Below are 57,671 nucleotides of genomic sequence, written 5' to 3'. Positions count from 1 at the left end.
CCGTTCTCGCTGCCGGTCTTCCAGCAGGCGGTGGACGTCGTCGTCCAGCGGCACGACATCCTGCGCACGTCGATGCACCTGAGCGGCTACGCGCTGCCGCTCCAGCTGGTGCACGCCACGGCGGACTACCCCGTGACGCTGTGGGACCTGCGCGGCCTGGGCATCGAGGAGCAGGAGCGCCGCAAGGCCGCCTACCTCACACAGGAACGCGCCGTGGTCTTCGACCTGACGGCCGCGCCGCTGCTGCGGATGTCCGTCCTGGTCGAGTCGGACGGCTCGTGGCGGCTCAACTTCACCTACCACCACGCCGTCTCCGAGGGCTGGAGCTACAACGCCCTGATGATGGAGCTGGTGGAGTGCTACCAGCACCTGCGCGACGGCCGTGAGCTGCCCGCCTACGAGGCGCCGGCCGTCCGGTTCGCGGACTTCGTCGCGGCGGAGCTGGAGTCGCTGGCCTCCGAGGAGGACCGCGCCTTCTGGCAGGACGTGGTGGCGGAGCACGCGCCGCTGCGGCTGCCGGAGCCGTGGGCCGCACCGGAGCGCGACCCGCAGGACCGGCACGGTCTGCGCGTCCCCTTCCACGACCTGGAGGAGGGCCTGCGCACCCTCGCCGCCCGTGCCGGCACCTCGCTGAAGAGCGTGCTGCTGGCGGCGCACCTGAAGGTGCTGGGCTCGGTCACCTCGGACCAGGCCTTCCACACCGGTGTGGTCTACCACGGGCGTCTGGAGGCGCCGGGCGCCGAGCGGGTGCTGGGCATGCACCTGAACACGCTGCCGTTCCCCGCCACCCGCGCGTCCGGGACGTGGCGTGAGCTGGTGGAGCGGGTCTTCGCGCAGGAGTCGGAGATCTGGGCCCACCGCCGCTACCCGCTGCCCGCCATCCAGCGCGACAGCGGCACCCGCGAGCGCCTGCTCACGGTGATGTTCGAGTACCTCGACTTCCACCACGTGGACGGCGAGACGGTCGACACCGACGCCGGCTTCAACGACGGCTTCAACGAGTTCGCGCTCAACGTGGTCCCCAACAACGGCCACCTCAACATGGCGACCAGCGGTGAGTTCCTGAGTCGTGAGGCGCTGGGGCGTCTTGCGGGGATGTACCGGCTGGTGCTGGAGGCGATGGCGGCGGATCCGGACGGTGACGCGTCGGGTGTGGTGCTGGCGGAGGCGGAGCGGGCCGCGCTGGTGCGTGGTGGTTCGTCGGTGGAGTGGGGTGCGGGTTCGGCTCTGGAGTTGTTCCGGGCTCGTGCGGCGGCTGCGCCGGATGCGGTCGCGGTGGTGTTCGGTGAGGAGCGGGTGTCGTATGGCGAGCTGGACGCGTGGTCGTCGCGGATCGCGGGCCGGCTGCGCGGGCAGGGGGTCGGCGCCGGTTCGGTGGTGGGCCTGTACCTGGACCGCGGCCCCGGTGTCCTGGCGGCGATGCTGGGTGTGTGGAAGGCGGGTGCCGCCTACCTTCCGGTGGACCCGTCGCTTCCGGCCGAGCGGGTGGGCTACATGCTCACCGACTCGGGTGCCGCGCTCGTCCTGACCGACGCCGAGCCGGCCGGCCGGCTCGGTGAGTACACCGGCCCCTGGCTGGAGCTGGACAGCGGTTCCGAGGAGAGCTGGGACGGCATCGTCCCGGCTGTCGATGAGCTGGCGTACGTCCTCTACACCTCGGGTTCGACCGGTCGCCCCAAGGGTGTGATGATCGGCCACGGTGCGCTGGTGAACCTGCTGGGTTCGATCCGTGACGACGTGACTCCGGGGGCTCCGGGCACGTGGCTGGCTTCGACGTCGGTGTCGTTCGACATCTCGGGTCTGGAGCTGCACCTGCCGCTGATCACCGGCGGGACGATCGTGCTGGCCTCGGCCGAGCAGGCCAAGGACGCGACGGCGCTGGTGGAGCTGGTGACCCGTAACGAGGTCACGCATGTCCAGGCGACTCCGTCGGGCTGGCGCCTGCTGCTCGAGGCCGGCTTCGACAACTACGCCGTGACCGCGCTCGTCGGCGGCGAGGCGCTGACCGCCGGCCTGGCGCGGGAGCTGCTGCCGCAGGTCGGCCGCCTGGTCAACGTCTACGGTCCGACCGAGACGACGATCTGGTCCGCCCAGGGCGAGGTCCCGGACGGCGTCGAGCAGGTCTCGATCGGCGGCCCGCTGGCCAACACCCGGCTCCACGTCCTGGACGTGGACCTGAACCCGGTGCCGCAGGGTGTGACCGGCGAGCTGTTCATCGGCGGTGACGGTCTGGCCCGCGGGTACCTGGGCCGCCCGGACCTGACGGCCGAGAAGTTCGTCCCCAACCCCTTCGGTCCCGCAGGTTCACGCCTGTACGCGACCGGTGACCTGGCCCGTGTCCTCCCGGACGGCACCCTGGAGTGCCTGGGCCGCATCGACGGCCAGGTGAAGGTACGCGGTTACCGCATCGAGCTGGGCGAGATCGAGAGCGCCCTGCGCGAGCACGCCTGGGTCCGTGACGCCGTCGTGACGGCCCAGGAGGACGCACACGGGGACAAGTCCCTGGTCGCCTACGTCGTCAGTGCCGACGGTTCCGGCCTGGACACGGTCGCGCTGCGGGAGTTCCTGTCCCGCTCGCTGCCCGAGTACATGGTCCCGGCCGCTTTCATGGAGCTGGCGGCCATCCCGCTGACCAACAGCGGCAAGGTCGACCACAAGGCCCTCCCGGCCGTCGACCAGAGCGCGTTCGCCACCGCCGAGATCGTCGCCCCGCGCACCCCGCTGGAGGAGCGGCTCGTGGCGGTCTGGTCGGACGTCCTGGGCGTCGCCCGGGTCGGTGTCGAGGACAGCTTCTTCGAGCTCGGTGGCGACTCCATCCGCGTCGTCCGCCTGGTCGGCGCCCTGCGCGCCACCGGCTACGACGTGGATGTCCGGTCGGTCTACCAGCACGGGACGATCGCGGAACTGGGCACGTACATCTCCGGCAAGGAGGTCGGTGGGTCCCTGGTCACCGCCGTGGAGCCGTTCGCGCTGATCGGCGACGAGGACCGGGCCCTGCTGCCGGTGGGCGTCGTGGACGCCTACCCGCTGTCGCAGATCCAGACCGGCATGCTGGTCGAGATGGTGGCCGCTCAGGAGCGCGGCGAGTCCGCCTACCTGAACATCAGCTCCTTCCGCATCCCGGACGCCGAGTCCTTCGACACCGCCGCCTTCACGGAGGCCGCCGCCGTCGTGGCCGGCCGCCACGAGGCCCTGCGCACCTCGATGCACCTGAGCGGCTACTCGCAGCCGATGCAGCTGGTGCACGCCGACACCCAGGTGCCGGTGGCGCTGCACGACCTGCGGGGTCTCGACTCCACTCAGCAGATCAAGGCGCTGCGGGCCTTCTCGGTGAAGGAGCACGCTGCCGCGTTCGACCTCGGGACCGCGCCGCTGCTGCGGATCGCGATCCACCTGGAGTCGGACGAGGCCTGGCGACTGACCTTCACCTACAACCACGCCATCGCCGAGGGCTGGAGCTACCACTCGCTGCTCATGGAGCTGCTGGCGTCCTACCAGCACCTGCGCGACGGCCGTGAGCTGCCCGCCTACGAGGCGCCGGCCGTCCGGTTCGCCGACTTCGTCGCGGCCGAGCTGGAGTCGCTGGCCTCCGAGGAGGACCGCGCCTTCTGGCAGGGGATCGTGGACAACCACGCTCCTGCGCAGCTGCCCGGCTCCTGGGCCGACCCGGCGACCGCCGGGGCCCGCGAGCCGCTGGGGACGGACGTCGCCTTCGGCGACCTCGAGGACGGCCTGCGCACCCTCGCCGCCCGTGCCAGGACCTCGCTGAAGAGCGTGCTGCTGGCCGCCCACCTCAAGGTGCTGAGCATGCTCAGTGCGGAGGAGGCCATCCACGCGGGTGTGGTCTACCACGGGCGTCTGGAGGCGCCGGGCGCCGAGCGGGTGCTGGGCATGCACCTGAACACGCTGCCGTTCCCCGCCACCCGCCCGTCCGGCACCTGGCGTGAGCTGGTGGAGCGGGTCTTTGCGCAGGAAGCGGAGACCTGGGCCCACCGCCGGTACCCGCTGCCCGCCGTTCAGCGGGACTCGGGGCAGAGCGGCCGGCTCATCGCGGTGCTCTTCGAGTACCTCGACTTCCACCAGGTCGACACCGAGACGGTCGACATGGCCGGCAACCTGAACGTCGGCGGCAACGAGTTCGCGCTCAACGTCGCGGCGATCGGCCGGCGGATCATGCTCAACACGACGTCGGACGTCGTCGGCCGTGAGGCGCTGGGGCGTCTTGCGGGGATGTACCGGCTGGTGCTGGAGGCGATGGCGGCGGATCCGGACGGTGACGCGTCGGGTGTGGTGCTGGCGGAGGCGGAGCGGGCCGCGCTGGTGCGTGGTGGTTCGTCGGTGGAGTGGGGTGCGGGTTCGGCTCTGGAGTTGTTCCGGGCTCGTGCGGCGGCTGCGCCGGATGCGGTCGCGGTGGTGTTCGGTGAGGAGCGGGTGTCGTATGGCGAACTCGATGCCGAGTCTTCGCGGATCGCGGGCCGGCTGTGCGGGCGCGGGGTCGGGTCCGGATCGGTGGTCGGTCTGTATCTCGACCGTGGTCCGGGTGTCCTGGCGGCGATGCTGGGTGTGTGGAAGGCGGGGGCTGCGTATGTTCCGGTCGATCCGTCGCTTCCGGCCGAGCGGGTGGGCTACATGCTCACCGACTCGGGTGCCGCGCTCGTCCTGACCGACGCCGACCCGGCCGGGCGCCTGGGTGAGTACGCCGGTCCGTGGCTGGCGCTGGCCGGCGGCTCCGAGGAGAGCTGGGACGGCATCGTTCCCGCCTCGGACGACCTCGCCTACGTGCTCTACACCTCGGGTTCGACCGGTCGCCCCAAGGGTGTGATGATCGGGCAGGGTGCGCTGGTGAACCTGCTGGGTTCGATCCGTGACGACGTCACGGGCGACAATGCGGGCACGTGGCTGGCCTCGACGTCGGTGTCGTTCGACATCTCGGGTCTGGAGCTGCACCTGCCGCTGATCACGGGCGGGAGCATCGTCCTGGCCTCGGCCGAGCAGGCGAAGGACGCGACGGCGCTGGTGGAGCTGGTGGCCCGCAACGAGGTCACCCATGTCCAGGCGACCCCGTCGGGCTGGCGTCTGCTGCTCGCGGCGGGCTTCGACGATGTGTCGGTGACCGCGCTGGTCGGTGGTGAGGCGCTGACCGTGGGTGTGGCGCGGGAGCTGCTGCCGAAGGTCGGTCGCCTGGTGAACGTCTACGGTCCGACCGAGACGACGATCTGGTCCGCGCGGGGCGAGGTCCCGGCGGAGGTGGAGCGGGTCTCGATCGGCGGCCCGCTGGCCAATACTCAGCTCTTCGTCCTGGACGGCGCTCTGGAGTTGGTACCGCAGGGTGTGACCGGCGAGCTGTTCATCGGCGGTGACGGTCTGGCCCGCGGTTACCTGGGCCGCCCGGACCTGACGGCGGAGAAGTTCGTCCCGAACCCCTTCGGGCCGGCCGGCTCCCGCCTGTACGCGACCGGTGACCTGGCCCGCGTCCTTGCCGACGGCACGCTGGAGTGCCTGGGCCGCGCCGACGGCCAGGTGAAGGTGCGCGGCTACCGCATCGAGCTGGGCGAGATCGAGAGCGCCCTGCGCGAGCACACCTCCGTCCGCGACGCCGTCGTGGCCGCCCAGGAAGACGCCCAGGGTGACAAGTCCCTGGTCGCCTACGTGGTCCCGGCCGGCGGCTCCGGCCTGGACACGGTCGTGCTGCGGGAGTTCCTGTCCCGCTCGCTGCCCGAGTACATGGTCCCGGCCGTCTTCGTGACCTTGGACGCCATCCCGCTGACCAACAGCGGCAAGGTCGACCACAAGGCCCTCCCGGCCTCCGCCACCACCGCGCTCTCCCGGGCGGCCTACGTCGCCCCGCGCACCATGGTGGAGGAGCAGCTGGCGGCCATCTGGTCCGATGTCCTCGGCATCGACCGCATCGGCGTCGAGGACAGCTTCTTCGAGCTCGGCGGCGACTCCATCCGGGCTCTGCGGATGCTGTCCGCGGGCCGGGAGGCGGGTCTCCCGCTGGCGGTCTGGATGGTCATGCAGGCCAAGAACCTGCGTGAACTCGCCGCCCTGGCGCAGGGTGACGGCGGTCGGACGCCGGAGCAGGACGGGATCGCGCTGCTCGCGGAGCAGCACCGGCTGCTCGGCGCGCAGGCCACCGGCGGACGCACGGTGCAGCTGCCGGTGAACGGGCAGGCCGACGCGGACGTCCTCGAAGAGGCGCTGCGGGCCGTGGTGCAGCACCACCAGGCGCTGCGTCTGCGGTTCGACGAGGCCGCCGACGGCCGCGCCCACCTGGCGGAGCCGAACACCGAGGCCCTGGTCCATGTCGTGGACCTCGGCGAGGTGCCGGCCGCCGAGCGGTCGGCGCGGATCGAGCGGGCGGTCGTCGAGGGCCGGGCGCGCCTGGACACGCGGGGCGGTTCGCTGGTGGACGCGACGCTGATCCGCTTCGGCGCGGAGAGCGGAGCGGCCGACCAGATCTGGCTGACCGTCCACGAGCTGGCGGTCGACCGGGCGTCCTGGACGGTCCTCGTCGAGGACCTGAACACCGCGTACCGGCAGCTCAACGAGGGCCTTCCGGCGACGCTGCCGCCGGTGGCGTCCCCGCTGCACTGGTGGGCGGAGCAGCAGCTGAAGCAGGCGCACTCCGACGAGCTGCTGGACCAGGCCGAGCTGTGGCTGGACCGGCCGAAGGGGGCCGCGCTCCCGGTGGACCGCGCCCGGGTGGAGACCACCCACGCCACGGCCAACACGGTCACGGCGACCCTGCCGTCCGAGCTGACCGCGTCCCTGCTGGCCGACGCGAACCCGGAGCACCTGGTGCTGACGGCGGTGGGCCGTACACTCGCGCGCTGGGCGCAGGCCGACCGGATCGCCGTCGAGATCGCCGGTGACGCCCGCAGTGGCGCGACGGCGGACACGGCCGGCGACCCGTCGCGGACGGTCGGCCCGCTGGACCACGGCTACCCCGTGACCCTGCGACTGCCGCTCGGCCGGGACGCGCAGTCCTCGCTGAAGTCGGTCGCCCGGCAGATGCGCACCCTGCCCGACCCGGTGCAGGGATACGGACTGCTGCGTCACCTGGCGCCGGACCCGGAGGTGGCCGAGGAACTGGCCGCCCTCCCGGCACCGGAGGTGCGGTTCTCCTTCACGGCGCCGCGGTCCGCCGCCGGCAGGCCGACGGCTCGCTCCCTGAACGGGACGCCGCCGCTGGTCTACCTCGCGGAGCGGGTCGTGGCCACGGCCGCCCCCGAGGCCCCGCGGGCGCACCTGCTGGAGATCGACGCGTACGTGTACGAGGGCCGGCTGTACGTCGAGTGGGTCCACAGCACGGACGTCCACGAGGCGGCGACCGTCCGCCGGCTGGTCGACGAGCAGATGGCGGAGCTGCGGGTGCTGCTCGGCGAGGACGACGGCACGGACGCCGCGTCGGGCCACCGCCCGGTGCGCCGGTCGAGCCGCGGCAGTGCGGCCGAGTCGGTGCTCGCGGACCTGCGGGCCGAGGAGGTGATGGCCGACCACGCCATCCCGGGCGCCAGCCTCGCCCTGATCCACGACGGTCAGGTGACGGCGGTCCGCAGCTACGGCGTCCTCGGCGCAGGGCAGAGCGAGCCGGTCACCCCGGACACCCTGTTCGCGGTGGGGTCGATCAGCAAGCACGTGACGACCTACGCGGCGCTGGGGCTGGTCTCGCAGGGCCTGCTGGACCTCGACCGGGACGTCAACCGCTACCTGACGTCCTGGCAGGTCCCCGGGGAGTTCCAGGAGCCGGTCACGGCGAGGCTGCTGATGGCGAACCTGGCCGGGTTCGCCCCGCACCCGGCCGTGAACGAGGGCCACTACCCGGACGACGACGAGCAGCCGACGGTGCTCGACATGCTGTACGGGCGGGCGCCGGCCAAGACACCGCCGGTGCGCCGCCAGGACGTGCCCGGCCAGGTGTTCCGACAGAACTCGGTGCACTACTCGGTGCTCCAGCAGGTGATGTCCGACCTCACCGGTGAGGCCTTCCCCGACCTGGTGAAGCGTCTGGTGTTCACACCGCTGGGCATGACGGGCAGCAGTTTCGACCCGATGTTCCCGCACGCCTCCGGGCGGCCCTTCGCCCGGGGACACGACGTGGTGGGCACCCAGGTACGGGGCGGCTACATCGTCCAGCCGGAGCCGGCCGCGGCCGGGATGTGGAGCACCGCCGAGGACCTGGCCAGGTTCGCCGTCGAGATCCGGCGCGGCTACCTGGGGTACTCGGGCGGCCTGGTCGACCAGCAGCTGGTGCGGCAGATGCTGTCGCCGCAGTCGGACCGCAACTACGGCTGGAGCACCATCGTCGACACCACCAGTGGGGACGTGGAGTTCGGCCACGGCGGCCAGGCCTACGGCTACCAGGCGATGACCGGGCTGCGGGTGCACTCGGGCGTCGGCTCGGTCCTGCTGACCAACGCGGTGAGCGGGCGTGAGCTGGTGAAGCACATGATCGTCGCCACCTGGTCCGCGCGGACCAGGGTCGCGGGACTGTGGCAGAAGGCCATCGACGAGGCCGTGCAGCAGGAACGGGCGCGCGCGGCGGTCGCGGGGCAGCACCGGTGACCGTTCCCACGGCGACGCCGTCGGCACCGGCCCGGGCCCTGCCCGGGCCGGTGCCCCTGCGGCGCAACGCCGACTTCATCCGGCTCTGGGTGAGCGCGGGGATCTCGCGCTTCGGCACCTCGGTGACGATGGTCGCCTACCCGCTGCTGGCGCTGTGGCACACGGGATCGGCGAGTACGACCGGGCTGGTCACGTTCGCCGCCGCGCTGCCCAACCTGTTCGTCCAGCTGCCGGCCGGCGCGCTGGTCGACCGCTGGAACCGGCGCAGGCTGATGGTGGGCTGCGACATCGTCTGCGTGACGGTGGTCGCGAGCATCGCCGTGACCGAGCTGTGCGGCCGGTTCTGGCTGCCGCAGCTCATGCTGGGCGCGTTCCTGCAGTCCGCGATGACGATCCTCTACCAGCTGTCGGAGCGGGCGGCGGTGCGGACCGTGGTCGAGCCCGGGCAGCTGTCGGCCGCGCTGGCCCAGAACGAGGCGCGCGGGGCCGCCATCGGCCTGCTCGCCCAGCCCGGCAGTAGCCTGCTGTTCACGGTGGCCCGCTGGCTCCCGTTCGCGGCCAACGCGGCCGTGGGCCTGGTCGCCGCCGTCCTGTTGGTGACCCTGCGGCGGGCCCTCGGCCCGGCGCAGGCCGACCGGGCGGTCCCCCCAGGCGGCACGTCGCTGCGCGCCGCGGTCGGGGAAGGGGTCCGCTGGCTGTGGCGGCAGCGGTTCCTGCGGGTGATGACCTGTGTGTTCGCGGGCAGCAACCTGGTCTTCCAGGTGCTCCTGCTGGCGGTGCTGGTGCGGATCCACAACGGTGGTCACCCACCGGCGGTGGTGGGCCTGGTGCTCGGCGCGGGCGGGCTGGGCGGCATCCTCGGGGCGCTCAGCGCGGGCTGGTGGTCGCGCCGGTCGGACCTGTACCGGACGGCGGTGGCTGGCTTCGCGGTGTGGACGGTGTTCATCCCGGTCTCGGCGTGTTCCGGCTCGCCCGCGCTGATCGCCGCCTCGCTGGCCGGCATCACCTTCGTGGCCAGCCTGTTCAACGTCACCGGGAACGTCTACCAGATGCAGGTCACCCCCGAGGCCCTGCAGGGGCGGGTGAACGGGGCGTCGAGCTTCCTGTCCTCGGGGGCGAACTCGCTGGGCGCCCTGGCCGGCGGCTGGCTGGTCGACCGGGCGGGCCCGTCCGCGACCGGCTTCGTCCTCGGCGTCGCGGTGCTGGCGCTGACCGCCGTGGTGGCGTTCAGCCCGGCGGTGCGCGCCGAGCACCGCGCCTCCGCGGCGCCCGACGGCCCGGCGCCCGCCTCCGCGACGCCCGACGGCGGGACGCAGGAGCCGCCCGCGGCGGCCGAATCCGCCGGTATGGGCGGGATATAGGGCTCCGGGAGAGCGTGTGGACGCTGGCGGAGTGCCAGCAGTTGTGACGCCTCCGCGCACGATTCCAAGGAAGGACCCCGATGACAGGTTCGATGACCGGCGCGGCGGCCGACTGGTTCCGCAGCTACCGGGCGACGCCCTCCCCGGCCCTGCGCCTGGTGTGCTTCCCGCACGCAGGCGGGGCGCCGACGTCCTACCGGACCTGGGCACGGGCCGTTCCCGACGATGTCGAGGTGCTGGCCACCTGCTACCCCGGCCGGCAGGACCGGTTCGCCGATCCGTTCGCGGCCTCGCTGCCCGAACTGGCCGATGACATCGTGGCCGCCCTCGTCCCGCTGCTCGACACGCCGATCGCGCTCTTCGGGCACAGCATGGGCGCCTACGTCGCCCACGAGGTCGCCCTGCGGCTCCAGGAACGGCACGGGGTCCAGCCGGTGCGGCTGTTCGTCTCCGGCGCCGAGGCACCGCACCTGGCCACGCCCCCCGGCCGGGCCGAGGACGACGAGGCCTTCGTCCGCGAGCTCCGGCAGCTGGGCAGCGGCTCGATGGGCGAGATCGAGGACGCAGCGCTGCTGGAGCTGGTCCTGCCGAGCATCCGGGCCGACTACCGGCTGCTGGACGCCTACCACCCCGCGTCCGGCACCCGGACCGGCTGCCCGCTCGTGGCGTACGTCGGCGACAGCGACGAGGACTGCGAGGTCGACAAGGCCCGCGCCTGGTCGCAGACCACGGCGTCCGCGTTCGAGTTCCGGGTCTTCCCCGGCGGCCACTTCTACCTGGAGGCGCACGAGCAGGAGCTCCTCGGCCACATCACCGGCCACCTCCGCAGCGACCTCCGGCTCAGGCAGGCCCTCGCCGGTCTCAGCCGTACCTGATCACCCGGAGCCACAGATCCCATGACCGAAAGGAAGAGCGGCGCCATGCACGAGCACCTGGTGAGCCGACTGGAAGCACACAGCCGCACGATCCCCGACAAGACCGCCGTGGCCTTCGTCCGGGTCGTCGACGGGGAGCCCGTCGAGGAGACGCTGACCTACGCCGAACTCGACCGGGAGGCGCGCAGGATCGCCTCGTGGCTGGCCGGACGCTGCACGGTCGGCGAGCGGGTGATGCTGCTCTACGGCACCGGCCTGGAGTTCGTGAAGGTCCTGATGGGCTGCATGTACGCGGGCGTGGTCGCCGTGCCGGCGCCGGTCCCGGGCAGCCAGCGGGGCCATGACGCCCGCTCGGTCGGCATCGTGCGCGACACCGACGTCCGGCTGATCCTCACCGACACGCCGAACGCCGGCGTCGTCAGCGCCTTCGTGGCGGACTCCGGCCTCACCGGGGTCGACGCCGTCGTCACCGACACCCTGGAACTCGCCGAGGCGCCCGGATGGCGGGTGCCGCAGCTCGGCCCGGACACCCTGGTCATCCTCCAGTACACCTCCGGCTCGACCAGCACCCCCAAGGGCGTCATGGTCACCCACGGGTCGCTCTTCCACAACCTGCAGCTGATCGAGCGGGCCTTCGGCCTGGACTCCGGCTGCCTGGTCGCCAGCTGGCTGCCGCAGCACCACGACATGGGGCTCATGGGCAAGGTGCTGGAGCCGCTCTACCTCGGCACCACGACCTACCTGATGGCGCCGATGGACTTCCTGCGCCGTCCCTACCTCTGGCTGGACCTGGTCTCCCGCAAGAGGATCCACACCACCGTCGCGCCCAACTTCGCCTACGACCTGTGCGTGCGCCGGATCACCGACCAGCAGGTCGCCACCCTGGACCTGTCCCACCTGCGCAACGCGGGCAACGGCTCGGAGCCCATCAGCGCCGCGACGCTGCACCGCTTCGCCGAGAAGTTCGCCCCGGCCGGCTTCAGCCTCGACGTCTTCAACCCCTGCTACGGCATGGCCGAGACCACGCTGCTGGTCACCGGCACGCCGCCCGGCCGCCGCCCGGCGATCACCTCCGTGGACGGCGACGCGCTCGCCCACAAGGTGCTGCGCCCGCTCCCCGGTGACCTGGAGGCCCCCAAGCTGGTGAGCAGCGGCCAGATCCACGGGCTCGACGTGCGGATCGTCGACCCGGAGACCAGGACCACGCTGCCGGACGGCCGCGCCGGCGAGATCTGGGTCCGGGGCCGGAGCGTCACGGCCGGGTACTGGAACAACCCGGAGGAGACCGAGCGCACCTTCCGCGCGATGACCGCCGAGGGCGAGCGGGGCTTCCTGCGCACCGGCGACATCGGGATCATCCACGACGGCGAGCTGTACGTCACCGGCCGCACCAAGGAGGTGCTGGTCATCAACGGCCGCAACCTCTACCCGCACGACCTGGAGCGCGAACTGCAGACCGTGCACGCCTCGTTCCAGGGCCTGGTCGCCAGCGTCTGCTCGGTCCCCGCCGACGGCGAGGAGATCGTCGTCATCCAGGAGTACCGGCCCAACCCGGCCAACCCGGTCGAGCTGCCCGAACTGGCGCGCCGCGTGCGCGGCGAGCTCGCCGAGGCGGCCGGCGTGAAGGTGTCGAACGTGGTGTTCCTGCGCCCCGGCCAGGTGCACCGCACGACCAGCGGCAAGATCCAGCGGCGGCTGATGCGCGAGAAGTTCATGACCGGCGCCCTGGAGCCGCTGTACGAGGACCTCAACACCGCGACCAGGAAGCGCTACCGCACGCCCGAGACGGCGGCCGCCGCGACCGGGGGCACGGGGGAGACGCCGTGACCTCCACCCCGTACCCCGCCGTCCTGGACTTCGACCGCGCCCTGGGCGACCCGGACGACGCGGGCCGGCTCTTCTCCTACGCCCGTTGCGGCGCACTCGACGACCGCGAGGAGTTCCCGGTCGAGATCTGCCGCGAGCTGGACTTCCTGGGCCTGCCCGGCCACTACGTCCCCGCGCGGTACGGCGGCTCGCTGCACCGCTACGACGAGGTGCTCCAGCTCATGCGCGCCGTCGCCCGGCGCGACCTGACGGTGGCCATCGCGCACGGCAAGACCTTCCTGGGCGCGGTGTCCGTCTGGGTCGGCGGCAGCGAGGAGCAGGCCCGCGAGCTCGGCCGGCTGGTGGCCGACGGCACCGTCGTGTCCTGGGGCCTGACGGAGCGCGACCACGGCAGCGACCTGCTCGCCGGGGAGGTGGCCGCCCACCGGGAACCGGACGGCGGTTACCGCCTCACCGGCGAGAAGTGGCTGATCAACAACGCCAACCGGGGCCGGCGGATCTGCGTCCTGGCCCGCACCGGCGAGCAGGGCGGCGCCCGCGCCTACAGCCTGCTCATGGTCGACAAGCAGAGCCTCCCCGGCGGCACCTACCGGCCGCTGCCGGCGGTGAAGCTGCACGGCATCCGCAGCGCCGACATCAGTGGCGTCGCGTTCACCGACGCCCCCGTACCGGCCGCCGCCCTGATCGGCGCCGAAGGCGGGGGCGCGGAGATCGTCCTGAAGAGCCTCCAGCTGACCCGCACCCTGTGCGCCGCCCTGTCGCTCGGGGCGGCGGACCAGGCGCTCGGACTCGCCACCGGGTACGCCCTGGAGCGCCACGCCTACGGCAGCCGCCTGATCGACCTGCCGCAGACCAGGCACCTGATCGCCGCGTCGTACGCCGACGTGCTCCTCGCCGAGGCCACCACCCTGGTGGCCGGACGGGCCATCCACGCCCTCACCGGGGAGCTGGCGGTGGTCTCGGCCGTCACCAAGTACTTCGTCCCCACCCTCGTCGACCAGGTCGTCTCCCGCCTGTCGACGGTGCTGGGCGCCCGCTCCCTGCTGGTGGGCGACACCTTCGAACACGGGCGCTTCCAGAAGGTGCAGCGCGACCACCGCATCGTGTCCATCTTCGACGGCAACACCGTGGTGAACCTCCACTCGCTGGTCAACCAGTTCCCGCAGCTGGCCCGCCAGGCCCGCCGCGGCGAGGTGGACCGGGCCGGCGTCGAGACGGCGGCCACCCTGACCGCCGAGCTGCCGGACTTCGACCGCGATCGGCTCTCCCTGCTGCCCCGCCCCGGCGGCAGCATCGTGCAATCCCTCTCCGACGGCGTGGCGGAGCTGGCCGAACTGGCCCGCCAGGGCGTGGTCCCCGCCTCGCTGGCCCGCAACGCGGAGGCGATCGCCGCCGTGGCCGACGAGGTCGCCGCCGCCATGGCGGCCCACCGCCCGGTGGCGACCGACGTCCCGGTGGCCGCCTTCTCCCTGGCCGAGCGGTACGCCCGCTGCTTCGCCGCCTCGGCGGCGATCCGGCTGTGGCTGCGCAACCACGCGACGGCCGGCGCCGGCCACCCGCTCTGGCAGGACGGCCTGTGGCTGGAGGCCGTGCTGGTCAGGCTGCTGGACCAGCTGCTCCCCGGCCGGCCGGACACCGACGGCGACGTCCTGGAGCGCCTGGTGCCGGTCCTGATCGAGCAGCAGGGCCGGGGCGACCTGCCGTCCCTGCTGACCCACCCGCTCGTGAAAGGCCGCTCATGACCACGGCACCCGCGGCACCCCCCGCGTCGCCCTTCACCGACCTCGGCACCCCGGCCGCACTGGAATCGCGGTTGGGCGACCCCACCGACCCCGGCAACCCGCTGGGCTTCGCCGCCCTCCTGAACGCGGACGAGCGCGGCGACCTGCTGTCCGCGGGCGAGCGGGTGCTGGACGCCTACGGCCTCGGCGCGGAGTTCGTCCCGGCGGCGCTCGGCGGCCGGCTCGGGCAGGCCGACCACCTGGCCAGGGTGCTGCGCCCGCTGTTCCGGCGCGACGTCGCGCTGGCGCTCGGCCACGGCGCGAGCAACCTGGTCGGCTCCGTGAACGTCTGGTCCTCGGGCAGTGACAAGCAGCGCCGCTGGCTGGCGGACGTGCTGCTGCGCAACGGCCGGGTCGCCGCCGGGTACACCGACATGTCCACCGGCAACGACGTCTCCCGCACCGCCTTCAGTGCCCGGGTGGAGCGCGACTCGCTCGTCCTCAACGGCCGCAAGGAGATCATCAACAACCTCGCCAGGGCCGAGGCCGTCACCCTGCTGGCCCGCACCCGGGAGGAGGCCGGCAGCCGCAGCCACTCCATGGTGCTGGTCGACATGGCGAGCGTCCCGCGCGACCGGCTGCGCTTCCTGCCGCGCTACCGGACCAGCGGGGTGCGCGCCCTGTACCTCGGCGGCCTGGAGTTCCAGGACTGCCCGGTGCCCGTGACCGCGGTCGCCGGCGGGTTCGGGGAGGCCATGGAGACCATCCTGCGGGCCTTCCAGGTCACCCGGGCGGTGCTGCCCGCGGCCGCGGTCGGCACGGTCGACCAGCAGCTGCGGACGGTGATGGACTTCGCGGTCCAGCGGCGCCTGTACGGACGGGCCGTCTCCGAACTGCCGCACGCCCGCTCCCTGCTGGCCGGCGCGTGGCTCGACCTGCTCGTCGCCGACAGCCTCGCCACCACGGTCTGCCGCGCCCTGCACGTGCTCCCCGGCCAGACCAGCGTCTACGCGGCGGCCGTGAAGTACCTGGTGCCGACGCTGATGCGCGAGGCGGTCGACGCCATGGCCGTCGTGCTGGGCGCGCGCTCCTTCCTGCGCGAGGGCGAGCACGGCGTCTTCCAGAAGCACCTGCGCGACCTCCCGGTGGCCTCGCTCGTCCACGCCGGCGGAACGGTCTGCCAGGCGACGATGATCCCCCAGCTGCCGCGGATGGCACGCGGCGGCTGGCTGAGCGACGGCGGCGCGCCGGCCGAGCTGTTCACCATGGACCGGGCCCTGCCGGAGCTGGACGCGGAACGGCTGAGCGTCATGGCGGGTCGTGAGGACCCGCTGATGGCGGCACTGCCGCAGGTGGCCGCCGAGCTGGCCGGGGACCGGGTGCTCGGCCCGCTGTGCGCCTCGCTGGTGGGAGAGCTGCGCCGGCTGAAGGAGCGGTTCGGCGAACTGGCCCCCCGGGACCGCACCCCGGTGGCCAGTGCGGGCACCTTCGTGCTGGCCGAGCGCTACGCGGTGCTGCTCGCGGCCGCCGCCTGCCTCGGCGTGTGGCGCCACAACGCGGACAACCCGGACCCGTTCCTGCGCGACACGGCCTGGCTCGCCGCCGCGCTGGGCCGGCTGGCCGGCCGGCTCGGCTGCGGACCGGAGACGGACGGCGTACCGGAGCCCGTCTTCGCCGAGCTCGCCCGCCGCCACGAGACCCGCCGCGGCTTCGACCTCACAGGCCGCCGACTGGCCTGACCCGAGCACCGGCCGGACGCCACCGGCCGCTCCACGTCCACGCGCAGACCCTCCGCGCATATCGGCTTTTTCATCCCAGAAGGGAGCCGGTGATGTCGACCTGTCATCAGCTTTCCCACGCCCAAGAGGCGCTGTGGTTCCTCTACGAACTCGACCCCGAGGGCAGCTCCTACAACACCGGCGTCGCCGTACGGGTGCTGTCCCCCATCGAACTGCCCGCACTCCGGGAGGCCGTCGCCGCCGCCGTCGCCCGGCACGAACTCGTCCACTCGCTGTTCGACAGGGTCGACGGGGTGCCCGTCAGCACCCCCCAGGCCCACGAACCCTTCGCCCTGCTGGTCGAGGACCTGGGCCCGGTCGGCGACGACGAACTGCGCACCGCCGTCCGCCGGGCGCTCAACGAGCCGTACCACCTGCGCGACCGCGGCGCCTTCCGCTTCGTCCTGCTGCGCCGATCCGAGACCGACGCGGTCCTGCTGATCGGCGGCCACCACATCGCCTCCGACGCCGTCTCGGACCTCGTCCTGCTGCGCGACATCCTCGCGGGCTACCAGCAGGCCGTCGCCGGCGAGGAGGCCGCGCCCGCCCCGGTCGCCTACACCCACGACACGTACGTCGCCGCCGAGCAGCGCCTGCTCTCCTCCCCGCGCGGTGCCCGCGCCGAGGCGTTCTGGCACGGTGTGATCGAGGGGGCGCAGCCCGCGCAGATCCCCACCGACCGCCCCCGCACAGCCGGGCCCACGCCCGTCGGCGCCACCCACCACCTGGAGCTCGACGCCGGTCAGGTCGAGGCACTGCGCACGGCCGCCCGTGCCTGCGGCGTGACCCTCTTCTCCTTCCTGCTGGGCGCCTTCCAGGGCCTGCTCCACCGCTACACCCGGCAGAACGACTTCCTCATCGGCTGCCCCACCACCACCCGGCTCTCCCCGCCGATGCGCGACGTCGTCGGCAACTACATCAACACCCTGGTCTTCCGCGGCAGCTTCGCCCCCGGAGCCACCTTCCGCGACGCCGCGACGACGGTCGACGGCCAGGTCCGCCAAGGCCTCGCCGCCGTCGGCTACCCCTTCGCGCGGCTCACCCGCACGGCCAACCGCCCGCGCACCAGCGCCGGCTCCTCGCTCTGCCAGATCACCTTCAACCTGATCGGTGTCGCCAAGCCCGACCCGCTGATGAAGCTGCTGCTGGACGGCGAGGGCGAGCACAACACCATCGAGCACCACGGCCTGACCATCAGCCCGTTCGAACTGCCCCAGGCCGAGGGCCAGCTCGACCTCGCGGTGAACGTCCGCCAGAGCAGCGACTGCCTGACGCTCGACTTCCGCTACAACGCCGTGCTCTTCGACCTGTCGACCATCGAGCGCTTCGCCTCCTACTACGTGCGCGCCCTGGACACCGCCGCCGCCGACCCGGACCAGGTCATCTCCCGGCTGCGTCTGGTCCAGGCCCCGGCGCCCTCCCGCCCGTCGGACCAGGAGGCCGTCCGTGTCTGAGCCGTCGGGGTCCGGCCTGCCGCTCCCGGACGGGGTCAGCCAGCGCACGCTGCGGGCCGGCGGGCGCAGCGTCCGGATCGCCGAGGCCGGTCAGGGCCCGCTCGTCGTCCTGCTGCACGGCTTCCCCGAACTCGCGTACTCCTGGCGACACCAGCTCGCCGGCCTGGCGGCGGCCGGGTTCCACGCGGTCGCCCCGGACATGCGCGGCTACGGCGGCAGCGACAGCCCCGAGGACGCGGCCCGGTACACGATCCACCACCTGGTGGGCGACGCGGTCGCGCTGATCGACGCGCTGGGCGAGGGCCCGGCGGTGCTGGCCGGCCACGACTGGGGCTCCCAGGTGGCCTGGCACACCGCCCTGATGCGCCCGGATCGGGTCAGGGGCGTGGCCGGCCTCAGCATTCCCTACCGGCCGCGCTCGCCGCTCAACCCGCTGCCCGCGATCCGGCGGGGTATCGGCGCGGGCCACTACATGCTGTACTTCCAGACGCCCGGCGTTGCCGAGGCGGAGCTGGAGCGCGACGTGGCCGCGTCCTTCCGCCGCCTGCTGAACGGCACCTCGGGATCGGCCCCCTACCGGGCGCCCGTCGTGCCGGACGGCGGCGGCCTGCTGGACCTCTACCCCGAGCCCGCCGTACTGCCCGGCTGGCTCAGTGAGGACGAACTCTCCGTCTACACGGCCGAGTTCACCAGGACGGGCTTCACCGGAGGGCTGAACTGGTACCGCAACCTCGACGCGAACTGGGATCTGACCGCCCCGTACCAGAAGGCGGCCGTCCAGGTGCCCGCCCTCTACCTGGCCGGTGAGGAGGACTTCGTGATCAAGGGCGCGGACCCCGCCCGGCTGGAGTCCGAACTGCGGCAGTGGGTCCCCGACCTGCGCGAGATGCTCCTGCTCCCCGGCTGCGGCCACTGGATCCAGCAGGAACGCCCGGAGGAGGTCACGGCCGCCCTCGTCGCCTTCGCCCGGTCGCTGAGCTGACCGACCAGCCCCACCCCTTCCTTCGTTCCGTCCCCTTTCCGTTACCACTTCAGATGTCGAGGAGACACACCGATGACCACTGCCGCGATGACCACCGAGATCCAGCAGGCGCCGATCGCCGAGTGGCTGAGGGAGAAGGTCGCCTTCTACCTCGAGGAGCCGGTCGACTCCATCCGGACCGACACCAAGCTGGCCGAGTACGGCCTCGACTCCCTCCACGGCCTCACCCTGTGCGGCGAGATCGAGGACGAGTTCGGCATCGAGGTCGCACCGACCCTGGTCTGGGACTACCCGACCGTCGATGCCCTCTCCGGCCTGCTCGCGGAGATGCTCGCGGAGCACGGCAACCGGACCGCCTGACCCCCCGTGGCCGGACCGCGCGGGCGACCACGCGGTCCGGCCGACTGCCCGAGGCCGCCGACCGGCTCCCCCCGCACCAACAGAAAAGGAGTGAACCAGTTGCTGGTGATGACTCGCACAGCCGAGCCGGCGGAGACCGCCCGCCCCGGTGAACCGGCCGAACCGAGCACGTACACACGGCTCATCGACCTCCTCGACCGGTCCGGGTGCCGTTACCGGATGATCCACCACGCGGCGGAAGGCCGTACGGACGTGGCCAGCGTCCTGCGCGGCCACCCCCTGCAACAGGCCGCCAAGTGCCTGGTCCTGCAGGTCAGGACACCCGGCCGGGGCACACGCCACGCCCTCGCCGTCGTCCCCGGCGACCTGCGGGTCGACGTGGACGCCGTCCGGGACCTGCTGGGCGGCACGCGCGCCGGATTCGCCTCCCTGGAACGGGCCGAGCGCCTCACCGGATGCCGGAGCGGATCCATCGTGCCGTTCGCGTTCCACCCCGACCTGGAACTGATCGTCGACCCGGAACTCCTCGAAAGCCCGCGGCTCTATTTCAACGCGGCCCGCCTGGACCGCTCCGTGGCCCTGGACACCGGCGACTACTTCGACCTGGCACGTCCACGAGTAGAACCGGTGGCCGAACGCCCCGCCTGAAATTCCCGGCAGGCCCGGAAGTAGAAGAAAAATATAGCCGCGGTGGCGACAGTGGTCCTCGGTGCTGCCCAGGGCGTCCCGGTTCCTGGTTGATCACACGAGGAGAGACGACAATGCCATCAATCCCGGCCCCGGGCACACGGATCGCTGCCATGGGGCACTACCTGCCCGGCACCGTCCTGACCAGCGAGGCGGTCGCCGAACGGCTGACCGTCGACGCGGAGTGGATCCTGACCCGCACCGGGATCAGCGAACGCCGCATCGCCGCCCCGGACGAGACGGTCGCGGACATGGCCGTCGCGGCCGCCCACGACGCCCTGGCCAACCTCGCCCGGGACCGGGACGGCCTCGACTCCGCCTCCGACATCGACACGGTGATCGTGGCGACCGCCAGCGCGGAGTCGACCATGCCGGCCGTCGCCGCCCGGGTCGCCGGACGGCTCGGCCTGGCCGCGCCCGCCGCGTTCGACGTCAACAGCGCCTGCGCCGGCTTCTGCCACGCGCTGGCCGTGGCGGACTCCCTGATCAGGTCGGGCACCAGCCGGGGCGCCCTGGTGATCGGCGCGGACAAGGCCAGCTCCTGGCTGGACTGGTCCGACCGGGACACCGCCGTGCTCTTCGCCGACGGCGCGGGCGCGGCGGTGGTCCTGCCGCACCACCGCCGCGCCATCGGCCCGGTGGTGTGGGGCAGCGTCGGCGAGCACGCCGACCGGATCGTCATCGACCCCGACACCCGCGTCCTGCGCCAGGACGGCCGCGCCGTCTACCGCTGGGCGACGAGCCTGGGCCCCATCGCCGCCCGGATCTGCGCGGACGCCGGCATCCGGCCCGCCGACCTGGCCGGCTTCGTGCCCCACCAGGCCAACCTGCGCATCATCCGGGCCCTGGCCAACCACCTCGACCTGTCCGGCGTGCCCGTCGCCACCGACGTGGCGACCACCGGGAACACCATGGCCGCGACCGTCCCGATCGCCCTGTCCCGCATGATCAACCGCGGCGACATCGACACCGGCGGCGACGTCCTGCTCTTCGGCTTCGGAGCCGGCCTCACCTACGCCGGACAGATCGTCCACCTCGACCCCGTCCCCGCGGTCATCCCCGTCCCCGTGGCCAAGCCCGTTCCCGCGGTCAAGCCCGTCCCCGCCTTCAACCCCGTCGCCGCGGCCAGCCCCGTCGCCCAGGCCCTCACCGCCTGGATCACCTCCGCGATTCCCCAGCCCGTTTTCTGACCCCCATTTTCCACTCCGCCTTTCCCCTGGCCAGGGGAAAGGCGGAGTGAATGCGGGGTGTATAGGAGCGGCATAGCGCCGCTCGGAATTCTGGACCGCATGACCAGATACAAGCGGCATTTCCTCGTCGCCGTCACGGCGGCCGTATCGACGTTCCTGCTCCTCACCTCGGCGACGCCGTCATCGGCCGCGACCCAGGCCACCACCCCGTGCGGCTACTCCGAAGCCGCCGGCCACTCCTACTGGAACAACTGCGGCACCACCAGCGCCTACATCGTCGTGGGTTACCGCTCCGTCCCGGACACCGGCATGTGCATGGCCCCGGGCGTCACCGAGATCCTCGCGCTCGACCAGATCGTCTTCGCCACGTACCAGCGTGCCTGCTGACGGACCGCCCAGCAGACGGTGCGCCGCCCACGTCCGCCCACCCGTGGACGTGAGCGGCGCGCCGGTCGGTCGACCACGCGGTCTCCCCCTCGGGGCTTTCGGTGCCGTCAGCGGCACCAGCGAGTGCCGAAGACCGCACAGACGTCGGCGGACCGGGTGCGGACGCCGGACTGCCTGCCGAACGTGAGGCTGTTGTCGACGTAGTGCTCACAGCCGGCGGTGTCCAGGGCCGTGATCAGTTCCTCGCGGAGCACAGTGGCCTCGAACGACCCCGATTCAGGCACTGTCGGACCCGCCAGGGAACGGCTTCTCCTTCTTCACGTCGTGACGCGTATGCAGGCTCTGAACGCCCCAGCGCGCCCCGAGCCGGGATTCGTGGAACGTGCCGTTGCCGAGCATCGCGAACAGGACGTTGGCCCGGCGTCTGGCCAGGCAGAGGAGGGCCTGGCGGTGGTGGCGGCGTCCAAGGTCACCGTGCCACATGGCGTCGGAGCCGTTCGGCACCCTCACGGACACGTCGTGATTCAACGGAAGTGGGCTTCGCAGTGCCGGCCTCGACCCGCAGACCGTTCAACCCGGTGTGCGAAGACCTTCCCGTAGTGCCTCGGCTCGGCGGTCACTGTACGGAGCCAGGAGTACTTCGGCCTCAGCCCGGGCAGCCAGTGCCCGCTTGCTGTGTCCGCTTCGTTCCAGTGCATGGGCCAGGTGGCTCAGGACTGTGGCAACGATGACGGGGTTCGCGTGTTCGCGGGCGAGTGCCGCTGCTGACAGATGGAAGTCGGCGGCTTCACCGGCGCGGCCCAGATGTTGTAGGGCCTGTCCGATTCCGTCGTAGATCAGCGCCTCTATACGCCTGTTGCCCATGGTCAGGGTGAGATCCACGCACTGCCGGTAGATGTTCAGTGCCTGCTCGCTCTCGCCACGTGCCAGAGCCAGTGCTGCCTGTTCATGGAGGACGCCGTACTCCAGTGCATGGAAGACCAGTCCGTCGGCGACGATTGCGGCTGCCGCATTCAGGTGCTCCTCAGCGTGTGCGAACCGCCCCATTTCCCGGAGGGCACCGGCAAGGCAGAGCGACAAGTCGCCGTGCATCCGCAACTCGAGGTCGGCCTGGCGGCAGATTTCCAGGGCTTGCCGTGCCAGGTCGGCTGCTTTCCTGGGCTGTCCCAGTTCGCGGTAGGCGCTGGCCAGGTTGTTCAGCGCGACGGCGCTCCACCCCTGGTGCTTCTGTTCGCGGGCCAGGGCGAGGGTCAGCTCGAGGTACTCCACGGCTGTGCTCAGCTCGCGCAGCTCCAGGTGGATCCGGCCCAGACTGTTGGCCGCTTCGAGTGTGCCGAGTTGCTCGCCGAGTTGCCGGTGGAGGTCGAAGGCGGCGCGGAAGCAGTCGGCGGCCGGCCCCAGTCTGTTGTGCTTCCGAAGGGCGTAGCCCATGATCTGCCGCATAGCCGCTTCGGCGCAACGGTCGCTTGAGCGTCGCGCTGCTGCGAGCCCGAGTCGAGCGGTTTCGAGTTCGTCGTCCACGGCGCTGTTCGCGTCATGTAGCGGATCCAGTGTTGTGGGAAGTTGCCAGGTGATCTCGTCGAGACCAGCGGCAGCCGTGGCCCGTACGAGAGCCAGCAAATTGGTCCGCTCTGTGAGGTACCAGTCCACCGCCTCTGCGTAACCGGTAAAGGTGAGGGGCTCGACTGTGGGCTCGGCAGGCCCTGAGATCTGTGAGGGGTGGAGGCGCTGCACGGTGCGGACGGCGGCGTCGGCTGTGTACAGGTACCACTGGGAGACGCGGGTCAGGGCTGCACGCTGTTGCTCGCGGCTCTCTTCCTGGCGGGCCTGGTCGGCGGCGTAGGCACGCAGCAGGTCGTGGAACTGATAGCGGGCGGAGCCCGTCTGCTCCAGGAGGTGCGCGCCAGCCAGTAGATCGAGGTGATGCCGGATCTGACGGTGTGTGTGGCCGGTGAGGGCGGCGGCTGTGGCGGTGCCGAACTCAGGTCCGGGGTGCAGGCCCAGGAGGCGAAAGACGCGCGCGGATGGTGCGGGCAGGGTGCGGTAGGACCAGGCGAAGACGGAGCGCACCGCATCGGCTTCCGAGTCGTCGCCGGTGGTCAGGACGTTCCAGAGAGAGGAACCCTCTCGTAGGTCGGCGATCAGGTCGGTCAGGGGCATGTGGGGGCGGGCGGCGGCGCGTTCGGCGGCGATCCGCATGGCCAGCGGCAGCCGGGCGCACAACCGGGCGAGTTCGGCCAGCTGTTCGGGCTCGTCCCGGTGGCGGTACTCGGAGGTGGCGGTGGTGAGCAGGTCGACGGCTTCGGGTTCCGTGAGCAGGCCAAGGGTGAGGCGGTGTGCACCGTCGCGGGCGGAAAGACCGGACAAGCGTCCGCGGCTGGTGGCCACCACCAGACAGCCGGCGTTGCCGGGCAACAGCGGACGGACCTGTTCCACGGTGGAGGCGTTGTCGAGTACCACCAGTACCCGGCGCTCCGCGAGCAGTGAGCGGTACAGTTCCGTCCGTTCCTCCTGACGCCTGGGGACCGCGTTCGGTGCGATGCCCAGGGCGTGCAGGAAGCGCTCCAGTGCTGCCTCGGGGGCCACCGGCGGGCCCGGGTCATAACCGCGCAGGTTGACGAACAACTGCCCGTCGGGGAACCGGTGGCGCACCCGGTGGGCGAAGCGCACCGCGAGCGAGGTCTTGCCCGCCCCGGCGGTTCCTGCAACCACCACCAGCCGCGTACCCGCGCCCGGCGCGGTGGCCTCCAGTGCTTCCAGACGCTCAAGCTCGGTCGCGCGACCCACGAAGCCGGGCGCCTCGCCGGGGAGCTGACGCGGCACCGGCCATTCATGCTGTTGGCGAGGCCAGGCGCCCGGCGCCGGGGGCGCGGTGTGGTAGTAAACGACCTGCTGGGCGTGGCCGACAGCGAAGCCGCCGTTCTCGGCGGAGACGGCTGGGCACCCGACGGTGGGCGGGGACAGTGTGGCGCCGGGCCCGCTCAGCCCTGGGGCGGACCCGGCAGCGGGGGGTTTCCCAGCGTCACGTCCCCCATCCGAAGGGCGGCCACCGACCCGTGATCGGCCCGAACGTCCACGCTCCCGCCCACCGCCGCACCGTGGTCTCCCGCCGACACCACGCCGCTGGCAGCTTGCTCCTGGACCAGGGCCCGCAGCTCTGCCGCGGCGTGCTCACGTTCCGCCCCGGCCACGCCCTCCAACAGGCTCTCGAACCTGGTCTGCCAAGCTACCTCCTGGCGCAGCCGTACCTGTTCGGCCCCGGCTGATGCCGACACCTGCAACGCGCTGGCCGTACCGTCCAGTCGCTCCAACTCCACGCGCTCGCGCTCACCGTCTCCACGGCCCAGCAACCGAGCTATCCGCGTCCGCAGCCCGTCCCACGCCTGCGTCCCAGCTGCCTGGACCACAGCCGTCCCACCCGCCGTGGCCAACGCCATCAGCGCCTCCTCCAGCATTCCCGCCCTCTCGCTCGCACCGATGTCGTAGCCCTTCGACCCTAGCTCCGTAACAGCGCCCTTCGGAGGCGACTTCGAAAAGACACCACGACTGTTGAAAGAGCTTGGGCCCCGCGGACGATGCGACCGTCGTCACCGCCGTCCAACTACGCGACATGGTGGACCGGTTGACAGAAGCCGGGCAGTGGCATGAAGGCGACGCCGAGATCCCGGTCGTCATGGACTCCGGCTACGACGTCGCCTACCTCTCCCATGCCCTGGCCGACCTCCCGGTGGTGCTGGTGGGACGCCTGCGGTCGGACCGCGTGATGCTCCGCGACGTCGGCCACGCGCGCTCCGGCCCGAAGGGCGGCCGGCCCCGCAAGCACGGCGGTGTCCTCACCTTCGCCAAGCCCGACACCTGGCACCAGCCCGACGTCACCACGGCCACGGACACCACCCGCTACGGCACCGCCGAGACAATCGCCTGGGATCGGATGCACCCCAGACTCACCCATCGCGGCCCCTGGCTGGACCATGCGGAAGAGGAACTGCCGATCCTGCATGGCACGTTGATCCGCCTCAAGGTCGAGCGTCTGCCGGGCGACCGCAACCCGAAACCGGTCTGGCTGTGGTGCTCGGCCACCGCCGCCACCGGTGCGGACGTGAACCGTTGGTGGCAGTCGTTCCTGCGCAGATCCGACCTGGAGCACACGTTCAGACTGATGAAGCGGACGCTCTGAGGTTCCCCCGAGGTGCGGAAGGTTGTCGGAGATGGCCTGATAGGTCATGAGAAGGGAGCCTTTGTGATGGCTGCTCAGATGAAGTACCCGCCCGAGTTGCGGCGGCGTGCGGTGGAGATGTACCGCTCTGCCGACCCGAAGCCGGTGATCCGACAGATGGCCCGCGACCTCGGAGTGCACCACGAGGCCCTGCGAAACTGGATCCGCCAGGACGAGGCCGACCGGGGCGAGCGCGACGACCGGCTGACCACCGCAGAGAAGGAGGAGCTGGCCGCGCTGCGCAAGGAGAACGCCGAACTGCGACGCTCGTGCGAGATCCTCAAGGCCGCCTCGGCTTTTTTCGCCCAGGAGCTGTGCGCCACGAGGCGCCGTGTTGATCGAGAGGCGGTGGGAGACCGTCTCCGTCAGGTCGTCGTAGCGGCCTGATCGAAGCTGGGGGGCAGCCTGATCCGGGGAACGCCGGTGAGGGTGGCAAGCGGCCCCGACGAAAGCGGGACGTGCTGGAACTGCCAGACAGTGCGGGTCCGTTCAGCGAGGTCAGAAGGTGTAGCGAGAGCGAACCAGTGGTTGAAGCCCCGTAACAGCGAAGCCGGGTCAAATCTGGTGGATATGGGCCGGTGTGCAGTGCGTGAGGTCCGGGCCTTTCGGCTCGGGACTCAACTCCGAAGCCGTTTAGCTCTGTCGGTGGGGAGGCCACGTTGAATGTCTGCGGCGTAGACGTGGCGATGCTGCCGGGGTAGAGCTGGGCGCCTCCCTGATCGATCGATCACATGGTGAACGTGGGAACCATCCGCGGTCGCCCTCCCGCCGGGCATCCAGTCCGGAGGTGGGCAGGTCCGTTGCCGGCTGATGGCCGCGTGATGGGGCGGAGGCCCCGTAGTAGTCGCGGGAGTGACGACCCGCCGAGGAGGCCGTGAGAGACGGCCGCAGGGCGAAGGGGGCCAGCAAGTTGGCAGTTGACGTTGCTGGAATGTCAGGAGGTTCGTCGCCGGTGAACACCGACGATCTGGAGTCCGCCCTGTACGGGGCGGAGCTGCGGGTACTGAAGATCCAGACCAAGCTGCACCGTTGGGCTCGTGATGATTCCCATCGCAGGTTCGACGACCTTTACAACCTCGTTTCCGATCCCGGCTTCCTCTTGGTGGCCTGGGATCGGGTGAGGGGTAACAAGGGTGCCCGCACGGCCGGAGTGGACGGGCGTACGGCCCGTTCCGTCGAGGCCGCGCAGGGTGTCGAGGAGTTTCTCGACGAACTTCGGTCGCAGGTGAAGGACCGTAGTTTCCGCCCGCTTCCGGTACGGGAGCGCATGATCCCGAAGGGTGACGGGAAGATGCGCCGCCTGGGGATCGCGACCATCGCCGACCGGGTGGTCCAGGCATCCTTGAAGCTGGTGTTGGAGCCGATTTTCGAGGCGGATTTCCTCCCGTGTTCCTACGGGTTCCGTCCGAATCGCCGGGCTCATGACGCGGTAGCCGAGGTACGCTACCTCGCTTCGCGGCCACGCAACTATGAGTGGATCGTGGAGGGCGACATCACGGCCTGCTTCGACGAAATCTCACACTCGGCCCTGATGGACCGGGTGCGGCGACGGGTCGGAGACAAACGCGTCCTGGATCTGGTGAAGGCTTTCCTCAAGGCGGGCATCCTCGGTGAGGACCGGCTGCTGCGGGAGACCACCGCCGGAACCCCACAAGGGTCGATTCTCTCGCCCTTGCTCAGCAATGTGGCGCTTTCCGTCCTGGACGAGTACATCGCCCAGGCGCCGGGAGGTCCGAGTGCTGGGAAGGTGGACCGCGCCAGACGGCACCGCCATGGTCTGCCCAACTACCGCCTTGTTAGGTACGCGGACGACTGGTGCTTGATGGTCTTCGGCTCGAAGTCTGATGCCGAGGTCCTGCGTGGGGAAATCACCGAGGTCTTGTCCACGATGGGCCTGCGCCTGTCACCGGAGAAGACTCTGATCACCCATATCGATGAGGGCTTGGACTTTCTCGGGTGGCACATCCAGCGCCACCGCAAGCAAGGGACCAGGCAGCACTACGTCTATACCTACCCCGCGAAGAAGGCTGTCCAGGCCGTGAAGCGGAAGGTCAAGACGTTGTGCCGAGAGGTCGAAGTGAACCAGCCGTTGGACGACCTGCTGCGTCGGCTGAACATGGCGCTGCGGGGCTGGTGTGCGTACTTCCGGCCCGGGGTGTCCTCCGTAACCTTCGCCTACCTGAGTCACTACACGTGGCAGACGGTATGGCGATGGATGCGGCGCAAACACCGTCGGTCTACCTGGAAGGAACTCCGCAACCGCTATTGCGGCGGCGGATGGTGGCCCACCAGCGAGAACAGGGAGCTGTTCGACCCCGAGAAGGTAGGCACAACCCGCTACCGCTATCGAGGATCCGTCATCCCGGCCCCCTGGGCCATCGCAGGATGAGAATGTCCAACACGCAGCCCATTTCGGGACTTGTGGAGAGCCCGGTGCATTGAGAGGTGCCCGCCGGGTTCGGGAAGCGGTCCGGGGAAACGGTCCGGTCGAAAGACCGGAACCGCGCCCCGGGCCGACTTTCACCGACCCGACCCGGCGACGGTACTGAAGCTCATCGACGAGCACCAGCACCGCTTCGGGGCCGAGCCCGTCCTCCGGGAACTGCACATCCCCGCCTCCACCTACTACCGCTGGCGCCGCGAGACCGTCGAGCCCTGCGAACGCAAGCGCCACGACGCCGAACTCACCGAACACATCCGCCGCATCCACGCCAACTCCGACGCCACCTACGGCTCCCCGCGTGTCCACGCCGTCCTGCGACGAGAGGGCACCCGGGTCGGCCGCAAGCGGGTCGAACGCCTGATGCGCCAGGCCGGACTGCAGGGCGTCAGCCCGCGCCGGCCCCGCTCCTTCACCCGCCGCGACCCAGCGGCCGACCTCGCTCCGGACCTGGTCCAGCGCGACTTCACCGCCGACGCCCCGAACCGGCTGTGGGTGGCCGACATCTCACTGATCCCCACAGGTGAGGGCCCGTGGTGGCTGGCCACGATCCGCGACGCCTTCTCCCGCCGCATCGTGGGCTGGCACACCTCGGAGCGCGCGGACGCCGACCTCGTCCTCACCGCCCTGGAATACGCCCTGCACGGCCGGCCCGTCGAGCCCGGGAAACTGATCCACCACAGCGACCACGGCTGCCAGTACACCTCCATCAAGCTCACAACCCGCCTGCTGAAAGCAGGAATTGAGGCGAGCATGGGCACGGTCGGGGACTCCTACGACAACGCCCTGGCGGAGAACTTCTGGAGCGTCCTGAAGACCGAGTGCGTGCGCCGCACGACCTTCGCGACCCGCACCGACGCCGACCTGGCGCTGTTCGCCTATATCGACGGCTGGTACAACACCCGCCGCATCCAAAAACGTCTCGACTGGCTCAGCCCCGACGAGTATGAGGCCAAGTACTACGCCGACCAGGCGACGGCCGAATCAGTGGCCGTCGAACCACCCACACCCACCCTGACCAGGTAATCAACACCTCCCGCTCAGCGGGGGAAGCTCACCCCGGCTGGCACCACCACGTCACGCTGGTCTCCCTCGCCCACGCGTTCTGCACCCTGCGCAGACTGGCCACCGCCCCAAAAGACGCGGGGCCGGCCTGAGCCTTTACCAGGTCGTCCGCGAGCTCCAGATCCTTCTGGCGACCTGGGCCGGCGCCTGCCCCACCTGCCACCGCGACATACCCACGCGATAACAGACCTGACCAAGCCCTACTAGCGTTGTGGTTGGCCTCGGTCCCGTTCGTATGGTTGGGCCGCCCGGGGGTGCCGGGTGGGCTGGTCCCTGCTGTCGGTAGCTGGTGACAAGATCACCGGTATGAGTTTCGTACGCACCACTCCACCGCGGCCTGTCGAGGTGACAGCGGTCTTCCCCGAGCTGGCGCCGTTGGCACGCACTGCGATACGGCTGCATCCGCGTCCGGGGTCTCCTTCGGTTCGGGACAGCTCGGTCGGCGGGCCGTTGCTGTGGCCGGCAGGAGAGCCGTGGCCGCACTGCGAGGACGCGCACCTGCACGTAGACACTGGATTCCGCCGGTCACCGACCGAAGTGCGGCTCGAGAGAGCCTTGCGGTACCGGTGGCGCCCTGACCTCGAGTCCACGCTCACGCCCGAGGAAGAGGCTCTCAAGGAGCGTAATGCCGCGTGGCTTGCCGAACGGTTCGAAGCCGGCCTTCCCGGTCCGGCGGAATGCCCGGTCCCGATGTTGCCCGTGGTTCAGTTGTTCCTGCGCGACGTACCCCTGTTGCGGCCGCCCGGGCAGGCTGATCTGCTTCAGATTCTCTGGTGCCCGTATGAGCACGATCCGGACTACAAGCCGGCGACCGCACTGTTCTGGCGGTCCGCCGCGGACGTCGGCGACGTCCTCGTCGCACCACCGGAACCGTACGAGGCTGACTATCCGGGTTACGTGCCGCAGCCGTGCCTGCTGGCACCGGAAGCGATCACCGAGTACCCCAACAGCCTTGACCTGAGCCCGGAGCTGCAGGAGATGCTGGAGGACTGGAACAGGTGGCAGGCGGGCGGCGCCGACCTGGCCAGCTCCTACGCGGCGTATCCGCGCGACTTCTACTCCATCCATCTGGGCAACGCACCCGGTTGGAAGGTCGGCGGCTGGCCCCCGTGGGGCCGCACCGACCCGATCGACCTGTACTGCGCTCTATGCGAGGCGCAGATGGTCCCGCTGCTGACGATCGCTTCCTTTGAGTGGGACGGCGGCGAAGGCTGGGTGCCGCAGGAGGACCAGGCCAACGCCGCCGGCGCTCACTACGCGGGCCAGAACCCCTCGCAGCCGACGGGGGTAGAAGTAGGCAGCACGGACAACATGCAGATCTACGTCTGCCCGACCTCCCCCGAGCATCCGCACACCGAGTTGATCCAATGAGTGGCTGCGTAGGTGAAGAACGGGTTCTGGTCCAACTTCTGTGGAGAAGTCACGCTATGTAGTTTCTCGGGACTGGATGGCCCGTCGTGACTCGTTGACAGACCTGTTTGGGATCATGCCCGCATGGACTTCGACCTCGCCCCACCAACCGGCGTCGGCCCGTTGCGGATCGGTATGACTCGGCAATCAACCAACGAGGCGCTGGACTCGCTCCGCGATCTCGCCGCGATTTCGGAGTCCGACCGGCCGGGGCAGCATGTCTTCCGTCCCAGTGGACTGATGGTCAGCATCCACTGCACGCGTGACGTGCTCGAAGCTGTTGAGCTCGGGAGGCCGTCGACTCGGACAGACCGAGTCGTCTTCCGGGGCCTGGACGTGTTCGCGATCCCGGCCCGCGAGCTGGTGCGACGCATGGGCGAGTACACCTCGATCGAGGTAGACCCCGACGACCCAGCGTCTTTCGTCGCCTCCGACCTGCTCCTGAGCTTCTGGCGCCCGTTCGCGGCCGACGACGAGCCAGAGGAAGAGCAGGGCTACTACTTCAGCTCGGTCCTGCTGGCACGGCCTGGCTACTACGACACCCCTGCTCAGGCTGCGGAGCGGCTTGTCAACGGCCATCACGCTCGCCCCACTGGCGGCCGGAGTCCCGCCCCACCTGCGGTCTTCAAGACCGCCCCGGTGGCGGCCAGATAATCTCCCCGCCTGATCTGATGCTGATCAGCTGAAGGGCTTCACCCCCTTGCCAGTGGTGGCCTGGGTGAGCCGGTAGCTGTCACCCTGGGTGACGACGATGTGGGCGTGGTGCATGAGCCGGTCGACCGTGGCGGTGGCCAGGGTCTTGGGCATGATCTCGTCGAACCCGGAGGGGTGGAGGTTGCTGCTGACCGCGACCGAGCGCCGTTCGTAGGCCGCGTCGACCAGCCGGTAGAAGCCCTCGGCGGCGTCCGGCGAGACGGGCAGCAGACCGATGTCGTCCACGATGATCAGGTCCGAGCGGATGATCCGCGACAGCGCCCGGGCGATCGAGTCGTCCGCCCGGTGCCGGCGGACCAGCGCGCCCAGGTCCTCAATGGTGAACCAGGCGACCGTCATCCCGGACTCGACCGCGGCCTGGCCGAGCGCCTCGGTGAAGTGGCTCTTGCCCGTGCCCGACGGACCACAGACACAGAGATTCTCCCGACGTCCCACCCACTCAAGGGACTTGAGCGCGTCCTGGGTCTGCCTCGGGATCGCGGAGGCGGTCTCGTCCCAGTCGCCGAAGGTCTTGCCGCTCGGGAAGCCGGCCCGCTTGCGGCGGGTGTGCAGGTTAGCACGGTCGCGGCCGGCGGCCTCTTCCGCCAGAAGGACCCTCACCACCTCGGCCGGATCCCAGCGTTGGGCCTTCGCGGTGGGGATGATGTCGGTCAGCGAGCGGCGGATGTGCGGGAGCTTGAGCCGCTTGGTCAGTTCGATGGCCTCGGCCAGCGGGTCGCCGTTGGTGCCGTGGACGGTGCGGAGCGGGGTGGCCATCAGGACGGGTCGCTTTCGTTGTGGTCGAGCAGGGTGTTGAGGCCGAAGGAGGACCAGGCGGAGGTGCCCGGCTGGAGCGAGTGCTCCTCGCTGCGGCGGGTGGGTTCGGCCTGTCCGTGGACGGCCTGGTAGTCGAGGATCGAGAGCAGGTCCTTGTCCGCGAAGCGGCCGGTGACCGCGGCGGTGCCCAGCGCCCGGTCGACCTCCCCGGCCGAGAAGAGCTTCGAGAGGGCGACGGCCTCGGCCATCTTCGCCTTGATCCGGCGGGTGCCGGAGGCGGCGGCCTCGACCAGCCAGCTCGCGGCGCCGGGGCCGAGCCCGAGGAAGGCGACCTCCTCGGCGTTGGTCGCCTTCGGCGTGCGGTCGGCTTCCTTGTCCTCGCGCGGCGGGTAGTGCGCGTCGTCCAGCACGGGCGAGCCCGGCTTGCCGGCCGGGTGCCGGGCGACCTCCTGGGCCGAGCCGCGCTCGTCGACCGCGGTGACGATCAGCTCCTCGCCGTGGAAGCGGGCCCAGACCCGGGTGTCGATCAGCTCGTGCGGGACCGAGTAGCGCACCGCCTCGACCGAGATCGTGGAGTCCCAGTTGACCCGGCGGGTCGTGCCGAACGCCGCGGTGAACGGCTGCCGGGGCAGCGGGTGCAGCCGCTGTTGCTCCTCAGCCAGCCGGTCGACGGGCTTGCGCCTGGTCTCCCGGTGCGGGCGGGAATTGACCTCGTCGCAGAACTGGCGGCAGGCCGCCTCCAGTTCGCCGAACGTGCGGAACTCCTCGCGCAGGTTCACGTCCTTGGGCACCAGGTCGGCCTTCGCGATCCGCACCGTCGCCTCCGAACCGCCCTTGGACTCCGGGTCAGCCGGCACGCAAGTACGAATGGTCGTGCCGTAGTGCCGGGCGACCTCCACGATCTCCGGGTTGCGGACTGCGATCCCGGCGACGTGGTCGGTGGTCACCGTCTTCTCGTTGTCGGTGAGCACGTAGGCCGGCACCCCGCCGATCCGCCGCAATGTGGCGTCCAGGCAGGCGGTGACCGTCGGCAGGGTCTTGTCCCAGATCGGGATCACCACCCGGAACCGGGACCAGGCCAGCCACGCGCAGAACAGTGTGGTCTTGCGGCCCTTGATCACCGGCCCGTCGCCGAAGTCGTACTGCAACCAGAGCCCGGGCTCGGTCACCCACGGCCGGTAGACACGGCGCCGACCGGCCTTGAACTGGGCTTTCGCCTCGGCGACGGTTCGGCGGGTGGTGCGTTCCCCGCCTGTGAAGCCCATCGCGGTGATCCGCCGGTGCACCACGTCCGCGCGGATGCGGCCCTGCGAGCGGACCACCAGCTCCTCGATCTTCGGAAGGTAGTCGTCGATCGCCCGGGCCCGGTGACGGCGCTGGCCCGGCTCGTGGCCGGCCTCGCGCATCTTCACGTACCGGGCCACCGTGTGGTGGTCGCACCCGGCCAGCTCGGCCGCAGCACGGTAACTGCCTGTGAGGTCGAACGCCTCCAGGATTTCCATGATCTCCCTGCTGTTCTTCACCCGCTCCAGCGTCGCCGAGCGGGACTACTCGGGGCGAGCGGGGAGATATCTGGCCGTACTCGGGGAATCCCGTGGCCGCAGATTGCGCCGTATGTGGCCGCCAGCTGGGAGGATGCCACGGCCGCCGTCACGGCTCCTGCAGGGCTCGTGACTGTCCTGTCAGGATGCCAGCAGGACTCGCTTCCGCAAGAGGCCGAAGCCGGCCCGGCCGTACATCTGTCGCTTGATCATTTTGATCCGGTTGACGTGGCCTTCGACGACGCCGGAGCTCCACGGCAGTGTGAGGCCGGCGGTGACAGCGGCGAGATCGCGTTCGAGGCCGTTGACGGAGGCGTGGAGGCTGGGTAGGTCGTCGGCGCGAACCGCCTTGATCCACTGTGGGAGCTGGTCGCCCTGGAGCTGGGCGAGCATCTTCCCGAACGCGCGGACGTGCCCGGTGAGGGCATCCAGTTCGGGGCAGCCAGCGAGGACGGATTTGAGCTTCAGGCGCTCGCTCTCCGGCAGGGTGTCGGGGTGGGTCAGGATCCAGCCGGTGACCGTGCGCGGGGACGGCGGACGGGCGGCCGGTGCGGTCGGGGATGTGCGGAACGGCTGGAGATAGGCGCGAACGGCTCCGTAGCCGCCCGTGTAGCCGTGTCCCTTGATCTCTTCCCAGAGGGTCCAGGCGTTCGTGCAGCCTTCGGCCCACCGGTCGTGCAGGTGGGCCTTGAAGTCGTCGAGCTTGCTCCTGCGGTTCTGCCACTGCCCTTGGAACAGGTCTTCCGGCCTCGCGGCGTCGGCCAGCCGTTGGACGGTTCTGTAGGTCATGCCGAGATGGCGCTGGATCGAGCGTCGGCTGTGGCCGGCGGCCAGCAGCGCGTGGACGGTGGCGTGCTTGGCGCGGGTGCGGTCGGCGAACCGGTGCCCGGTGGGCCATGGCGACCCGCTCTCGGCCGGTGCCGGAGCCTTCTCCGGTTCCGAAGCGGTGAAGGTCGCGCGGAGGCACGGACGGTGGCGGGAAACGCACCGCTCGGCCGCTTCACCAAGGTTGCGCCACAGGTGGAACCTGTCGGCGACCTGGACCGCAGTGGGTGCCCCGATCCTGGCGCCCTCGGCGAAGAACGGGGCACGGTCCCGGCAGACAACCTCGATCCCCGGGCGCTCGGCCAGCCAGGCCGCGACCGTGCCTGCCTCGCGATCCGGCAGGAGGTCCACCGGCCTGCCGGTTTCGACGTCGACCAGCACGGTCCCGTAGACACGGCCCTTGCGCATCGCGTACTCGTCGACGCCGACCACACGCGGGACCTGTGGCTGAGGTTCCGGGAGGGCGTCGACCAGCCGCAGGACCGTGTTCCGGCTGACCCTCGCCCCGAACACGTCGGCCAGCCGGGCACCGGCGCGACCGGCCAGGGCGAGGCCGCCCTCGGCCAGCACCGACCGCATTCGTTCGGTCCGCTGGCTGTACCGCCGGGTCAGGCCCGCGACCTGCTCAACGAACGTCCGCCGCCCGCAGGAGACGACCACGCACGTGAAGCGCCGAACACGAAGTCGCAGCACCACCCGCCGTCCCGCCACGGGCAGGTCAGCTGGAAAGCGCAGGTAAGAGCCGTGCAAACGTTCCGACCAGCTCCCGCAGCCCGGGCACCGAGGCCCGGCCGTCCGGCATCTGACACCGACTCGGATCACCTCGCCATCGTCCTGGACCGACTCCACCCTGATCCCCGGATCCGCCAGGAAGAGCAACTCTTCCAGCCGGAGTAGCACCTCGCGCACAGCCCAGAACCATCAGCCCTGCAGCGGCCGGCGCCGTCAGTTTCCGGACGATCTCGCGAGACCTACCAGCAAGACCAACAGCCACAGGGAGTAAGCGCACCACGGAAGTTGGACCAGAGCCGCTACTGCTCGATAAAGCCAGCTGGGGGCGCGGTTTGGTGTAGTGCTCCTGGAGCTTGTCGTGCAGGTCCTCCACGCGGGCTGTCAGGTAGCGACCGGTGGTGTCGAGGTGCGCGTGCCGCAAGATCGTCTGTACCTCGGCGAGGGTGAGCCGTTCGTCTCCGGCCATCCTGACCGCTGCCGTGTGGCGAGCGTCGTGCAAGGTCCAGTTCGTTCCGAGCTTGTCGTTGGCGCGCTGGAGAACGCGTCGCATCGCCCAATAGGTCAACGGTCTCGGATCCCCGCGGCGGGTGCGCCACACGGGTTGGCCCGGGCCCGGCAACCCGTCGCTGGCCAGGTAGCTGCCCAGATGGCGGAAGGCGTTCGGGGATGCGGGCACGGGCTGCCGGATCCGGGTGCCCTTGCTGATCACGTAGATCAGTTGGCCAGACCAGTCGATGTCGTCCAGACCGACGCCCAGCAGCTCGCTCGCCCTGGCCCCGGAGGATACATAGAATCCAGCAGCGCCCGGTCACGGTCGCAGCCCATGCCGGCGAACAGTTCGTCCCACAGGTGGTCGGGGATTGATCGCGGGGCCCGCAGGACGTGCTCCCAGTTCCGCTCGATGCGCTCCAGGTCGACCCGGCCGCGGGCGGCCCCCGCTCCACGCACCTAGGTGCTGTCCGGCCGATCACGACGGCCCGACCGCCAGACGGCCTGACAGATGGGGGATCATCGTCGTGGACCAGCTGACGGAGACACAGAGGCAGGAGAATCATGGTCGCGTTCCACGCGTCAGCGCTGGACGGAGTCGCCCGCAACCCGGCGCTGCCGACACCGTTGCTGCTGCGCTTGCTCGCCTTCGACGGCGATGGCGGCCCGCCCCGTCACGCCCTCCAGCGGGCTGGCCTTCCCGAGCCGACCGTCGTGGTGATCCTTGCTCACCCGAACCCGGGCGCTCGGATCGACTTCGCGATGAGCGCCAGGGCCGAGCCCGCGCAGCGGGCCCGGCTCGCGGACGACCCTTCCCCCAAGGTGCGGGCCGCTCTCGCGTACGGACCCGAGTGGCGAGACCCGCGCACAAAGGTCGCGCCGCTGCCGGACGACGTGTGCGCCCGCCTGCTCGACGACCCCGTCCCTTCCGTACGAACGGCGCTGCTGGACTCACCCCATCTCGCGCCGTCGTTCGTGGCCTCCTTGGCCACGCACCACGATCCGGCAGCGCGCCGAAGCGCGGCGCGCGCATGGGAGAAGCTGCCGCCGGACGAGCGGTCAGCGCTGCTTGCCGACCCCGACCCCGAGGTGCGGCGGGCCGCCGCGCTGTGGGAGTGCCGACGGGACGCACGCGTCACCACCGAACTCCTCCGCGATCCGAAGTCCGCCGCCGAGGCGCTGCGTCGTGGACTCCTGCACCGCGCCGACGCCGAACGATGCGTCGCCGAGCGGACGCACCTGGCTGCCCTCGCCGAGAACCCGTCGCTGCCCACCGACCTCGTGGAGCAACTCGCCGTCGACCCCGACGAGGCCGTACGGCTCGCGGTCTCCCTGAGGCCCGAACTCGGCGAGACGCGGCGCATGACGATCGACTTCACGGTGGGGGCCTTCGACAGGGGGAACGTCGAGTGGGTGCGGGACGGGCTCGCCGACCCCGAGGTGCTGCGACGGGCCGCGACCTCCGCCCACCCGCTGCTCCGGCGCACCGCCGCCCAGAGCCCCCACCTGCCGCCCGACCTCATGCGCCTACTCGTACGCATCGAGGACCCCCTGGTGGAAGACCTCTTGAGTGTGCACCACCCCAACACCCCGGAGGAGGTCCTGATGAGTGTGTATGCACGGCTCGGCGGCACATTCTCCGCCTGGATGGCGGAGACGCATCCCCGTTTCCCTCGCGAGGGTCTCGCCGCGCGCTACGCGGACCACCCGGACGGCAACTACCGACGGCTGGCCGTCCGGGACCCGGCCGCCACACCCACGCTGATCGAACGGCTCAGCCATGACCCCGCGGTCTGGACACGCCAGGCGGCGGTCGGCGACCCGCGCCTCCCGCTCCACCGGCTCCGCGAGGCGCTTCATGTCCCTGAACTGGCCTCCAGCGCGGGTGCCAACCCTGTGCTCCCCGAGGATGAGATGGCCGCTGTCCTGAACCGGGCCGGCGTTCCCGCCTGACCGCCGAGCAGAACCGCCCGGCCCTGTGCCGCTCTCCTACGGCTCGTCCGGGCAGTCCTCAGCCTCGGGGCGCAGCCCGACACCGGCGAGCCGGCGGATCCGGTCCTGTTCGGCGGTCTCGTCGGAGGCGTCGAAGTGCCGTACCTGGTTCCACCAGCGGTCATGGTCGTAGCCCTTGCAGTGGTTGAACTCATGGGCCGTACTGCGTAGCCGCTGCCACTCGCGCACGATCGTGGCACGCTGCCACCTCTCGGGCCGCTCCACCGCGAGCAGTGTGTAGAGGAGCCCAGCCGAGTCGCAGACCAGGCGGAGCAGAGACCGCATCGCGAAGGACATCTCACCCGTCTCGCCGACCTCCTCGTACACCCGCCCCAGCTGGATATTGAGGAACATCTCCAGAGCGCGGACATCCTCGGGCCTAAGGTCTTCGGCGTAGGTGAGGGTGCGCTCGGACGGCGGGGTGGTCATGTAGGTGGGTCCTCCCTTTCCTGCGGTGCCAGCTGGATCAGCTCCGGTGGCGCTGGCCAACTCTACGGAGAGGTGACTGACACTGTCAGCCACATAAAGGACCAGCTCATCCCGCCTATCGAGCGCAAGAGGTCCAGATAACAGCCTGCTCATCCGTCAGAAACTCGACCGGCACCCCGAACCTCCAGGCAGTTGATCAATACGACCGCCGAAGGTTCAACCACCACGGAACCGCAGGTCAACGGGCTCGGGAGAGCGGAGAGGGCTTAGCGCCAGTTTTCGTTCCGATGTTCCTCAACCCCCAACTCCTGGAACGGGATGCCGCGGTCCAATAGATCAAGGTCGGAAAGCCCGGACGGCGGCCGGTGCGTGACCATCACGGACTGACCGCTGGCGAGCCTGGCGAAGGGAGCTCAGAGGGTCGACCGTCGTTTTATCCAGCAGCAAGTCGGCCACGACTGCGACAGTTCCACGGCCATCTACACGCACGTCAGCGACGACTTCATGAACACTGCCCTGAGCAAGGCCCTGGCCCCGGCGTTCGCCGGCGTCTGACAAGGAAGGACCGATGATGGCCGCCAAGCTCGACTACCGCTGGCACCTGCGCAAGGTCATGGCGGACCGCGGGATGTTCTCCACCACCGACCTGCTGCCGCCACTGAAGGAACGCGGCATCACACTGTCCACGAGCCAGGTCTACCGGCTCGTCGTCGAGCGGCCCGAACGTCTCAGCCTCAAGATCCTCAGGCCTTGCTGGACATCCTGGACTGCACGATGGAGGACCTCATCGAGCCGATCGCCACGGCCGGGGCGGTGAAGAAGCCGAAGAAGGCCGCTGCGGGCGGGACCGCCGTCTCCGAAGGTGTCGGCGATTTGCGGCCAAGGCGCGGTCGGATCACGGGAGTTGATCGGTGACCGCGACCAACGAGGAGGTTCTTGCCAATCCGGTCGGTCTGATCGTGCGGCTGGTCAGCAACGTCGAGAAGCACCTGGATGCCGACCGTATCCGTGGCATCGTCTGCACGCTCGTACGCACGCGAGCCGGCCGCCGCAACCTCGCCCAGCCCTGCGTGACGACCCGTCCCTGCTGCGGACCGGCATGCCACCGGCACCGTTTCGCGTCGCCAAGCTGCTTATGGCCCTGCGTGAGGCGGGCGCCCAGGACACTGCCCTTCCTCGCTGCGGCGAGTGCGGCCGCCCACGCCCCTACGTCGGCAGCCGTGCAGGCGGGCGGTGGGGATGCGCGCCCTGCTTTGACAAACCCGCTGTCTGCGCGGGCTGCCACCAGGAACGACGGGTCGTCAGCCGCGACCGCGATGGTGAGCCGCGATGCGCCAAGTGCCCTGACACCGATGGCGATCCGCTCAAGGACCTCACCAAGCTCATCATCGACCTCGACCCAGCGCTTGACGCGGACACCGTCCGGGCCGCTCTTGAGCGGGCCACGAAGCGGCCGGCCGGGCAGCGCCGCCTGGCCTGGGCCGTGATCGCCCGCCCCGAGCTGCTGACCGGCGCCGGCCATCAAGCCCCCACCCCGGCGATGCTGCGGTTCATCGGCGAACTCGTCGCTGCTGGGGCCACGAAGGTCGTCAAGCCGGCCTGCCCGCGCTGCCACGGAGTGAAGGCGCTCTCGAAGCTCCTGGACGGCGAGCGGATCTGCCGCGCCTGCTTCGCCAGGCACGCGGCCGTTCCCTGCGCACGCTGCGGCGCTGTCCGTGAACCGGCCACCCGGGACGCCGCCGGACAGCCGCTGTGTCCCAACTGCCTGATCCGCGACCCGGCCAACCTGGAAGTCTGCGTCAGCTGCGGGCGCCGCCAGCCGGTCGCTGTCCGGCTCGCCGACGGTGTCCGCTGCCAGAACTGCAGACCGAAGGAGATGAGGGAGTGCGGGATCTGCGGCCGCACCGCCCCATGTGAGCTCTCCCGGGCCACCGGCCAGCCCTGGTGCGAACGCTGCCAGCAGCGACGGGTGTCCTGCAGCGGCTGCGGTACCGTCGCCCAGGCCCGCGGCGGCACCTGGGAAGAACCGTTGTGCGCGAAGTGCACCAACCCCGACCCCGATTTCTGGGGCCGATGCCCCGCCTGCGCGACCACTTGGCAGCTCAGCCCCCGCCCCTGCCAGCGATGTGTCCTCGACCAGAAGGTCCGCGACCTCCTCGGCAACAGCGCCGGAGCCATCAGACCCGGACTCGAGCCCTTCCACGAGGCGTTGACGAGCGCCGAGCGCCCGGACGTCGCCCTGGCCTGGATCTCCCGGTCCAAGGCCCGGGACCTGCTGGAACGCATAGGCCGCGACGAGCGTCCCGTCACTCACGAGGTTCTCGACGAACTCCCGCCGGGCAAGGTGCTGGCTCACCTGCGCAGTGTCCTCGTTGCGACCGGTGCCCTGCCGCCGCGCGACGAACGGCTCGTCGCTCTGGAGAAGTGGATCAGCACAACAGTCCAAGCCCGCACGGACTCCGCCGAGCGCCGGATCCTGCACGGATACGCGGTCTGGCACCATCTTCGCCGACTCTGCCGCCGCATCGGCGAACAGCACACCACCCAGCTCCAGGACCTCAACGTTCGCTGCCATGTGACCGCGGCCGACAACTTCCTCACCTGGCTCGCCGGCGAAGGACTCACCTTGGGCAGCTGCACGCAGCCCGACCTGGAACGCTGGATGGCCGATCCCGACTTCAGCTACCGCGACGAGACCGGCCACTTCATCCGCTGGTCCGTACAGCATCGCCATGCCCACGGTCTCACCTGCGGCGCCGTCCGCTGGACCGGCCCGCAGGGCACCATCGACAGCGAGAAACGCTGGGCAGACGCACGGCGCCTCCTCACCGACAACACGTTGCCCACCGTGGACCGCGTCGCGGGGCTGCTGCTGATCCTCTACGCGCAGAAGATCTCCGCCATCAGCCAGCTCACCGTCGACGACGTCGACATCACCGGCGAAACCGTGGCGATCGCCTTCGGAACCTCGCCCGTCACCCTCCCGGCCCCGCTGGCCGCCCTGGTCTGCGAGCTCGTCGCGACCCGACGCGGCAAGGCAAAGATCGGCACGCCGGACAACAGCCCCTGGCTCTTCCCCGGAGGACAACCAGGCCGGCCACTCAGCGACAGCCAGCTCGGCCTGCGGCTGCACAAGATCGGCATTCGACCCCAACAAGACCGCTCCACAGCCCTGTTCACTCTCGCCGCCGAGCTCCCCGCCGCCATTCTCGCCCGGATGCTCGGCGTCCATATCCAAGTCGCCGTCCAGTGGCAGAAGGCATCAGGCGGTGACTGGGCCGCCTACGCGGCCGAAGTCAGCCGACGCACGACCTCGTGAACTATGCGTTCATAGGGAATCCCAGTGCTGGACATGGTGACTGTCAGGGATAGCTGCTGGTCAAGCCAAAGATCACCGACGGATCGAGGACACGACGCGACCTACGATGACGAGCATGGAACCAGTGCCCACCCTCGTCCACCTGGACAGCCCCTTCATCAACTTCCGAGGCTTCGACTTCGGCGAGGGCTCCCATGGCTACCGCTGGGTCGATGCCAAGCACTTCCGGCTGCCGTCCGAGGTGCTGGACGACCGAGACGCGCTGGCGGCCTTGATCTCACACCCTCAGTTTCGCGACACGTACGACGGAGCTGGTGTTCACGACTGGCCGCGGCACGGCCAGTGGTGGCTTGACCGCATCACCCCTGACACCTACAAGGCCGTCGATGCCGCGACGGCAGTCGACGTCATCCACTCCTGGGCCAACCAGCACGGCAACGTCCCAGAGCCACTCGCGTCACACCTGCATCAGGAGATCTACATCCCGATCCGCAAGGCGACCAGCAGATACCTGCTGGGGCAGCTTCCGGAGGACGCGTTCCACGACTATGGCCCCATCCACATCGATTACCACGAACTCGTCCTCATTGACCGCCCTGCGGCGACGCTCACTCTCCTCGTCGCAGCCGACGACTGACGCTTCAACGATCACTGCCGCCAGCACTTGGAGAGGAGGTATTCGGGCAGTTCCAATACCCGACTCCACTGTTAGCGATCTACCCGGAGGACGTGATCTCCCATCACCGGGCCTTCATCGCCCGCCGCAGAACCGAGCGGCCCAGCGAGGAGTACCGCGAGCTCACCGCCACCGAGTGGGACGAGTTCCTGGCCCACTTCGAGCTCCGCAAGGTCGCCTTGGGGACCTGCGGCCGCGACTACGCGACCCCGTGTCAGCATGAAAACGCCTGCGTCAGATGTCCCCTACTTCTCGTGGACCCAGCCCAGATGCCACGTCTCCAGGAGATCCACGCCAACCTCATCGACCGCCTCCAAGAGGCCAAGGACCAGGGCTGGCTCGGAGAGGTCGCCGCCATCGAGACCACCATGGCCGCCGCAGCGCAGAAACTGGAGGCCATGCGCGAGCGTGCAGCCCAGCCGTCCACCGTCCAACTCGGCATGCCCGACATCCGCCGCGACACCGGCCGCAGCAGCGCCGACGCTGAGACATCCTTCCCGACGGGTCCTAAGCTTCGCGGATGACCTACGAAGAGCTGGGCCGGGAACCGATAGCGGCCCTTCCAGAAGGCGAGCCCGAGACGTCCTTCGGCGGGCGTTGGGAGGACCGGCTCTGGTTGAACGTTCCTGGCCCCTTCTACACCGGCATTGCCGACAACTGTTGGACGGGCCGGCTGCACGCACCGCGTCATGTGCTCTACGGCGGCGAGTACTTCGGCGAATATGTGTATCGCCAGCCGACGACCACGGCCGAGGTCCTGAACCTGGTGACAGCGGCCCAGGAAGATCCGTACCGCGGCTATGCCTGCGACGGCGACAGCCGATGGACACCCGAGGCTGTTCGGGACTGGTGGCGCGACCGTGGACGGGTCACCGAGTACCTGGAGTCCCTCCTGCCCGGATGGTCGTCCAGCGACAGGTCTGACGAGCGGGAAGCCGCAGAGGGGTTGAGGGACTTTGCCTCGTACATCACGGAAGGGCTCGGCGCGGACCTCCGGAAGTACCTCTTCCGGCTTGAAGAGGGCCGCTACCCGAAGAACTCCGGACCGCTGCCTGAGCTCCGATAAACAATGACGGCCACGGGATGCTCGGTGCGCTCGCACCTGGGCACCCGTGGAGTGGGCTCAGGTGGAGGTGGCGCGACCTCGCGGCCCGACACAGCCCATCCATTTCGGCATGCTCGATTTCCGCATCGTCGCGGCGCGCATCGACTCCGAGCAGCTAAACGAAGGTGCGAAACAGCAGTCCCGAGGACTACAACGAGGGGATGACCGTCTTCCTCTGTTCCAAGTGCGGTACCGCGATCACGCCGGAGCTGGCCGAGCTGGCCGCCGTCCCCGACCCCTCCGACGACGAACACGACCGGGACAAGAAGACACGCCGGGCACCCTCCACTGTTCCGCGTGGCCGCTACGCAATCGATCCCGAGCCCTGGGGACCTCCCTACGTCGTACAGGACGATCAGGAGGACCCGAAGCCGGCTCAGTCCCGAGGGCCGCTGGTCTGCCGCGAGGAGGGCTTCGTCATCTCTGCGGGCGTCCCGGGCACAGTGCTGATACACCCTGATGACGCCCCCGACCTTCAACCGCTGCCTAACTGGGAAAACAGCACCGGCTGCTGCGGGCCGACGGGTGACGAAGGACTCAACCGATCCTGTCGCTGCGGCGCCCCGGTCGCGACGCTAGCGGCAGACTGCTTCGGGCCCTACGAGCTGCACCTCGACCCCGTCCGAACCTACGCGTTCTCCCAGTAGGCCCGCGGAACGGCCGCCCCGGAGCGCGACACGCCCGGGATGGCCACTTGTCCGGCGACTTCACGACTACTTTCCGTTGCGAAGGCACTTCGCGGACGAGCTCAGCGTCGAGCTGGACTGGTTCGGATAAGCCTGTGTCAGGTGCCCCATGCTCCGCCTCGACCTGGCTCAGGAACCCCGACTGCTGGAGATCGAGACCAACACCCGCCAGCGTCTCGGAGAGGCCCAACGGATGCAGTGGCTCGGTGAGGTCGCCGGCCTGCAGGAGAGCCTGCGGCACATCGCCGACAAGAAACGGCAGGCCGAACGCCTGCGAGCCCAAACCGACCGAGGGGAGGACGGGGTCGCCGCCCTTGGTTAGGCGATCACGCCTCCGCGATGATCCGGGCCTTCAGACGGTCATAATCGGAAACCGCGTCCGGCACGTGATCGAAGTAGTCCTCCCAGAAACCCGGTCGCTGCCACTCCCGAGGCGCCAGGGTCAGCCGACCATCCTCCAGTCCGGTGACCCAACAGGTCGGCATCCGATCGGACACGATCTCGAACATGTCGGCGTCCCACAGCCCAGGCGAGTCGATCTCGTCCCGCCGCGCACTGCGGTCAGGAAGGCGAAACAGGATCCGCGACCGGGCGGCGAACACTTCGAGGACCGGATACTCCTCGCCGATCCGCACGCCCGGATGTTCGCTGACGACCGTCGAGGTCCCGGGCCGGATGATTTTGATGCATCTGACGATCACCGCTGCAGCCTACGCGGTCCCCGTTCCGTCCTCCTCTCGGCCTGCGAGTAGTGCCTGTTTTCCAGTGAGGCAAAGTGTTCGCCACACTCGTTGGCGAAGGAGCAGAGCTGGTCCACGACCTGGCGGTACGCCTGCGGATCACGGCCCCTTCGCGGCGGAGCGTCGGTCCACTGCGTCCACAGGCCCCCTCGGCAAGGTATCCGGATGCGCGCTCGGACCCGAGGGTGGCGTCGAGGTGAAGCAGTGCGCCAAGCGCAAAGCCCTGGTCATAGTCGAGATCGGGCCGCAGCAAGTGACGGTCAAGGTATAGGCATAGCAGATCGGCGTCCCTGCTGTCGCCGAACGTGGCGAGGGTGACGCAGTAGGCCGCGCCGGCATACGGCCCTTCGCTGGCCATCAGCAGTTCGCCGATGCGGCTGCGGAACTCGGTCCTGCCAGCCACGACCACCAGCCAGGAAGCAGTCTTGCGCTCACGCCACCCGCCTTCGAAGAGGACGTCGAGCTCAGCCGGAGTGATCTCCAAGGCAGCCTGAACCAGCTCTCTCGCGAACACTAGGCGCTCAGGCCCGCTCAACCGCAGCAAGCTTCCACCCAGCCGAAGGTACCGCCGTCCGGGCGTGACGAATCGGCGGACCAAGCCCAGCAGCTCAGGGTCAGTGGTGGCATGACGCATAGCTGCATCCTTGCCGGGCGAATGCCCAGCTGCCAGCGGTTTTGCCCCAGGGAACCCCAAGCGACGATTGCTGGTGCAGAGAAAGACCCGGTGCACCGCCTTGCCCGAGTAGGACAGCCGCAGCGTGAACAGCACGCACTTGCGCCGCTGCCCGGCCAGGTCCAGCCAGAAGTCCGCGAAGTCGACCTCCGCCTCCTCGCCCGGCCTTTTCGCCTGGGGCACTATCCCGTCCAGGTGCCGGCGTCCCTCCAGCGACTCCGCGTGGATCTCCGGGCGCCGCTTGGACACGTAGTCCCAGAGCGTGGTGGGGCGGGCCTTGCTCGAAGTCGTGCTCCGCGGCCAGGCGCTCGATGATCCGCGGGATCGTGTGCTTCTGCTTTGTCGGCGCGTCCAGGTCCTCGCGCAGCATCGCGTCGATGAAGCCCTTCACCGGCTCCAGCACGCTCTTGCGGGGCGGTGGCGACTTGCGCTTCGGCGGAACCGGCGACTCCAACGCCTTCTTCACCGTGTTCCGCGACACCTTGAACCGCACCGCGAGCTCCCGCCCCGACAGCCCCAGCTCACGCTTGGCCCGGCGGATCCTCTCGAACAGCCACTCACGTGACCTGTGCACCAGCGGTCTCCCTGACCTGGACCGTGATCAACAGGCACAGAGTGGCGGCCAGACGGCGCAAGCTCCCGCGATTACTCCGAACGCGGCATGTTCCACACCATCACACGAACTGGCTCCCGAACTCACCGAAGATCGGCTGGCTCCCCAACAGACCGAAGACGTGGCTCTACTTCACCCCGGTAAAAACACCGCCGACTCCCCGGCCTGGGCTGCCCAGCTCCGCCACCAGACCCGACACATCCTCACCGCCCTCGAGCAGCTACGCCCCAGCACGGTCCAGGCGATCGACGTCCGCGTCGGCACCGCCCCCGTGGTGCAGCACGACCAGGACCTCGACGACCGTCCCGCCCGCCGCGACGACCGGCCCGCCGCGCAGCCGGCCCGGCCGCCGCTCGCCGACCACCACGCCTACCAGGAGCTGCGCCGCCGGATGCGCGAGAACGGCGCAGCTTGCAGACGATCGAACGGAACTGCCGGCTGACCCCCGCGCCTGCGGGGGTCAGCCGCGTCCCGGTCCCGGGCCGCGCCCTTGGGGAGAAGCGGAGCTCCGCGGGCCCGGCGGCTGGCAGGCGATGGCCTCAAGGTGGGGACCCGGCGTGCTGATACCGGCGAGCGTGACCTGGAACGACCCCGCAGGGCGACGACCTGACAAGCCGGGCCGGACAGGGCCGGGCCCCCGATCCGGCGGCAGTGACGACCGGCCCAGCCCGGCCCGTGGCACAGGCGGTGGACGGTGCGCGCCGGGCGGCGCGGCGCTTGCCCCGGTCCAGGCGTCGGCATCACGCGGCGGGGAGCGTCACCACGAGTGGGCGGTGTTCGGGGCGATCCAGGGGTCGTCGTGCTCGCCGGGATCGGATCCCGGCGCCTTCAGGTGCTCGGCTGGGCTGCTCCGGAGGTTCCGTGCTTCTTCCCGCTGGGTGGCCACGTCGGGGATGACGGCGATGGCCTCGGTGAAGCGGTTCTGGCGGACCAGCAGTTCGGCCAGGTCGGTCGCGGCCCGCTTGCCGGGCAGTGGGCGCAGGCGGGCCATGGCTTCCTCGATGCGGCCGTCCTGGGCGAGCAGCCAGGCGACGGTCGGTTCGCGGTCGTGGACCTCGTCGGCCGGCAGGGCCTCGATCTCCGCGATCGCTTCCCGGGCGCGTCCGGCCTCGCCCATCAGCCACCAGCGGTTGGGCCGCAGCCAGAACGCGTCGTTCGCGGCGAGGAACTCGGGGCTGCGTCCTTCGGTGAGTTCCAGGGCCTTGTCGTGCCGGCCCTGTTCGGCGAGCAGGAGCATGGTCGGCTGAAGGAGGTTGCTGTCGTGGAGGTCGTCGAAGGTGTGCTCCACCGCTTCGACGGCGTCGTCGAAGCGGCCCTGGCGGATGAGCAGTTCCATCAGCGCGTTCTCGTACCAGCCCGGATGCCGGGCGGCGATGAGGCCGCGCAGGTACGACTCCGCCTCCCCGGCCCGGCCCGCGTGCTCCAGGGCCGTCACGTACGGTCCTGCGGCGACCCGGCGGTCGGGGCCGGTGGCGAGGGCGCGCAGTTCGTCGAGCCGGCCGTGTCGCCCGAGCAGTCCGGCGTAGAACTCGACGGTGGTCTGCGGTCCGTACCGGTGTGCCGCCACGTCCGCGCCGAGCATCCGGATCGCCTCGTCCGCACGGCCCGAGCGTTCCAGGACCCGGGCCTGTGCGGGCAGGACATTCCATAGGCCGCGGACCGTGTGCTCCTTCGGGCCGCGCCGGAGCTCTTCTGCGATCGGGGCCAGCAGCTCCAGCACCCGCTCGTCGCGGCCCTGGCCCTCGGTCATCTCGGCCAGGGCCTCCAGCACCCACCCGCCGTACTCGTACGGCCGCAGCACGCCGAAGGCGTCGTCCACCCGCCCGGCCCGGGCCAGGACCTCGGCGTAGTCCAGCCACTCACCGGCCGCGTCCTCCTGCGGCCCCTCGGGGCGCGCCAGCTCCAGCGCCCGGTCGACGCGGCCGAACCGCAGCAGGACATCGGCACCCGTCCGCACCGCCGGCTGCCAGCCGGTGACCGCGAACGGCTCCACCACCGCCCAGGCCCGACCGAACTCGCCCGCCGCGCACAACCCCCGCACCGCACCCGCTGCGCAGAACCAGTCCCCACGCTCCCTGGCGGCCGCCATCAGGGCCTCCAGGCCGCCGCGTTCGAGGATCGCGTCCACGATCCGCGGCGGGACACCGCCGTAGCTGCCGAACTGCCACTGAAGATCATCCACGTTCACCAGGGCACACTAGGGTCGACCACCGACACCGCCCGCGGGCCCGGGCCACGGCGCTGCGTCAGGCCATGCTGGGGAGCCGTACCAGGCCGTCGGCGGTGTCGAAGGTAGGGGCTGATGCATCCGTGCACGTGCGCGCCACGCAGCAGGTCGTCCGGTTCCCGTTGCGGCGCACGCAGGCCGGCGCTGATCTCGTTCAACTCGTCCTGCATGCGGGCCAGCGCGGAGCGCAGTTCCTGCAACTGCTCTTTCTGTTTGGCGAGTCGGCGGCGCAGAGCCGATGTGCCACTGCCGATGACCTGCAGGTCGCCACTGAGGCGGTCCAGGTCCTGGGCGGTGGCGGCCATCGTGGCGGCGGAGGCGACGGAACTGTCGCACACCGGGCACTTGCGGGATCAGCTTGTCGGCGGACCTGGCCGCCGCATTGCCCCGGGGCTGGAAGGCGAAGAGCGCGTCGCTCCGGACGCTGGGGCGGGAGTGTTCCGGCAGCAGCACGATGACCGCGTGGTCGGACCCTCCTTCTGCCGCCCCCAGAGCCCAGCCGACCTCTTGGCCACGCCGGGCGAATCAGTGGCCAGTGCGGCCAGCCGTGACCCATCGAGTGGACCGACAACGACACGGCAAATACGGGGGTTTCGCCCGTCCTGTCTATTCGACGGGATCGGTCGGCGGTGGGACGACCAGGGCGTCGAGGGCCTGTTGGGCCCGGCCGAGGTCGTCCTTGCCCGCGCGGCGTAGCCCGGCCTTGGCGTACTTCTCCACCATGGTGGTGGACTTCCAGTCCTCGGTGATGATCATGATCTCGGCGGCGCTGTAGCCCTGGGCGGCGAGGTCGGCGGGGACGCCGGCGCGCAGGCCGTGGCTGGTGGCGTTCTTGGCGTCGAAGCCGGGAGTGCGGGTGACCATGCGCTTGAAGGCGCGGTTCACCGAGTGGCCGGTCATGCCGGTTCCGGAGGCGGGGACGGGCATCAGCCGGCCCCACCGGGTGATGCCGCGCAGCAGCGGCAACTGCGGTTCTGCCTGGCCGAGTTCGGCGAGCAGAGAGATGTAGGTGCGGACGACGGTGATTGCTACCGGGTCGCGGACGACGTACTCGCGGCCGGTGGACCAGTGGTCGTTCTTCGACGTGCGCTTGCCGACGACCATCTGCTCGGTGCCGTCCTCCAGGCGCTCGAAGACGACGGAGTCGATACGGTAGGCAGCCTGCTCGGAGCGCCGGGCACGGGTGCGGTAGCCGAGGTGCAGGATGGTCAGGTCGCGCCAGCGGGCGAGCGGGATGTCGGCGGTCGTGCCCTGCTGGAGGTGGGCGATGCGGGCGGCGTCGACGGGCGGGCTCGACCTCGGGGTGCGGCGGGCGCGGGCGTGCTCGGCGGCCTGCTTGCGGATCAGTTCGGCGGTCGCCTTCTTCGGGGGCCAGTTCTCGTACCCCGCACGGGCGTTGGCGTCGCGGATGGCGGCCATCGCCAGGCGCAGCGAGCTGACGGGCGCGCCTGTGCCGTCCCGTCCGCCGAGGCGCCGTAGGTGCGAGACGTAGGAGACCATGTTCGCCTCGCTGGTACGCGGCCCCGGGTGGCGGCCGTTGTCGGCGCACCAGCGGGCGAAGTAGCGCCACTGCTCGGCGTAGGTCTGGCTGGTGCGCGCCGGCCGGGCGGAGGCGAGGTCGTCGGCCGCGTCCTCGGTCAGCGTCCCGTTGGGGTCGACCCCGGCGAACGCGAACTGCACGAGGGCCTGACCGTCGTCCACCAGCTCGCCGATCACCACCTCGGTGGAGCGTTCCATCAGGGCCGGCAGGGAGTCCGACGCCTCGGCATCCACGGCGCTCTCCTTCCGGCATGGCGGGCTGATGATCCGTCCGGGACAGCGTATCTGTACCAGCCCCTGTGTTGCGTCCTCTAAATCCAGTTAGAGGACGCAACACGTTTCTTGGTACACAATCCGAGCCGGATGCCGCCCTCGCGTCTGTGACACGTTTGTCGAGGTTATTTGTGTTCAGCCCATCAAGCTGCCAAGGTGTCCGTCATGAAGATCACGATCACCGTGGAGAATCCGACCCCCGAGGTGCTCGAGAAGCTGCTCGCCCTCGCCGCCACGCCGACGGCGGTCGTGACCGCGGTGCCCGACGACCGTTGGACGCCGGAGCGGGCCCGCTCGTACTACGACCGCCTCCCGCCCCGCGCGCAGCAGATCCTGCTCCAGGTTGTCGAGGGCCAAGGCGAGTGCGCCGCCGAGGAGTTGAAGGCGAACGGCCGGAGCCTGCGGGGCTCCACCGGCGCGTTCCGCCGGGTGCTCTCGGAGGGCAAGCGGACCGGCCTCTGGCCCGATGCCCTCCCGGTGCCGCTGCTCTCCCACATTGTCGGGGGACAGCTCAAGAAGCTTGAGATGTCCGGTTGTGGAAGCGAGCACTATCCGCTCACGGCCTTCAAGAATGCCTTGGGCGATCTGCTGCCCTGTGACCGTTGAACGCGTTCTGTGGGGCATGAGGTGAGAGCTGGTTGTGTCAGGGGCCTGGTGCCAAGGCAGCCCCGGGCATCGGACAGGGTTGAGCGAAGCGGGGGCTGCCTATGTCGGCCCATTGCCATCCCCCAGGGCCCGGAACGCGTCCCGCAGGCTCGTCCGCGGTGGCGGCGGTTCCTCCGGTTCGGCCCGGGTGCGGCCCTCGAAGGCGTACTTGGCCTTCATCGCCGCCCGGGGCAGCGCGTCGTCGAAGTCCTCCAGCGTGTGCAGTCCGGTCTGGCCGGTCGCGCCGAGGGAGCTCGGCCGGCTCGCGCGCCGGGTGATGCGCAGCGTCTCGTCGCTCAGGTCGCCGAGTTCGTCGGAGCGTTCGGCGCACTCGGGGTCGTCGCCGTTGAACGGCTCCAGGATGCTCACCCAGGTGGCGTCCGAGCGGTCGAAGCGCCGGACCAGTTCGCGCCGGCGCGGGTCGCGCAGCGCCCAGCGGTCGAGCAGCAGCAGGCCGGGCGCCTCGGCGTTGCCGTCGATGATCGACTCGACCTCGTCGTCGAACTCGTGCACGGTCGGCTGGAACCCCAACTGCCGTGCGAGACGGGCCGCGTGCTGGGCGATCGGCGACCCGACCGGCCGGTACGGGTGCCAGTCGGTGCGCCGCTCGCCGTAGTAGTCCGGGCTGCGGTCGGCGGGCAACTCGTCCCGGCGGTCGGCGAGGACATAGATCCGCAGCTGCTTGGTCGGGGCGGTGACGTTGAAGGCGCTCGGGAGGGTGTTGAACTCCAGCCGCCGCCCGACCGGGATCACCGTCTCCTCGGCGACCTGGACGATCCGGGCCGCCAGCCGGTGCACGGCCAGCTCGTAGGAGGAGCGGAAGTAGCTGAGCTTCATCAGCGCGTAGAGCCCCTCGGTGGCGTACTCGGGTCCGAAGCTCGCGTGGTCGAACTGGAGTTCACTGGCCACGTTCGGCAGCCGGTAGCGGCTCATCGGCGCCCACAGCACCGGCACGATGCCGCCGGTGCGCCCGGAGTCGAGGTTCGCCGGGTAGACCGGCCGACGGGTGAAGGCGTGCCACTCCTGGCCGCACGGAACGCTGTTGAAGTACCTCGGGGAGTACAGGGGTACGAAGACCCGGCACGTCGCCAACTCGTCGGACAGCCGTTCGGCCCACAACTCGCCCTGGTGCATGGACTCGTCCATGAAGCCGACCGCGACCCCGTCCGGGACGGTGGTGAGCTGCAGCACCGCCTCGCAGAGATCCCGGTACAACTGCCTGACCCAGCTATTGGAATCGTTCGCACCCCGAGCACCGGACTCTGGAGTGTGCGCGTAGGAGAGGAAGAAGTACGGCCGGAAATCGTCCTCGTCCCAGCCGCGTTCCGAGTCGACCGCCGCGACTGACCGGAGGGACCCGGGCAGCCGGGGCATCAGCGTGTCGCACCATTCCTCCGCCAACGGGTGAAGGGCATAGGAGGTCTCGGTTGAGGCTGTCTCCTGCCAGGGCTGCAGCAGTCCTGTCGAGTCGCTGCCTTCTACGGCATAGGCGAGTGCGTCGGCGAACCAGTCGGACGGCAGCTGCTGGAACTGTTCATCGGACAGGTAGGCCTGTGCCCTGGTGGCCAGGGTGGGCCCGGTGAGACCGCGCCGGTAGCCGCTCCGCATCGCGTCCAGCACCGCGTTCAGGAGTGCACGTACGGTGGAGGGCGCCTCCTCGAGCCGTCGACGCAGCGATGGTGCCGCGGCCAGGAGTTGAATGACCCGTCGGTCCCAGGCGGCGACCCGGACGGCTTCGACGAGCCGAGGGTCGGTTCGGTTGGCTCGCCTGATGGCCGAGGTCTCCTGCGAGGTGAGCCGTTCCGGGACGATCACCGTCTCGACCGACGCTACCAGGGCCGACAGCCGGGCCTCTCCGAACCGCGCCCTGACGTATTCGAGGGAGTCGGCCCGCACGGTGCCCAGGAACAGGACTGGGGCGCGGCGGGTGGGGCGCTCCCTGATCAGCATCGTCAGCAGGTCGATCGCTGTCACACCGGCAGGATCCTGGGCGCCGAACACCGACTCCGCGTCGTCGAGCCAGACCACCGTCCGTGGCCCGATCTCCGCCGTCTGGGTGCAGATGTCCAGCGCGCCGTCGGGCCGCCAGACCTGCCAGCCGTCGGGTAGCTGCCGGAGCGCCTCCAGACAGGCTCTGGTCCTACCGGTTCCCGGAGCGCCGACTACCAGGACGCCGGTGCTGCGGCCGTCGAGGGCGTGGCGTACGGCTCGTGACAGCTCGTCGTCCAGTTCGCGTCGGTGGTACGGGATCAGGGCCGGCAGCCCTTCGGCTCCCGGGCGGCGTTCCGGCGGTTCGACGCCCAGCAGCGCCGGGTCCGCGAGCGCATCGGCGACCGGGATGGTCCTGCTCGGTCGGGGCGGTGCTGCAGCGCCCGCGACGGCGCTCTCCGCGAAGGGCAGTGCTCCGGGTGCCAGCGCGCGGCCCCTGGTGCCGTCGGCCACGCGGGCCGCCGGGAAGTCGGCGGGCGTGCCACGGTGCGACCGTAGGTAGGCGGCCACTTGGTGGCGTACGGCGACGCGGATCCGCAGGATGTCCTCGCGGCGCTGGGCGCCGAGCAGCGCGTCGCGTAGGCCGGGGAGGAACTCGAACTTCAGGTCGTCAGCACTCAGACCGGGGGCGGGGGCTTCCCAGGGAGCGAGCAGGCCGCCCAGCAGGACCTCGGCGAGGTGGCCGTGGTCGGACTGCGGGAGCATGGTCCGGCGGACGAGGGTCATCACGGGAAGGACGAGCGGTACGGCGGAGAGATAGCCCGCTAGTTCACGGGCGGGCGGCGAGGCGGTCTCACGGAACCGCCTCAGTACCGCAGCGGCGGTCGCCGATGCCGCCGGGCGGTCCGTCTCTGAGAGCGTGTGCTCCCCTTCCAGCACCAGGTCGGTACCGGCCTCCGGTCCCGGGCCGGAGCCTATGTGGCCGGCCCCGTCGACGAGCAGGCAGCTCAGCCGGGCGCGTCGCCCGCTGCCGGACACCAGTGTGGCGAGTGCGGCGAGCCCCGCCGGGTTCGGTTCGACGATCGGCACCGGCAGTGGGCGGCTGGCCGGTCCGGCCCCCCGGCGGCGGTGGACGCGGCCCCGGCGGCCGGCGGCGGTGCTCTCCCAGCGGGCGTTGGGCGCCGCCGGGGCGGTGGTGCGCAGCGACAGCGGGGAAGGCCGGACGGCGCCGCGTGACCAGAGGCGTTCGGGCAGGACGTTGAGAACGGCGGCGGAGCCGTGTCGAGCCCAGCCGCGCAGGACCGAGTCCAGGGCCGGCTGTCCCCAGGCACCGCCGACGGTGTCGGTGACCACCAGGACGAGTCGGTGCCCGGACGGGTCGGCAATCTCCTGGGGTCGGCGCGGTGTCCCGCCGGGGCGGGTGTACAGGACGGGACTGCCGTCGGCCTCGGTGCCGCCGAGGTACCAGGTTCGCACGTCGCGGAAGACCCCGGTCTGGGTGACCACCCGGCGCAGGTCGGCCACGAGGTCGTGCCAGAGGACCATCGAGCGGTGCGTGTCGATGACGAGGGCGAGGTCCAGCCACCGGCCCGGCCTCGGACACAGCACGGGGATGAGCATGCGCTGGTCGGCGCCGGTGCTGACGGTGGCCTCCTCGTCGAGCTCCGGTTCACCCCGGCTGTCGGCGCCAGCGTGGCGTCCGAGCGGGCGAAGCGCCCGCATCACGGCGAGCGGGTCCGTCAAGGCGCCGGCACGGGCGACACGCACCAGGTCGCCGTGTCGGGAGCCGGAGCCTGCGGGGGCGGCGCTGTGGTCGGCCAGGTCGGCTGTCGCGTAATGCCGCTCGGTGCGGGCGTCGGACGGTCCGCCCTGCGCGGTGCCGCGCCGGTGTTGCCGGGCAGTACCGTCCGACGGCTCCGGCGAAGGAGCGTCGGACCGGTCCAGGGGCTGCGGGCGCACGGCCGCGGAGCCGTCGAGGCAGCTGGCCAGCCAGACGATGTCGGCGAGCTCCTCAGGCGCCAGGCCGGCCGCCGAGGCGGTGTCGGCCTCGGCGAGCGCACGCAGCAGACGGTCGATCACGGCGCTGTCGGTCCGGTGAGTTTCTGCAGGACGGTGCCCAGGAAGACGTCGCGCTCCCTTTCGTCGGACCAGGCGCCGCTGAGCCTGAGCTGGACGGCGTTGAGCAGCTGATCGGTCGCCAGGTCCCCGTCGATCCTCCGCTCGTCGAAGGCGCGGATCAGGTCATGGAGCAGTTCCTGGCGCTCGGGGGCGAGATCGGCGGGCAGCCGGAGCCGTTGGCGGACGATCCGTTCGAGCTTGTCGGTCGAGGGCGGTTGGACGTGCAGGCGGATGCAGCGGCGCAGGAAGGGCGGGGGAAAGTCGCGCTCGTTGTTGCTCGTGAGAATGACGACGGGAAAGGCACGGCACTGAACACGCCCACAGTCGATGACCACATCGGCATTGGCATCGTCCGACGCGTCGTCGTCGGTGCCGATCCGTACCCGTGGCTCGCGAGCCGCCATCCTGACGAGTTCGGGGATCTCGAAGCCGCCCTCCTCGAACACGGTGAGCAGGTCTCCTGGGAGGTCGATGTCACTCTTGTCGATCTCGTCCACCAGGAGGACCCGGGGGCGGTCCTGTGGCAGCAGTGCGGTGCCGAGCGGGCCGAGCCGAAGGTACGGGGCGATCGAACGATCGGGGGCGGCCGGGGTCTCGGGGCTGGCCGGGGCGCCGGCCGGGTCGTGCGCGGGCGTGCGGCCGGCCTGCAGCTGCTGGAGGTTGGCGTCGTGCAGGCGGCTGATCGCGTCGTAGCGGTAGAGGCCGTCGCGCAGGCTGCTGCGACTGGTGATCGGCCAGTAGAGCACCGGGCCGAGGCCGAGGTCGACGGCGATGCTGTAGGCGAGGGTGGACTTGCCGATGCCGGGCTTGCCGGTGACGAGCAGGGGCCGGCGCAGGTAGAGCGCCGTGTTGACGGTGTCGATCTCGGCCTCGTCAGGGACGTAGCCGGTGCCGCGCCGCACGGTCCGCTCCCAGGCCCGGCCGGTGCCGCTGGGCGGCCGGTAGTCCGGGTCCGGGGTGCCGTCGAAGTCACGCCACGGCGGCTGCTTGGCCGCGAGGGCGTCGAGCCGGGTGTCCGGTGTCCCTTCGCCCTGATAGATCCACCAGTCCTTCATGCGCTGGTTCCTTCCCTTCGGCTCCGGGGTTCCCCACTGCGCCGGTCGCGGCAGCCGGGGGTCATGACAGCGATCCGGTCTGGGGCCGGTGCTCCGGGTCGTCCCAGAGCAGTCCCAGGCGCAGACCCACGGGGCACCCGCAGGGCCCGCCACCGATCCGCAGTTTCCGCACCACGGACGGCAGCTGACCGAGGTCGAAATCCGGGCTCCCGGTGCCCTCAGCAGTCCAGAGCCAGGCGAGGACGACCGCCAACTCGTCCTCGGCCCGGTTGCAGGCGCAGGCGGAGGCCGGGTTGTGCGCCCCGTCCCTTCCCGTCCGGCGCCACAGGGCGATGGGCAGTCCGGCGTCGAGCAGGACCTCCAGCCGGTCATGCAGAGGGGCGGTGTGCCGGTCGAGCAGTGCGCAGACCGGGTGGCCGTCGGCCCCGAGCCGGTCGGCGAGCCCGCTGTCGATCGGCGTGCTACCGGCGAGCGACAGGACGGCGTCCGACCGGCGGCCTCCGTGCTTGCGGTACCAGGCCCACTTGCGCAGCCAGCGGCGCCCGGACTGGTGGGTGCGCTCCTCGGGGCAGCGGACCACGACCTCGTACGTACAGCCGATCTCGCCCTGGCGGCTGCCGCGAGTCGGCAGGGGCCAACCCTCGAACTCCTCGTCGAGCAGGATCTCGGGGACGTGGAACTCTATGCGCCCCACCTCCGGGCCGGCCGGTGCCTCGAACAGCTGGTGGACCAGTTCCTGCTGGACGGCCGCCAGGGAGACCGGTGCGCCGGATTCCCAGAGCGTCTCGAACCCGTTCCGATAGAGCCACATCCGCGCCAGGAAGGCGTCCTCGGTAGTGGACTCGGTGAGCCGCACGTGCAGCTCGGCCCGCCCCTCGCGCTCGGGCGCGGGAGGAGCGGGGATGGCGTCCGTGCCCAACCGTACGCCGGTGCGTCGGACCCAGTCGGCCAGCCGCTCGGCTTGCTCTCCGTCGCTCTGCCGGGCGGCGAGGTAGCCGACGAAGGCGAGCGGGAGCGGGATCCTGCGGGTGCTGCTTCCTAGCCGCTGGTCTAGGTCGCGCACCACCGCCATCGGCTCGGCGGCGGGTAGCACCGGGCCGGGCGGGACGCAGCCGGCCGCCTCGAAGGCCCAGCAGTAGGCGTTGTAGGCCTCGGGCGGCAGGTCGGGTCCGGCGAGCAGCGAGCGCAACTCCGCCCAGGCCTGCTCGTCGAGCCGGGGCGCGCCGAGCGGCGCTTCCGGCCAACCGGTGTCGAGCAGCGGGTTGCCGTCCCAGCCGGTGATGCGCCACTGGACCTCCTGGTGGACCTCGCCGCCCGTGGCGAGGTCGTCGTGGACCAGTCGGGCGATGTCGGGCAGGCTGCGGATGCTCTCGTCGAGTGTGAGCCCGGTGAGCCGGGCCAGCAGCGCCTCGGTGAGCCGGCCGCCGCCGGCGATGTTCTGTGCGGGCATGCCGGCCCGGGAGGCGTAGAGGGTGAAGGTCCGGCGGCTGCGTACGGGCTTTCCCTCGCCGTAGTCGTTGCGGCCGAAGGTGGAGCGGGTTCCGGTGCGTGGGTCGAGCCTGCAGGCGTCGCCTATCGAGACGATCCGACGGAAGGCCTGGTGGACCTTGTTGGAGTTCCAGAACCGGAGGGCCGAGTCGAGGTCGAGGTGCCGGATGGGAGTGGTGGAGGCATCGGCGAACGGCAGCAGCAACTGGTCCTGGTCGCCGGCGTAGCCGTGGCCGGCCCAGTAGATGAACAGCAGGTCGCCGTCGTGCTTGGGCAGTTCGCGCAGCAGCGCGTCCTCGATGTCGGCGCCGGTGGCGGGGCGGTGGGCGGGCAGGGCGGAGGTGTCGGGCTGCTCCGGGAGGTGGCCCTGAGGGGGCACGGGCAGTGGTGAGAGGAACAGCCGGATGTTGGCCTCGGGTACCCCGGCCGGGCCGGACAACCACTGGGCGACGCGTACGGCGTCCCGGGCAGGGCCGCGCAGGTCCCAGTCGGTGCCCACCCGGTAGGACTCGATGCCCACCACGAGTGCGAAGACGCGCTCGGGCGCCAGGGGTGGGAAGTCCGGCTGTGGCCGGTCGATCACCCGGCGCCTCCCCGGGCCCTGTCCGGCCCGTCCGGCTGAGGAGAGGGACCGGGCGTGTCGGCCAGCGCGGTGGCGATCCGGTCGTAGAGCGCGGGCAGGCCGAAGTAGGCGCTGTGGGAGTAGGGGAACGGCTGTCGGCTGGTCACCTCGTGATCGGTGATCCGCGCGTCGCCGGGGAAGACGGGGCCGGCGCGGTAGCCGAG

Annotated in this window: 42 protein-coding genes and 3 pseudogenes (2 of these 45 running past the window's edge); 28 read left to right on the top strand and 17 right to left on the bottom strand. The window is 70.6% G+C overall.

Annotated features, from left to right (window positions below):
- The 12 genes and pseudogenes from ACFY4B_RS17840 to ACFY4B_RS17785 all read left to right on the top strand — a co-directional run.
- Window positions 1-8,568, top strand: partial view of a non-ribosomal peptide synthase/polyketide synthase gene (locus ACFY4B_RS17840; RefSeq protein ID WP_387968650.1) — the 3' portion only. The gene continues 22,530 nt to the left of window position 1, outside the view; the window shows 8,568 of its 31,098 coding nt (coding positions 22,531-31,098); its start codon lies beyond the left edge, outside the window; it ends in the stop codon at window positions 8,566-8,568.
- Complete coding sequence (locus tag ACFY4B_RS17835) at window positions 8,565-9,929, top strand: MFS transporter (protein WP_387968648.1); 1,365 nt, start codon at window positions 8,565-8,567, stop codon at window positions 9,927-9,929. Before ACFY4B_RS17840 ends, ACFY4B_RS17835 begins: the two co-directional genes overlap by 4 nt.
- 80 nt (window positions 9,930-10,009) lie before the next feature.
- Entirely contained in the window at window positions 10,010-10,804 is a 795-nt protein-coding gene (locus ACFY4B_RS17830) for a thioesterase II family protein (protein ID WP_387736517.1), read from the top strand.
- A 21-nt stretch (window positions 10,805-10,825) separates the two neighbouring features.
- A complete protein-coding gene (locus tag ACFY4B_RS17825; protein WP_375877647.1) occupies window positions 10,826-12,631 on the top strand; it encodes a fatty acyl-AMP ligase in 1,806 nt (601 codons plus the stop codon).
- Window positions 12,628-14,373, top strand: coding sequence for an acyl-CoA dehydrogenase family protein (locus tag ACFY4B_RS17820; protein ID WP_380663843.1), 1,746 nt, complete (start codon window positions 12,628-12,630; stop codon window positions 14,371-14,373). The genes ACFY4B_RS17825 and ACFY4B_RS17820 overlap by 4 nt, the downstream gene beginning before the upstream one ends.
- Window positions 14,370-16,091 carry an acyl-CoA dehydrogenase gene (locus ACFY4B_RS17815; RefSeq protein WP_380663841.1) on the top strand — a complete coding sequence of 574 codons (1,722 nt, stop codon included), beginning with the start codon at window positions 14,370-14,372 and terminating at the stop codon, window positions 16,089-16,091. The genes ACFY4B_RS17820 and ACFY4B_RS17815 overlap by 4 nt, the downstream gene beginning before the upstream one ends.
- A 92-nt stretch (window positions 16,092-16,183) precedes the next feature.
- Entirely contained in the window at window positions 16,184-17,584 is a 1,401-nt protein-coding gene (locus ACFY4B_RS17810) for a condensation domain-containing protein (RefSeq protein WP_387968646.1), read from the top strand.
- Window positions 17,577-18,566, top strand: a complete 990-nt coding sequence (locus ACFY4B_RS17805; RefSeq protein WP_387968644.1) for an alpha/beta fold hydrolase — start codon at window positions 17,577-17,579, stop codon at window positions 18,564-18,566. Before ACFY4B_RS17810 ends, ACFY4B_RS17805 begins: the two co-directional genes overlap by 8 nt.
- A gap of 72 nt (window positions 18,567-18,638) precedes the next feature.
- Window positions 18,639-18,926 carry an acyl carrier protein gene (locus ACFY4B_RS17800; RefSeq protein ID WP_375877652.1) on the top strand — a complete coding sequence of 96 codons (288 nt, stop codon included), beginning with the start codon at window positions 18,639-18,641 and terminating at the stop codon, window positions 18,924-18,926.
- Between the two features lie 108 nt (window positions 18,927-19,034).
- Window positions 19,035-19,574: a YbaK/EbsC family protein gene (locus ACFY4B_RS17795; RefSeq protein ID WP_387968798.1), complete on the top strand. Its 540-nt coding sequence runs from the start codon at window positions 19,035-19,037 to the stop codon at window positions 19,572-19,574.
- Between the two features lie 113 nt (window positions 19,575-19,687).
- Window positions 19,688-20,644, top strand: a pseudogene (locus ACFY4B_RS17790) (beta-ketoacyl-ACP synthase 3); the annotation flags it as partial.
- 258 nt (window positions 20,645-20,902) lie between these two features.
- On the top strand, window positions 20,903-21,190 hold the full coding sequence (locus tag ACFY4B_RS17785; protein ID WP_387968642.1) for a DUF6355 family natural product biosynthesis protein: 288 nt from the start codon (window positions 20,903-20,905) through the stop codon (window positions 21,188-21,190).
- Window positions 21,191-21,466: 276 nt separating this feature from the next.
- Here ACFY4B_RS17785 and ACFY4B_RS17780 read toward each other — a convergent pair whose 3' ends face one another.
- The 3 genes from ACFY4B_RS17780 to ACFY4B_RS17770 all read right to left on the bottom strand — a co-directional run bounded on the left by ACFY4B_RS17780 (window position 21,467) and on the right by ACFY4B_RS17770 (window position 24,507).
- Window positions 21,467-21,706 carry a hypothetical protein gene (locus tag ACFY4B_RS17780; protein WP_387968801.1) on the bottom strand — a complete coding sequence of 80 codons (240 nt, stop codon included), beginning with the start codon at window positions 21,704-21,706 and terminating at the stop codon, window positions 21,467-21,469.
- 54 nt (window positions 21,707-21,760) lie between these two features.
- On the bottom strand, window positions 21,761-24,013 hold the full coding sequence (locus ACFY4B_RS17775; RefSeq protein ID WP_387968640.1) for an ATP-binding protein: 2,253 nt from the start codon (window positions 24,011-24,013) through the stop codon (window positions 21,761-21,763).
- A gap of 158 nt (window positions 24,014-24,171) precedes the next feature.
- Window positions 24,172-24,507, bottom strand: a complete 336-nt coding sequence (locus ACFY4B_RS17770) for a hypothetical protein (protein ID WP_387968638.1) — start codon at window positions 24,505-24,507, stop codon at window positions 24,172-24,174.
- A 242-nt stretch (window positions 24,508-24,749) separates the two neighbouring features.
- Between ACFY4B_RS17770 and ACFY4B_RS17765 the strand changes: the two are divergent.
- The 6 genes and pseudogenes from ACFY4B_RS17765 to ACFY4B_RS17740 form a co-directional block, all read left to right on the top strand.
- A pseudogene (locus tag ACFY4B_RS17765) lies at window positions 24,750-25,364 on the top strand (transposase); the annotation flags it as partial.
- A 69-nt stretch (window positions 25,365-25,433) separates the two neighbouring features.
- A complete protein-coding gene (locus ACFY4B_RS17760; protein WP_387968637.1) occupies window positions 25,434-25,793 on the top strand; it encodes a transposase in 360 nt (119 codons plus the stop codon).
- A gap of 565 nt (window positions 25,794-26,358) precedes the next feature.
- Window positions 26,359-27,795, top strand: a complete 1,437-nt coding sequence (ltrA, locus tag ACFY4B_RS17755; RefSeq protein ID WP_387968635.1) for a group II intron reverse transcriptase/maturase — start codon at window positions 26,359-26,361, stop codon at window positions 27,793-27,795.
- 30 nt (window positions 27,796-27,825) lie between these two features.
- Window positions 27,826-28,872 carry an IS3 family transposase gene (locus ACFY4B_RS17750; protein WP_387968634.1) on the top strand — a complete coding sequence of 349 codons (1,047 nt, stop codon included), beginning with the start codon at window positions 27,826-27,828 and terminating at the stop codon, window positions 28,870-28,872.
- Between the two features lie 345 nt (window positions 28,873-29,217).
- On the top strand, window positions 29,218-30,282 hold the full coding sequence (locus ACFY4B_RS17745; protein ID WP_387968632.1) for a hypothetical protein: 1,065 nt from the start codon (window positions 29,218-29,220) through the stop codon (window positions 30,280-30,282).
- Window positions 30,283-30,405: 123 nt separating this feature from the next.
- On the top strand, window positions 30,406-30,975 hold the full coding sequence (locus tag ACFY4B_RS17740) for a hypothetical protein (RefSeq protein WP_387968630.1): 570 nt from the start codon (window positions 30,406-30,408) through the stop codon (window positions 30,973-30,975).
- A 24-nt stretch (window positions 30,976-30,999) separates the two neighbouring features.
- On the opposite strand, the gene istB is transcribed toward ACFY4B_RS17740, so the two are convergent.
- From istB to ACFY4B_RS17720, 4 genes and pseudogenes are all read right to left on the bottom strand, one after another.
- Entirely contained in the window at window positions 31,000-31,791 is a 792-nt protein-coding gene (istB, locus tag ACFY4B_RS17735) for an IS21-like element helper ATPase IstB (RefSeq protein WP_049649636.1), read from the bottom strand.
- On the bottom strand, window positions 31,791-33,314 hold the full coding sequence (gene istA, locus ACFY4B_RS17730; RefSeq protein WP_049649637.1) for an IS21 family transposase: 1,524 nt from the start codon (window positions 33,312-33,314) through the stop codon (window positions 31,791-31,793). The genes istB and istA overlap by 1 nt, the downstream gene beginning before the upstream one ends.
- Before the next feature lie 159 nt (window positions 33,315-33,473).
- Entirely contained in the window at window positions 33,474-35,006 is a 1,533-nt protein-coding gene (locus tag ACFY4B_RS17725) for an ISL3 family transposase (protein WP_387968795.1), read from the bottom strand.
- Between the two features lie 319 nt (window positions 35,007-35,325).
- A pseudogene (locus tag ACFY4B_RS17720) lies at window positions 35,326-35,625 on the bottom strand (site-specific integrase); the annotation flags it as partial.
- Between the two features lie 317 nt (window positions 35,626-35,942).
- On the opposite strand from ACFY4B_RS17720, the gene ACFY4B_RS17715 reads away from it, so the two are divergent.
- Entirely contained in the window at window positions 35,943-37,331 is a 1,389-nt protein-coding gene (locus ACFY4B_RS17715) for a Mucin-2 (RefSeq protein WP_387968628.1), read from the top strand.
- A gap of 36 nt (window positions 37,332-37,367) precedes the next feature.
- Here ACFY4B_RS17715 and ACFY4B_RS17710 read toward each other — a convergent pair whose 3' ends face one another.
- A complete protein-coding gene (locus ACFY4B_RS17710) occupies window positions 37,368-37,724 on the bottom strand; it encodes a hypothetical protein (RefSeq protein WP_387968627.1) in 357 nt (118 codons plus the stop codon).
- Between the two features lie 643 nt (window positions 37,725-38,367).
- On the opposite strand from ACFY4B_RS17710, the gene ACFY4B_RS17705 reads away from it, so the two are divergent.
- The 7 genes from ACFY4B_RS17705 (at window position 38,368) to ACFY4B_RS17675 (ending at window position 43,907) form a co-directional block, all read left to right on the top strand.
- Window positions 38,368-38,616 carry a helix-turn-helix domain-containing protein gene (locus tag ACFY4B_RS17705; protein ID WP_387968625.1) on the top strand — a complete coding sequence of 83 codons (249 nt, stop codon included), beginning with the start codon at window positions 38,368-38,370 and terminating at the stop codon, window positions 38,614-38,616.
- Between the two features lie 282 nt (window positions 38,617-38,898).
- A complete protein-coding gene (locus ACFY4B_RS17700) occupies window positions 38,899-41,118 on the top strand; it encodes a site-specific integrase (protein ID WP_387968624.1) in 2,220 nt (739 codons plus the stop codon).
- Between the two features lie 115 nt (window positions 41,119-41,233).
- The gene (locus ACFY4B_RS17695) at window positions 41,234-41,755 is read left to right on the top strand and encodes a hypothetical protein (RefSeq protein ID WP_387968623.1); all 522 of its coding nucleotides are present in this window, start codon (window positions 41,234-41,236) and stop codon (window positions 41,753-41,755) included.
- Between the two features lie 92 nt (window positions 41,756-41,847).
- On the top strand, window positions 41,848-42,318 hold the full coding sequence (locus ACFY4B_RS17690) for an integrase (RefSeq protein ID WP_387968622.1): 471 nt from the start codon (window positions 41,848-41,850) through the stop codon (window positions 42,316-42,318).
- Window positions 42,315-42,860, top strand: a complete 546-nt coding sequence (locus ACFY4B_RS17685; RefSeq protein ID WP_387968621.1) for a hypothetical protein — start codon at window positions 42,315-42,317, stop codon at window positions 42,858-42,860. Before ACFY4B_RS17690 ends, ACFY4B_RS17685 begins: the two co-directional genes overlap by 4 nt.
- 200 nt (window positions 42,861-43,060) lie before the next feature.
- Window positions 43,061-43,546 (top strand): hypothetical protein, encoded by a 486-nt coding sequence (locus ACFY4B_RS17680; protein WP_387968620.1) that lies wholly within the window; start codon window positions 43,061-43,063, stop codon window positions 43,544-43,546.
- A gap of 148 nt (window positions 43,547-43,694) precedes the next feature.
- A complete protein-coding gene (locus ACFY4B_RS17675) occupies window positions 43,695-43,907 on the top strand; it encodes a hypothetical protein (protein ID WP_387968618.1) in 213 nt (70 codons plus the stop codon).
- A gap of 4 nt (window positions 43,908-43,911) precedes the next feature.
- Here ACFY4B_RS17675 and ACFY4B_RS17670 read toward each other — a convergent pair whose 3' ends face one another.
- Together ACFY4B_RS17670 and ACFY4B_RS17665 are read right to left on the bottom strand one after the other, a co-directional pair.
- On the bottom strand, window positions 43,912-44,262 hold the full coding sequence (locus ACFY4B_RS17670; RefSeq protein ID WP_387968793.1) for a hypothetical protein: 351 nt from the start codon (window positions 44,260-44,262) through the stop codon (window positions 43,912-43,914).
- Window positions 44,147-44,959: a DUF6000 family protein gene (locus ACFY4B_RS17665; protein WP_387968790.1), complete on the bottom strand. Its 813-nt coding sequence runs from the start codon at window positions 44,957-44,959 to the stop codon at window positions 44,147-44,149. Before ACFY4B_RS17665 ends, ACFY4B_RS17670 begins: the two co-directional genes overlap by 116 nt.
- 416 nt (window positions 44,960-45,375) lie before the next feature.
- Here ACFY4B_RS17665 and ACFY4B_RS17660 point away from each other — a divergent pair, with 416 nt between their 5' ends.
- Entirely contained in the window at window positions 45,376-46,053 is a 678-nt protein-coding gene (locus ACFY4B_RS17660) for a hypothetical protein (RefSeq protein ID WP_387968616.1), read from the top strand.
- A gap of 315 nt (window positions 46,054-46,368) precedes the next feature.
- On the opposite strand, the gene ACFY4B_RS17655 is transcribed toward ACFY4B_RS17660, so the two are convergent.
- The 3 genes from ACFY4B_RS17655 to ACFY4B_RS17645 form a co-directional block, all read right to left on the bottom strand.
- Entirely contained in the window at window positions 46,369-47,793 is a 1,425-nt protein-coding gene (locus ACFY4B_RS17655; RefSeq protein ID WP_387968614.1) for a tetratricopeptide repeat protein, read from the bottom strand.
- Between the two features lie 2 nt (window positions 47,794-47,795).
- Window positions 47,796-48,143 carry a hypothetical protein gene (locus ACFY4B_RS17650; RefSeq protein ID WP_387968612.1) on the bottom strand — a complete coding sequence of 116 codons (348 nt, stop codon included), beginning with the start codon at window positions 48,141-48,143 and terminating at the stop codon, window positions 47,796-47,798.
- Window positions 48,144-48,444: 301 nt separating this feature from the next.
- On the bottom strand, window positions 48,445-49,611 hold the full coding sequence (locus tag ACFY4B_RS17645) for a hypothetical protein (RefSeq protein ID WP_387968610.1): 1,167 nt from the start codon (window positions 49,609-49,611) through the stop codon (window positions 48,445-48,447).
- Between the two features lie 204 nt (window positions 49,612-49,815).
- On the opposite strand from ACFY4B_RS17645, the gene ACFY4B_RS17640 reads away from it, so the two are divergent.
- Window positions 49,816-50,256, top strand: coding sequence for a hypothetical protein (locus tag ACFY4B_RS17640; RefSeq protein WP_387968608.1), 441 nt, complete (start codon window positions 49,816-49,818; stop codon window positions 50,254-50,256).
- Between the two features lie 99 nt (window positions 50,257-50,355).
- Here the strand turns inward: ACFY4B_RS17640 and ACFY4B_RS17635 are convergent, their stop codons facing one another.
- The 4 genes from ACFY4B_RS17635 to ACFY4B_RS17620 form a co-directional block, all read right to left on the bottom strand.
- On the bottom strand, window positions 50,356-54,303 hold the full coding sequence (locus ACFY4B_RS17635) for a TIR-like protein FxsC (protein WP_387968606.1): 3,948 nt from the start codon (window positions 54,301-54,303) through the stop codon (window positions 50,356-50,358).
- The gene (locus ACFY4B_RS17630; RefSeq protein WP_387968604.1) at window positions 54,300-55,397 is read right to left on the bottom strand and encodes an AAA family ATPase; all 1,098 of its coding nucleotides are present in this window, start codon (window positions 55,395-55,397) and stop codon (window positions 54,300-54,302) included. The genes ACFY4B_RS17635 and ACFY4B_RS17630 overlap by 4 nt, the downstream gene beginning before the upstream one ends.
- 61 nt (window positions 55,398-55,458) lie before the next feature.
- Window positions 55,459-57,468 carry a hypothetical protein gene (locus tag ACFY4B_RS17625; protein WP_387968602.1) on the bottom strand — a complete coding sequence of 670 codons (2,010 nt, stop codon included), beginning with the start codon at window positions 57,466-57,468 and terminating at the stop codon, window positions 55,459-55,461.
- A protein-coding gene (locus ACFY4B_RS17620) for a hypothetical protein (protein ID WP_387968600.1) crosses the window boundary here: on the bottom strand, window positions 57,465-57,671 show its 3' end. Its footprint extends 1,194 nt past the window's final position; 207 of the gene's 1,401 nt are visible here — the last part of the coding sequence; the start codon falls outside the window, past its right edge; the stop codon is at window positions 57,465-57,467. The genes ACFY4B_RS17625 and ACFY4B_RS17620 overlap by 4 nt, the downstream gene beginning before the upstream one ends.

Origin of the sequence: Kitasatospora sp. NPDC001261, from assembly GCF_042896795.1 — a bacterium.
Lineage (GTDB): Bacteria > Actinomycetota > Actinomycetes > Streptomycetales > Streptomycetaceae > Kitasatospora.
Note: the sequence above shows the minus strand (reverse complement) of the source record. Positions and strands in the feature narration are given on the sequence as shown.

Excerpts from the sequence above, each read along its gene's own strand:
- ACFY4B_RS17830 (WP_387736517.1), top strand. The coding sequence starts at position 10,010 with ATGACAGGTTCGATGACCGGCGCGGCGGCCGACTGGTTCCGCAGCTAC.
- ACFY4B_RS17825 (WP_375877647.1), top strand. The coding sequence starts at position 10,826 with ATGACCGAAAGGAAGAGCGGCGCCATGCACGAGCACCTGGTGAGCCGA.
- ACFY4B_RS17815 (WP_380663841.1), top strand. The coding sequence starts at position 14,370 with ATGACCACGGCACCCGCGGCACCCCCCGCGTCGCCCTTCACCGACCTC.
- ACFY4B_RS17810 (WP_387968646.1), top strand. The coding sequence starts at position 16,184 with ATGTCGACCTGTCATCAGCTTTCCCACGCCCAAGAGGCGCTGTGGTTC.
- ACFY4B_RS17800 (WP_375877652.1), top strand. The coding sequence starts at position 18,639 with ATGACCACTGCCGCGATGACCACCGAGATCCAGCAGGCGCCGATCGCC.
- ACFY4B_RS17795 (WP_387968798.1), top strand. The coding sequence starts at position 19,035 with ATGACTCGCACAGCCGAGCCGGCGGAGACCGCCCGCCCCGGTGAACCG.
- ACFY4B_RS17785 (WP_387968642.1), top strand. The coding sequence starts at position 20,903 with ATGACCAGATACAAGCGGCATTTCCTCGTCGCCGTCACGGCGGCCGTA.
- ACFY4B_RS17760 (WP_387968637.1), top strand. The coding sequence starts at position 25,434 with ATGGCTGCTCAGATGAAGTACCCGCCCGAGTTGCGGCGGCGTGCGGTG.
- ACFY4B_RS17745 (WP_387968632.1), top strand. The coding sequence starts at position 29,218 with ATGAGTTTCGTACGCACCACTCCACCGCGGCCTGTCGAGGTGACAGCG.
- ACFY4B_RS17740 (WP_387968630.1), top strand. The coding sequence starts at position 30,406 with ATGGACTTCGACCTCGCCCCACCAACCGGCGTCGGCCCGTTGCGGATC.
- istB (WP_049649636.1), bottom strand. The coding sequence starts at position 31,791 with ATGGCCACCCCGCTCCGCACCGTCCACGGCACCAACGGCGACCCGCTG.
- ACFY4B_RS17715 (WP_387968628.1), top strand. The coding sequence starts at position 35,943 with ATGGTCGCGTTCCACGCGTCAGCGCTGGACGGAGTCGCCCGCAACCCG.
- ACFY4B_RS17710 (WP_387968627.1), bottom strand. The coding sequence starts at position 37,724 with ATGTTCCTCAATATCCAGCTGGGGCGGGTGTACGAGGAGGTCGGCGAG.
- ACFY4B_RS17705 (WP_387968625.1), top strand. The coding sequence starts at position 38,368 with ATGATGGCCGCCAAGCTCGACTACCGCTGGCACCTGCGCAAGGTCATG.
- ACFY4B_RS17700 (WP_387968624.1), top strand. The coding sequence starts at position 38,899 with ATGCCACCGGCACCGTTTCGCGTCGCCAAGCTGCTTATGGCCCTGCGT.
- ACFY4B_RS17695 (WP_387968623.1), top strand. The coding sequence starts at position 41,234 with ATGGAACCAGTGCCCACCCTCGTCCACCTGGACAGCCCCTTCATCAAC.
- ACFY4B_RS17685 (WP_387968621.1), top strand. The coding sequence starts at position 42,315 with ATGACCTACGAAGAGCTGGGCCGGGAACCGATAGCGGCCCTTCCAGAA.
- ACFY4B_RS17680 (WP_387968620.1), top strand. The coding sequence starts at position 43,061 with ATGACCGTCTTCCTCTGTTCCAAGTGCGGTACCGCGATCACGCCGGAG.
- ACFY4B_RS17675 (WP_387968618.1), top strand. The coding sequence starts at position 43,695 with ATGCTCCGCCTCGACCTGGCTCAGGAACCCCGACTGCTGGAGATCGAG.
- ACFY4B_RS17665 (WP_387968790.1), bottom strand. The coding sequence starts at position 44,959 with ATGCGTCATGCCACCACTGACCCTGAGCTGCTGGGCTTGGTCCGCCGA.
- ACFY4B_RS17660 (WP_387968616.1), top strand. The coding sequence starts at position 45,376 with ATGAAGCCCTTCACCGGCTCCAGCACGCTCTTGCGGGGCGGTGGCGAC.
- ACFY4B_RS17650 (WP_387968612.1), bottom strand. The coding sequence starts at position 48,143 with ATGGCCGCCACCGCCCAGGACCTGGACCGCCTCAGTGGCGACCTGCAG.
- ACFY4B_RS17640 (WP_387968608.1), top strand. The coding sequence starts at position 49,816 with ATGAAGATCACGATCACCGTGGAGAATCCGACCCCCGAGGTGCTCGAG.
- ACFY4B_RS17630 (WP_387968604.1), bottom strand. The coding sequence starts at position 55,397 with ATGAAGGACTGGTGGATCTATCAGGGCGAAGGGACACCGGACACCCGG.